This window comes from Streptomyces sp. NPDC017529, assembly GCF_044329785.1.
Classification (GTDB): domain Bacteria; phylum Actinomycetota; class Actinomycetes; order Streptomycetales; family Streptomycetaceae; genus Streptomyces.
Map to the genome: position 1 here is coordinate 160,199 of NZ_JBIRJY010000010.1, position 44,697 is coordinate 204,895.

Genomic DNA, 44,697 nt, shown 5'->3' on the forward strand with positions numbered 1-44,697 from the left:
CCCCGGGCCGGCGGGGGGGGGCGCCGTGCGGGGCGGGGCCGCGCGCGGGTTGGGGGGGGCGGCCGCCCCCGGACGCGGGCCGGGGGGGGGGCCCCCCCCGGCCCCCCGCCCGATGCGGCGGAGGGCCGTCAGCCGCGTCCGAGGCCCGCGGCGGTCTGCATGACCAGTTCCTCGGTCGGCCGGGCCCGCTCGACGTCGGCGACCGCCACCATCAGCTCGAAGATGTCGACCTCCTGCGCCTCGGCACACCGCGTGATCAGCGGGAAGAAGCTGGAGTGCGTCTGGCTGAGGCCGCCCACGAGCTGGTACGTCCGGTCGTCGTGCAGGCGCGGGAGCGGACGTACCGCGGCCTCGCTCAGCCGGCCCAGGCCCCGGTAGTCGTACCGCTGCCCGGCGCCCAGACTGCGCAGGATCGTGGCGAAGGACTCGGTGACGGCGTTGCCCGCGCCCCGGCCGATGCCGTCCAGCGTCGTGTCGATGTACGCCGCCCCGCCGTACGCGGCGGCGAGGGCGTTGGCATTGGCCAGCCCGAGGTTGTCGTGGCCGTGGAAGCCGAGGGGTACGTCGGTCCACTGGGCCACCTGGCGGAACAGCTCACCGGTCTCGGGCGGCAGGTAGCCGCCCACCGAGTCGACCAGGTAGACCCCGTCGGCGCCGTACTTCACGCACTGCTGGACCGCACCGACGACGCCGGGCGCGTCGAGCAGGTTGGTCTTCATGAGGTTGGCGAACACCGTGAGGCCGAGTTCCTTCGCCAGTCCCACGAAGTCCTCGGCGGGAGCGACATCGGTGATGTCCACACCGACGCGGACGAACCGCATGCCCGCCGCCGCGGCCCGCCTGAGGTGGTCCGGTGCGGCGATCCCGGGAATGCAGAACATTCCCCAGTCCGCGGTGGTGAGCGTGCCGGCCGCGAGGGCGAAGCACCGCTCATCGGAGACCAGGGTCGGTTTGGACAGCGCCTCGGCCGCGTTGAGCCCCAGCCCGTGCCCCAGCTCGACGAGGCGTATGCCCGATTTCTCAAGGCCGGCGAGAACGCTGGTGATGGTCTCCTCCGTGAACTGGAAATCCACGGAATAGCTGCCGTCCCTGAGCGTGCAGTCGAGAATCTCGACCGCACCCATGTCTGCGCTACTGGCGGTCTCCTGCGGCAGGATTTTCATCTCACACCTCAGCAATCGGGAATCGCGGGGATCGCGGCGAGCAATGCGAAAAGGGATGCCGTGCCCGGTGCAGAAGCGGGGGACGCCCGGTGGCCGCGGCTCGTTGGCTCCATGGCTCTTCGTGACGTGGCTGCGCCGGGAGGCTACGGCACTCAAGATTAGCGCCAACTCCGGCTCCGACGGCGGCAGAAGCACCGGCAGAACGAGAGGCAGGCGCCGGGCGAAGGTGCCTCCCGCTCCGGTTCGTGATCCCTTGCGGCCCGTGCGCCGGGGCTGTCAGGATCTGGTCCGAGGTTCACCGAGTGATGATTCACGTGCGGCCGTTCGGTCGTTCCGCCGAGTTGCCAGGAAGGTAGGGACAGCGCAATGGGAAACGTCCTCTCCAGTACTCAAGTGAAATCCTTCCGCGAGAATGGTTTCTGTGTCGTTGCAGGTATTTTCGAGAACGGCGTCATCGACAAGGCGCGGGCCGTCGTCGACGCCCTGCTCGCCGATCCCAGCCTTTCGGACGTGGCCGAGACGGAGCCCGAGGACGCCACCAAGGCGCGCCGTATCTGGGCGCCGACGGCCCGGAACGAGGTCTTCGCGGACATCGCGGAGCACCCCCGGCTGATCGACGCCGTCGCGCAGCTCATCGGCGACGACGTCGTCCTGCAGTACTCGAAGCTCAACGTCAAGCCGCCGCAGGTCGGCAGCGTCGTCGAATGGCACCAGGACTTCGCGTACTACCCGCACACCAACCAGGACCTGCTGGCCTCGCTCATCTACCTCGACGACGCGACCCGTGAGAACGCCTGCCTGCGCGTCGCCGCCGGCTCCCACCGCCAGGGGCTGCTCAGCCACGAGAAGGACGGGTACTTCGCCGGCAAGATCTCCTCGCTCAAGGACGTGGGCGTGGACGAGTCCACGGTCGTCGACTGCGAGGGGCCTGCCGGTTCGGTGGTCTTCCTGCACCCGCTCGTGGCGCACTCGTCGGAGAAGAACCTCTCCGACATGTACCGGCGGGTCTTCATCCCCGCCTACCGCGCCGCCGACGCCTTCCCGATCTACTACGGACCGCACGCCGCGCACAACGAGCCCAACGCGAAGCTGCTGCGGGGCAAGCCGGCGAAGGCCGCGCGTACCGAGGGCGGTGTCTGGCCGCTGCCGGTCGCGGCAGCCGAGTTCAACTCGCTCTACGAGATCCAGGAGGGCTCCCACCTGCAAAGCGGCCGCAAGGCGCCGACCGGCTACTTCGCTCACGAGACGCCCGCCGAGCCGGAAGCCGAGACGGCCTCCGCGTGACCACCCGGTAAGGAAGCCCGCTGTGCCGCTCGTCACGACCTCGGACGGGGTCCGTATCGCCTGCCAACTCCGCGGCGCCGGACCCGTGCTGGTCCTGCTCGCCGGCCAGGCCAACAGCCACCACTGGTGGGACGGGGTACGGGAGGACTTCCACGCCGCCCGCGCCACCCTGACCCTCGACTACCGCGGCACCGGAGACAGCGACGCGCCCCATGTGCCGTACAGCACACGGCAGTTCGCCATGGACGTGGTCGCGGCGCTCGACGCGCTGGAGATCGACCGCGCGGACGTCTACGGCACGTCCATGGGCGGACGGGTGGCGCAGAAACTGGCCGCCCACCATCCGCGGCGGGTCCGTTCCCTGGTCCTGGGCTGCACGTCCCCCGGCGGCCGGTTCGGCGTCGAGCGAAGCGACGCCGTACGCCGGTCGCTGGCCGTCGCCGACCCGGCCGCCGCGCGGCGCGCCCTGGCCGAGCTGATGTACACGCCCGCCTGGCTCGCCGCCCACCCCGGCCCCCACCAGACGATGGGGGACCCCGCCATGCCCGCCCACGCCCGGCGCGGCCACCTGGCCGCCAGCCGGGATCACGACGCGTGGGAGGAACTGCCCGGCATCCGCGCCCGCACCCTGGTGCTGCACGGCACCGAGGACCTCCTCAACCCCACCGCCAACGCGTCTCTGCTCGCCGACCGGATCCCGGACGCCCGCCTGCACCTGCTGCCCGGCGCCCGGCACGCCTACTTCGAGGAGTTCCGCGCCACGGCGAGCCCCCTCGTCCTCGACTTCCTGGAAAAGGCGGCGCCGCCGGAATGACCCCCACCGACGAGACCTCCGTCCGCGACGAACTCCCCGTCCGCGACGAACTGCGCGGCAAGACCCCGTACGGCGCCCCGCGCACCCACGCTCCCGTACGGCTCAACGTCAACGAAAGCCCGTACCCCCTGCCGGACTGGCTGGCCGGGCGGATCGCCGAACGGGTGGGGGAGACGGCCCGCGGCCTCAACCGCTACCCGGACCGGGACGCGGTCGAGTTGCGCGACGCACTCGCGCGCTACCTCGTCCGCACCACCGGCCGTGCCGTGGACGGGGCCCGTGTCTGGGCCGCCAACGGTTCCAACGAGATCATCCAGCAACTGCTACAGGCTTTCGGCGGGCCCGGCCGCACGGCGCTCGGCTTCGAACCTTCGTACTACGTGCACGCGTTGGCCGCACGCGGCACCGGCACCCGCTGGACCGCCGGTTCCCGCGACGCCGGTTTCGCCATCGACGTACCGGCTGCGCGGGCCGCCATCGCCGCACACCGGCCCGACGTACTCTTCGTCACCTCTCCTCCCTCACCCAAACCGTCGCCCGCACCCTTCTGGAGCACTCCGACGTGCTACTGGCCCACGTCGACCGGATCACGGGCGAACGCGAGCGCGTGGTGGGCGGGTTACGCGGTATCGGCTACGACGTCACCGAGTCCGACGCCAACTTCGTCCAGTTCGGCCGTTTCGAGGACAGCCACCGGGCATGGAGCGCCTTCCTCGGCCATGGAGTGCTCGTCCGGGACAGCGGAGTGCCCGGACGGCTCCGGGTCTGCATGGGCACCCCGGCGGAGAACGACGTTTTCGTCGATGCGGCGCGCGCCGTCATGAAGGGGCGAGGAGACGCATGGGCACGGTAGCCACCTGGCGGGAGTCGTCTCCCGTGGTGCGCCTGCTGATGGTGAACCAGTTCGGTGTGATGCTCGGGTTCTACCTGATCCTGCCGAACCTGTCCGCCCACCTCAGCGGGGACCTGGGCCTGTCCGCCGCCCTGGTCGGGCTGGTGCTCGGCGTGCGTACGCTCAGCCAGCAGGGCATGACCCTCTTCGGCGGTACCGCGGCGGACCGGCTGGGCTGCCGGTGGCTGATCCTCACCGGCTGCGCCCTGCGGTCGGTCGCCTTCGTGATGTTCGCGGTGTACGACTCGCTCCCCGGCATCATGGCCGCGGCCGTCGTGACCGGCATCTCGGGCGCCGTCTTCACCCCCGCGACGCGTACGTACCTCACGCGGGCGGCCGGCGAGAACAAGCTGGCGGCCTACGCCCTGTTCAACATGGCGGGCAATACGGGAGCGCTGTTCGGCCCTCTGCTGGGCAGCGTGCTCCTGTTGTGGGACTTCCGCCTGGTCGCCGCGGTGTCCGCCGTGGTCTTCGCCGTCCTGACCGCCGCCCAGGCGTTCCTGCTGCCACCACAGCCGCGGGCGAAGAGCGGCCAGTCGGTGTTCGGCGACTGGCGGTATCTGATGAGCGACCGGCCGTTCCTGGTGTTCGTCGCGGCCGTGTCCGTGCTCTTCGTCGCCTACAACCAGCTGTATCTGCTGCTGCCGATGGAAATCACCCGGGTGACCGGCAGCGCGGGCTCGGTCAGTCTCGTCTTCGTCGTGATGGCGGTGATCGGCATGGTTGGCAGCGTGCCCCTGGCGACGAGGGTCCCCAGGAGGCTGGGGCGGGGCCGGGCCGTCGCTCTCGGGGTGGCGCTCTGCGGGCTGGCCTTCGTACCCACGGCGTTCTCCGGAGCCCTGCAAGGGGGACGGCCGCCCGGAGAGAGCATCTCGTCGGCGTCCGTGCCCGGCCTGCTCCTGTCGGCGCTGCCGGTGCTCGCCGCCACGGTCGTCCTGGCCGTCGGCCACACGATCGCCATCTCCCTCTCCCAGGAGGTCGCGGTCTCCTACGCGCCGCCCGGCCTGACCGGCACGTACATCGGCATGTTCTCCATGGCCGCCGGCCTGTCTGCCGCCGGCGGCAACTTCCTCATCGGGTACCTCTCCGACCTGGGGGACCGGTACGGCATGCGCTGGCTGCCCTGGTTGTTCCTGGTCGTGCTCGGCGCGGCCGCCGCCTGGGCCGTCGCCCGGATGCGCCACATCCCCGAAGGCCACGACAGCACCCCGGCACGGAGGGCCGCGGCGAAGCGGCCGCCGCGGGTCGAGGAAAGCCTGCCGTGACCGGACGGCACTCCTGCCCGTCCACGCGCCCCCGCCGCCGTACCGGCCGGCGGGGGCGCGCTCGGCTCATCCGGCCTGCGGCCGGTGCTCGGCGGTGCGCATCTCGATTTCCCTGGCGAACTCCAGCCACTGCTCGGCGCACCGGCGAGCGGCCCTGGCCACATCGGACACCCGGTGCGCGGGCACGGCGTCGGCCAGCCGGCGCCGCCTTCCGGCGTCCAGCGACTGGGCGCTCAGCAACTGCAGTATCGCCCGCCCCGCTTCGGTGAACCGGAGCGAGGGGTCCCTGCACAGATTCGGCACCACGGAAGGCGCCGCGGTACGCGACGCCGGCAACCGGCCGAGAGAACGCGGATCGTCGTCGTGCGCCCGCGCCTCGGTGCCGTCACACTCCTGACCCTCGTCACCGGACGCGTCCCGCCGTTCGGCGCCGCGCAGCTTCGCCGGCACCGGGTCGGTGCCGCGGCGCAGCCGCTCCCGTACGTCCCGGACCGTGGCGACGGCCAGGCCCGTCACCGCGGCGATCTCCCGCAGCGACGCCTCGGGCCGGTCCAGGATGATTCCGGCCGCGTGCCTGCGCCGTTCGGCCGCGTTGAGGGGGCGGACCCGGCCGTCGCGCCCCATCCGGGAGTCCAACCGGACGTCGGGGACGGCGCACCGGCTGCGCAGCGAGGCCACCGTGGCGGGCGAGGTGCCCGCGGCCTCCGCGATCCGGCGGTCCGACCACTGCGGGTGGCTCTCGATGATGCGCGTGGCCTCGGCCATGCGGTCGGTGTGCGGGAGTGGGGTCCGGTCCCCGGCGTTCAGCTGGGCGGCGCGGACGAAGGCGCCCTCCACGGTGCCGTCGACGAAGACGACCTCGACCTTTTCCTTGTTCCGCAGCAGGGCAGCGCACAGGCGGTGCAGACCGTCGACGACTCTCATCGTGGGGCGGTGCACGACGACGGGTGCGGAAGGGGGGTGCTCTTCGGTCGGCGACCGGCCGTTTCGCACCTGCTCGCCGGCAACCTGCACGGGAGCGGAGAGCCGCAAGGACCTGATGGGCACGAGCTCTACCCGGCGCTGCTCGCGCTGCCTTCGTCCCCTCGCACTGGTCGCGGCGTCAACAAACGCGTCAGACATGTATGCCTCTCTCTGTGGCCCACCGCTTCCTTATACGCCGATGCACCCGTCCCCTGTTGACATAACACCTCACCAGTCGGCGTGGCCGGCTCTCCTTCCGACGCCGCCGGCGGGCCGGCAGGGCAAAACCGACGGCGTTTTGGAAGGGCTCGCGACGTTCTTCGACGACCACCGCGAACCAGGGGCGGCGGTTGAGTCCCTGCCTCACGACCCGGGCGCGCCGCCGCTTCCGCCGTCCCGGTGCCCACGCCGGGGCCCGGCCAGGCGCTGGTCCGCACCACGACACTGGCCGTCGCGGCGATCCTGAGCGACCTGATACGCGGCCGTGGCGACCTGCCCATGCAGCCGTTCGACGTGGGCGCCTGCGTGCCGGGCCCAGCATCGGCGAGGTCGTCGACGCGGGCGACAGCGGCTGACCGGCCTCGACCAGACACCGCGCGCTCTGCGCGAGCGGATCGAAGGCCGGCACGTAGGTGCGGTGCACGTGCAGGTGTAGTTCCCGCCTACGGTTACTTCCAGCCGTTCTCCTCTTGCCGGGGGCATGACCGCACGAGACGGGAGTTGAATCGAGAACGTTCCCGGGACGGCGTACCGGAGCCGGTACCCGATGTGAGGGTGTGAGGCGGATGGACGAAAGACGCAGACTGAGCCGCAGGTCCCTGTTACAGAGCGGGCTGGGGGCGGGCGGGCTGGCCGTGACCACGAGCCTGCTACCCGGGCTGTGGGGGCGCGCGCCGGGCACGGCGTGGGCGGCCTCCCCGGCTTCTCCGGCCGCCACGGCCGCCGGCCCACCGGCGCCGGCCCCCGGTGCGGCGTTCCCCGACTGGGCCAGGTACGCCCGGATCGCCGACGGCACGTTCGACGACGACGCCGATCCGGTGCGCGACATGAAGCCGGTGATCGACAAGCTCAAGGCGCAGCACGTGAGCGTCATCGAGGTCGACACGATCTTGTCCAACTGGCTGCCGGACGCCGAGTTCACCGCGCACACGGCCCAGTTGAAGCGGTTCTCCGACCTGGCACACGCCGCCGGGATACGGGTGGTCGTGTACTACCCGTCGCTGGAAGTCATCAGCGTCGGCGGGGAGAAGGGCAAGTCCTTCTACAAGGACGGCGACGGCAAGAACTGGGTGCAGCGCGGCCTCGACGGAAAACCCAACGTCTTCTACGGCAGCCTGGTCGTCTGGGTCGACCCGGGCGACGAGAGCTGCTGGGTCAGCCCCAACTCCCCCTGGCGCGACCACTACCTGACCCGTATCAAGGCCCTGGCGCGTACGGGTGTGGACGCGATCTGGCCGGACGTGCCGATCTACTTCGACGGCGCGCTGAGCTGGTGCGACGCCTCCACCTGGGCGGCGACCGCCTTCAAGGCCGACACCGGCCTGGCACTGCCCGCCACCGCCGACTTCTCCCAGCCCGCCTTCCGCCGCTACGTCGAGTGGCGCCACCACAACCTCAACAGGTTCCAGCTCGACATCGCCGCCGCCGGCCGCTCGGTCAACCCGGACCTGGTCACCTTCGTGGAAACCGTGACCATGGACTACAAGTACGCCACCACCGTGGGCCTGGACGGCGCGTACCTGCGCCGCGCGGACGGCGTCAGCCATGTCTGGGAGGTGGACGTCCTCGGCAACTACGACGGGATGCGCCACGCCACGGCATCCGACTGGACCTGCCTGATCTCGATGTACAAGTACGCCCGCGCGGCCAGCGGCACCAAACCCGCCTGGGCCTTCTCCTACGGCTGGAAGGCCGACGACGCGTCGCTGGTCATGGCGGAGACGCTGGCGGCGGGCTGCAACCCGTACGAGGTCAAGAGCCCGTTCAAGACCGACAGCACGGACACCGCGATGCGGACCCGGATGTACGGCTTCGTCGCGGCCCACCAGGAGGAGCTGTTCGCCGCCGCCTCCGGCGCCACGGTCGGTGTCTACCACTCCTCCGCGTCGCGCGACTTCGTCAGCCCGGTCGAGGGCAGCGGCATGTACGTCAACACCAAGCCGCCCGCCGGCGTCAAGGACTGGTGGAGCTTCGACACACCGGAGGAGAGCTGCACCCAGCAGAAGTGGCTGGGCGAGTTCCGCGGCACCGTCAAGTCCCTGGTGCTCGCGCACATCCCCTTCAACACCGTGCCCAGCCCCGGCGTCGGCGCCGACGACCTGGCCGGATACCGCGTCCTGTACCTGCCCAACCTGCAGGCGGTGGCCACCGCCGAGGCGGACGTCCTGCGCTCGTACGTGGCGGGCGGCGGCACCGTCGTGATCACGGGGCCCGCGCCCACCGGCCTCGACGAGCGGGGAGACGCCCGTAGCGAGTACGCCCTCGCCGATGTCCTCGGCTTCCGCAAGGCGGACCCGGTGCCCGCGACCAAGCGCACCGCCTTCGGCCAGGGCACCTGCTGGTTCTTCAAGGACCTGCTCGGCCTGAAATACCTCTCGCGCACCCATCAGCCCACCGCCGACACGCTCCTCGGGCCGGTCCGCGCGGCCGCCCCGCCCGCCGTCACACTGACCGGCGACCCGCGCGTCCACCTGGAGCTGAGCTACCTCGGCGACGCCGCCATCGTGCAACTGGTCAACTTCACGGCCTTCGGCGACACCCCAGCGTCCTTCGCGCCCAAGCCCACCACCTGCACCGTCGGCCTCACCGTCCCGGCCGGCCGGCACGTACGGGCGGCCACGGTCAGCTCGCCGGACCACTCCGACCCCGGGCCCAGGCCGGTGGCCTGGAAGACGGACGGCGACAAGGCGAGCGTGGAACTGACGGTGGCGCAGTACTCGCTGCTCAACGTCACCGTCAACTGACCGGGTCGGCTGACGGCCGTCACGGCTTCTCCGGAGCGGGGACCCGCCACAGCGACGTGGGCCGGTCCTCGCTCCCGGGGTGTGACTCGAAGGCGATCCACCGGCCGTCGGGCGACCAGCTGGGCGCCCCGTCGTACGTACCGCGCTCCCGCGTCACCTGCACCGGCCCGCCACCACCCGCCACCGGCATGACGAAGATCTTCGGCAGGTCGAGCCCGCCCGTGGTCGAGGAGAAGACCACCGACCGGCCGTCCGGCGACCAGCTCGCGTCCGTGTGCTCACCCTCCAGGGTGGTCAGTCTGCGCACGCCGCTCCCATCGGCGTTCATCACGTACAACGCCCAGGCGTCACTGCCCAGTTCCCGCCGCTGGAAGACCAGCCGGTCGCCGCGCGGCGACCAGTTGGGTTCGCGGTTGTCCGTACGGCTCGCGGGGCCGTCCACCAGCCGCGTCTGCCCGGTACCGTCCCGCCTGACCTTCCACAGGGACCCGGACGCCGCCCGGTCCGCGAGCGCCGCGGTCCCGTCCGGATCCGCCCGCTGCACGCTCTCCTGGAAGACGATCCACTCCCCGTCCGGCGAGAAACTCGGTTCCAGATATCCCGAGTCCCCGCGGTGATCAGTCACCCTCTCGGGCCGCCCGCCCGGCCTCAGCGCCCAGATCTCGTCCTTTCCCGAGCGGTCGGAGGCGAACGTCACCCCCGCCGACGGCCGCCAGCTCGAACCGGGCAGGTTCACCGCCGCCCGGTCCTCCTCGTCCAGCAGGTCACGCGCCTCGCATCCGCCCCGGCTGCGCCGGCTCTCCAGCGGCAGTACGCGCAGCGCCGCTGCCCCCTCGTTGTATCCGCCGTGGAAGGCCGTGAACAGCACGGACTTCCCGTCGGGCGCGAACGCCGGGTTCTGCGCGCTGCCCTTTCCGCGCTCCCGGTGGACCAGTGCGGCCCCGTCCCCGCGCACCGTCCCCGGCCGTACGGACGGCGACCCGGCCGGGCCCGAAGCCCCGCAGGGGTACGACGGCCGCGCCGACTCCGAGGAAGGGCGCGGCGTCCCCGCCTCACCGCCACCACACGCCGCCAGCACCAGAACACCGACACCCAGCAACGCCGCGCCCATTCCTCGTCTGCTCACGCGGTCACGCTATGTACCCCGACCCACCGCCTCAACAGGGGTTTGCGACAGCGGCGATGAAGGTTTTCAGCTCGGGCTGAACCAGCGGGTGAGGGCTGCCTTGAGGCCGTCGGGGTCCGCGCCTGCCCAGGCGACGTAGCCGTCGGGCCGGATGAGCAGCGCGGGGGCCGGGGCCTGCGCGGCGGTTGCGACGACACGGCGTACCCGGTCGTTCCAGGGCTCCGCTGTGGCGGCCAGGTCGCTCCCGCCGGTGAGGTCGACCAGCAGAGGGCGGGCATCGCGCAGCAGCTCGGCGAGGCGCCGTGTCCGCCCGTCGCCGGTGGTCAGGTCGAGAGGTGGCACGAACCAACCGGTGGGCGCCGCGGGGTGCTCGTCTCCCATGTCGTAGCGGACATCGGCGCCTGCCATCGTGGCGGCGACCACGCGCACGTTCTCGGCACGGCCCAGGAGTTCCGCGAAGAGCCCGCGCAGGGCGGTGACATCGGCTCCGGGCGCCAGCAGAGCGGACGCTGCCCGGGTGTGCATGAGCACGCGCTCGCCGGACGCGCGACGCTCGGTCTCGTAGCTCTCCAGGAGGTCTTCCGACGCCCATCCCTGCACTGCCGCGGCGAGCTTCCAGGCCAGGTTGGCCGCGTCCTGCAACGCCGCGTTCAGGGTCGGGCCGTGGCTCACGTGCGCGGCGTCGCCGGCGATGAAGACCCGGCCGTCGCGGTAGCGGTCGGCCTGCCGGGAGTTCCGGTGGCACAGGCGGCGGAGCAGTGTGGGCGCGCCCTCGGGCGGCGGAGCCAGGGGCAGGCGCACCCCGATGACCCGCTCGATGCTGTCCTCCATCTCGGCCAGCGTCATCGGCGCGCCCGGCCCCGGGGAATCGCCTGCCGGGTGCTCTTCCCGTTCGGCCGTGTTGACGAGCGGCCGCTGCGGGTCGTGGGGGAGCAGGTTGAAGACGCCCTTGTCGGTGCGGTGGAACATCGCCGGTATCTCGCCGAGGCCGTCGATGTGGACCCGTCCGCCCGGCAGGAAACGGAAGTGGTCGCTCGGCCCGATCAGGGCCGACCGGTCGACCATGTCGTCGGTGGTGCCGGGGAAGCCGATTCCCGACTGCTTGCGGACCAGGCTGTTGCCGCCGTCGCAGCCGACGAGGTACCGGGCCGTGAACGTCGTCCCGGTTCCGTCCGAACCGCGTGCCACGACGTCGACCCGGTCACCGGTCTGGCTGAAGGAGAGCACGTCCCAGCCTCGCCGTATCTCAACGCCGAGTTCGGCCGCCCGCTCGCCGAGCGTACGTTCCAGGTCGCGCTGGTTGACCGGCAGGAGATACATCGGGTTCTCCTTGCCGAGCACGTGCAGCGGCAGCGGCAGCCCGGCGTAGAAGAACCCGGGCGCGGGCTCCGGTGCTCCGTTGCCTCCGCAGCGTTCGAAGAGGCCGCGGTGGTCCAGCAGCCGTACGACCTGCCCGGTGAGGCCGTGTGCCTTGTCCGCCGGGTCCGGCTCCGCCCGCCGTTCCAGCACCAGGGCGCTGACCCCCGCGAGCCGGAGCTCGCAGGCGAGGAAGAGGCCGGTGGGGCCACCGCCGACGATGACGACATCGAACATCACTGACTACTCCTATGCGGTTGTTCGGTACACGAGACGCAGGCCGGCAGTGGAAGCGACTGGACGGGCGGCTCCGCGGCCGCCCGACGGCCGGGGCAGGAGGATGCGCCGTTAGATACGTAGCTGTATCTAATGGCGGACACCGTAAGCCGCCGCGATAAGATACGCAAATGAATCCCAAGCGTGAGCGGACCGCCGGAAAGGGCGCGACGCGGACCGCGGACCGCCGCGGCGGTGGCGCAACCCGGCGGCGTGGCACCGAGCTTGAGCACGCGATCCTCGACGCCGCATGGGACGTACTGGTCGAGCACGGATACCCCGGCTTCACCTACGAGGCGGTCGCCGCCCGCGCCGGTACCAGCCGGCCCGTGCTCTACCGGCGCTGGCCGCGGCGCGAGGACCTGCTGCTGGCCACCCTCGCCAAGTCCTGGCAGCCGATCGAGGTGCCCGACACCGGCAGCCTCCGCGACGACGCGATCGGCTTCCTGCGCAACGTCCACGCCGGCCGCACACAGATGATCGCGATGATGAGCGTGCAGCTGGTGGACTACTTCCGCGACACCGGCACCGGCTTCGGCGCACTACGCGAAGCCCTCGTCCCGCCGGACCGGGCGACCGCCTTCGAGATCATCGTCGCCCGCGCGGTCGAGCGCGGCGAACTGCCCGGTGCGCCCCGCCTGTCCCGCGTGGTGGACCTGCCGTTCGACCTGCTGCGCCACGACATGCTCCTGACGATGCGCGCGGTGTCGGACGAGTCGATCGTCGAGATCGTGGACAAGGTGTGGCTGCCGCTGCTGGGGGTACCGGCGTCTCCACCCTAGAGGCGCACAAGTCGGGTAGTCAGGCCTTCCGTTGTGATGCCTCGGGGTAATCTTTTACCTACTTGCCGTGCGGCAAGGTCACGAGGGGTCGGTGTGGGGCACGGGTGCGCGCGCCTTTGCGGGCAGGAAGCACAGCACCATCGTGCCTGGCGCAGGGGACCGGTAAGTGGAACGAGGTTGGGTCATGACTGCTGAGACGGCGGGCGAGCAGACACGTCCGGCGTCGCGGACGAGGCCGGCGCGTACCGAAGGAAAGATCGGGGAGTCTGAGCTGCGGCAGCTGCTCGCGGGGCTCACGGCCGTACGCGACGGGAACTTCGGAACGCGCCTGCCGGACGACGCCGACGGGCTGCTCGGTGAGATCGCCGCCGTCTTCAACGGAATGGTCGACCAACTGTCCCTGTTCACCTCGGAAGTGACCCGGGTGGCGCGCGAGGTGGGCAGCGAAGGCAGGCTCGGCGGACAGGCCCGGGTCCCGGGCGTCTCCGGCACCTGGGCGGACCTGACCGACTCGGTGAACGCCATGGCCGGCAACCTCACCAACCAGGTGCGCGACATCGCGCAGGTGGCCACCGCGGTCGCCAAGGGCGACCTGTCGCAGAAGATCACCGTGGCTGCCCGGGGCGAGATCCTGGAGCTCAAGACGACCATCAACACGATGGTCGGCCAGCTGTCCGCCTTCGCCGACGAGGTGACCCGCGTTGCCCGTGAGGTCGGTACGGAAGGGCGGCTCGGTGGCCAGGCACAGGTGCCCGGGGTGGGCGGCACCTGGCGGGACCTGACCGACTCGGTCAACTTCATGGCCGGAAACCTCACTTCGCAGGTGCGCTCGATCGCGGCGGTCGCCACCTCGGTGGCCCAGGGCGACCTCTCGAAGAAGATCACCGTGGATGCCCGGGGCGAGATCCTGGAGCTCAAGACGACCATCAACACGATGGTCGACCAGCTGTCCGCCTTCGCCGACGAGGTCACGCGCGTCGCCCGCGAGGTCGGCACCGAGGGCAACCTCGGTGGCCAGGCCACCGTGCGGGGCGTGTCGGGCACGTGGAAGAACCTGACCGACAACGTCAACGTGATGGCCTCCAACCTGACCGGCCAGGTGCGCTCCATCGCCCAGGTGGCCGCCGCGGTCGCCAAGGGCGACCTGTCGCAGAAAATCATGGTCGAGGCGAAGGGCGAGGTGGCCGCGCTCGCCGGGGTGATCAACACGATGGTCGACACGCTGTCGGCCTTCGCGGACGAGGTCACGCGGGTGGCGCGCGAGGTCGGCACCGAAGGGATGCTCGGCGGCCAGGCCCGCGTACCGAATGTGGCCGGTACCTGGAAGGACCTGACCGACAACGTCAACTCGATGGCCAACAACCTCACCGGCCAGGTACGCAACATCGCCCAGGTCACCACCGCGGTCGCCAACGGTGACCTGTCGAAGAAGATCGACGTCGACGCGCGGGGCGAGATCCTGGAGCTCAAGACGACCATCAACACGATGGTCGACCAGCTCTCCTCCTTCGCCTCCGAGGTCACCCGCGTGGCCCGCGAGGTCGGCAGCGAGGGGCGGCTCGGCGGGCAGGCCGAGGTCGAGGGCGTGTCGGGCACCTGGAAGCGGCTGACCGAGAACGTCAACGAGCTGGCCGGCAACCTCACCCGGCAGGTGCGGGCCATCGCCGAGGTGACCAGCGCGGTCGCCGAGGGGGACCTGACCCGGTCCATCACGGTGGACGCCTCCGGCGAGGTCGCGGAGCTGAAGGACAACATCAACTCCATGGTGCGGTCCCTGCGGGAGACCACGCGGGCCAACCAGGAGCAGGACTGGCTCAAGAGCAACCTGGCGCGCGTCTCCGGGCTGATGCAGGGCCACCGCGACCTCGCGGTCGTCGCCGAGCTGGTCATGGACGAGCTGACGCCGCTCGTCTCGGCCCAGTACGGTGCCTTCTACCTGGCCGAGGAGACCGAGCACGGCACCGTCCTGACGCTCGTCGGCGCGTACGGCCGCCCCTCCGGGAGCACCGGGCACGACCGCTTCAGGCTGGGCGAGTCCCTGGTCGGCCAGGCCGCGCGCAGCCGCCGCACCATCGTCGCCGAGGGGGTCCCGGGCGAGTACGTCAGCATCTCCTGCGGCCTGGGCCGCACGGCGCCCGGCAGCCTGATCGTGCTGCCGATCATCGTCGAGGACCAGGTCCTCGGCGTCATCGAGCTGGCGTCCTTCACCTCCTTCACCCCCGTGCACCGGGCCTTCCTCGAACAGCTCATGGAGATGGTGGGCGTCAACGTCAACACCATCGTCGCCAACGCGCGTACCGACGAGCTGCTGGACGAGTCGCAGCGCCTGGCCGGGGAGCTGCAGGCCCGCTCGGGGGAGCTGACACGGCAGCAGGAAGAACTCCAGCGGTCCAACGCGGAACTTGAGGAGAAGGCCGAGCTGCTCGCCTCCCAGAACCGCGACATCGAAACCAAGAACCTGGAGATCGAGCAGGCGCGCCAGGAGCTGGAGGACCGGGCGCAGCAGCTGGCGCTGGCCTCGAAGTACAAGTCGGAGTTCCTGGCCAACATGAGCCACGAGCTGCGCACCCCGCTCAACAGCCTGCTCATCCTGGCACAGTTGCTGGCACAGAACCCCACCCGCAACCTCACGCCCAAGCAGGTCGAGTACGCGGGCATCATCCACTCGGCCGGCTCGGATCTCCTCCAGCTCATCAACGACATCCTCGACCTGTCGAAGGTCGAGGCGGGCAAGATGGACATCAACCCGGAACGGGTGGCGCTGCGGCAGCTCCTGGACTACGTCGAGGCGACGTTCCGACCGCTGACCACGCAGAAGAGTCTCGAATTCGCCATCGTGGCCGCGCCAGGGGTGCCGGTGGACCTGCTGACCGACGACGCGCGGCTGCGGCAGGTCCTGCGCAACCTCCTGTCCAACGCGGTCAAGTTCACCGAACAGGGCAGCGTCGAGCTGCGGATCGAGCCCGCCGCCGACAGCGAACTGCCCGGCACCGTCCGCCGCGGCGGCCCCGTCGTCGCCTTCCGTGTCAAGGACACCGGCATCGGCATCGCCGAGCAGCAGCTTGCGGTGATCTTCGGGGCGTTCCAGCAGGCGGACGGCACCACCAGCCGCAGGTACGGAGGGACCGGCCTGGGGCTGTCCATCAGCCGCGAGATCGCTCACCTCCTGGGCGGCGCCGTGACCGCCGAGAGCACGCCGGGGCAGGGCAGCACCTTCACCCTCTACCTGCCCGTCGCGCGCGCCGACTTCCAGGAGCAGAAGCAGACCGGCGGCGCAGCGGCCGACGAGGCCTCGGCAGGCGAGGCGGGGGAGGGGCACGAGAGCCGGCCGCGCACCCCCGTCGCCGTACCCGCGCCGCCCCGCCGGCTGCTGGTGATCGAGGAGCGGCCCCGCGGGCTGCTCTCCCACGTGGCCGAGAGCGCGGTCGCCGAGCTGACCGGCGGCCAGGACCTGGGCGACCGGCCGGACGGCATCGAAGTCATCTCCGCGGTCGGCGCTCAGGAAGCGGCCGGCGCGCTGGCCGCCGAGCCGTTCCACTGCGTGGTCCTCGACCTGGACATGGCCGACTACGAAGCCCTGCGTTTCCTGGAAGCGATGGACGGCGACGCGGCCGTACGCACCGTGGCCGTCCTCGCCCACAACGGCCGGCGCCTGGACGCGCAGCAGGAACGCGTCCTGCGGGCGCGCGCCCGTACCCAGCCGCTGGAACTCCTCTCCAGCCTCGACGAACTGCGCGAACGCATCGCCCTGCACCTGTCCGCCGAGCAGCCGGGCGACGTACTGCCGCTGGTGCGCCCCGAGGAGACCTTCCAGCAGGCCCCCCGGCCCGTCGACGACAGCCTGAGCGGCCGCACGGTCCTGGTCGTGGACGACGACGCCCGCAACCTGTACGCACTCAGCGGCATTCTCGAAGTGCACGGCCTCAACGTCCGGCACGCGGACAACGGACGCAAGGGGATCGAAGCGCTCAGCGAACATCCGGACATCGACCTGATCCTGATGGACGTGATGATGCCCGAGATGGACGGGTACGCCGCGACCGCGGAGATCCGGCGCATGCCGGCCCACGCCCACCTCCCCATCATCGCCGTCACGGCCAAGGCCATGCCGGGGGACCGCGAGAAGAGCCTCGCCGCGGGGGCCAGCGACTACGTCACCAAGCCGGTGGACGCCGACGACCTGATCAACTGCGTCCGCCGCTGGCTGACCTCCTAGGAGCGGTCGCCCGTCCGGCCGGCCGGACGGGCCCCTCCAGGCCACTCTGACGAGACGCACCCACCGCATCGAGGAACCGGCAGCATCATGAGCACTTCCGAGCACGGCGGCGCCCCGGCCGGGGACGGGGCGCCGCCGGCACCCGTGCAGGCCCTGCCGGGACCGGGCCGCGCCCCGGCGGGCGCCCGGCCGGACCACACCTCCGCCGTCGGCCGCTTGGCCGCCACCGTCGAACGCCTGCGCGGCGAAGTCCAGGCGGCGCACGCGGCAGCCGACGGCCGCGCCCTGATCGAACTCGCCAAGGGCATCATGGTCGAAAGGCTCCACTGCGGCCCGGCCGAGGCGACCCGGCAGCTCAGCGAACTCGCGGAGAAGGCCGCGGTCTCCCAGCTGGAACTGGCCGTGGACATCATCAACCAGGCGGCCCGCGACCGCGTGGCGGAAATCGCCGGCGCCTTCCTGGAGCGCACCCGGACCGGGCACGCCGAAGAGGACCCGGCCGTCGGAGTGCGCCTGCGCACGGCCGAGAGCGCCGCCCTGGCCGCCGGTGACACCCAAGCCGTCGCCGACTCGCTCCTACAGCACGCGCTGGCGCCGCTGGGTGCCACGGCCGTGGCCATCTGGTCGGCCGGCCCCGACACCTCCCTCACCCTGGCCGGCCATGCCGGATTCCCCGCGGACGAGGCGGTGCGCTGGCGGTACGTGCCCCCGGGCGTGGTCACCGTCGCCCGCCAGGCACTGACCGAACGGGACACCGTCCGGTTCGCCTCCCTGTCCGAGACGGGCATCCCCTCGATCGGCCGCACCCACCACCCGCACGGCGGCCGCGTGGCCCTGCTCGCCGGCACCGGCGGCCGCATCCACGGCGTCCTGGAGATCTGCTGGCACCGGCCGCTTCCCCCGCAGCCTCCCGTGATCATGCGCCAGATCGAGGCCCTGGCCGAACTGTGCGCCACCACCCTGGAGACCACCCCCGCATCGCGCGAGCACGGGCCGCCCCCCGCCCGGCTCGTTCCCGCCGTGGCCGAGCTGGCGGACCTGGCCGACGGGCTCTACGATCCGGCGCTCGTCCTCACGCCCCACCTCGGAGCCGGCGGGCACCTGACCGATTTCCGCATCCACCACGTCAACGAGCGCTTCATGGACCCGGCGGGCCGCCCCCGCAGCTCCGTCAACGGCGCACTGCTGCTTGAGGCGTACCCGATGGCCGCCGACGAGAGCGAACTGTTCGACAAGGTTCAGCGCGTCTACGCCACCGGCGAGCCCTTCCGCGCCCAGCGGATGACCCTGACCGCGCTGGTGGACCAGGTACCGCTCGCCGTCGTCGCCGACATCAGCGTCAGCCGCCACGGGGACAGCGTGCTGCTCATCTGGCGCATCGAGGACGAGACCGCCCGGCTCGCCAGCCTCCTACAGCACGCCCAGCGCCTCGGTCGTATCGGCGGCTTCGAAGAGAACCTCCTGACCGGCGAGATCACCTGGAACGGACAGCTCTTCGCCCTGTACGGACGGCCGCCCACCGGCACTCCCGTGTCCCTCCACGACCTGGCAGGCCACGCGCACCCGGACGACGGCATCGCCATCGGCCGCTTCGTGCGCGCCGTCCTCCACCACCAGCGCTCCGCCTCGGCCGCCTTCCGCCTCCAGCGCCCGGACGGCGTCACCCGGCACATCCGGGTGATCGCGGAACCCGTACTGGACGCCGACGGCAGGCTCCTCGCCGTACGAGGCGCCTACCAGGACATCTCCGCCCAGCACTGGACCGAGGTGGCGCTCGCCGCCACTCGCGACCAACTCGCGCACACCGAGCAGGAATCAGCCGAGCGCAACCGCCTCGCGCTGCAACTCCAGCAGGCCATCATGCCGCCGACCCGGGGCCCCATCGACGCCCCCGGCCTGCAGATCGCCGTACGCTACCGGCCCGCGGAAACCGAATCCCTGGTCGGGGGCGACTGGTACGACGCGGTCGTCCTGCCCTCGCAGCGCGTACTCCTGTGCGTCGGCGACATAGCGGGCCACGGCATCGAGGCCGCCACCGGCATGGTGGTCCTGCGCAACGCGCTGCGCGGCCTGGCCATCACCGGGGCAGGCCCCGGCCAGCTGCTGTCGTGGCTGAACATCGTGGCCCACCACCTCACCGACCAGGTCACCGCCACGGTCGTCTGCGGCCTGTACGACCCCGGGACCCGCACCCTGCGCTGGGCCAGAGCCGGCCACCTGCCGCCGGTACTGGTCCGCGGCCACGAAGCGACCAGGCTGCCCCTGATCGGCGGGCTGCTCCTGGGCGCCCTGCCGAAAGCGACCTATCAGGAGGCCGAACTGCAACTGGAGCCGGACGACACCCTCCTGATGTACACCGACGGCCTGGTCGAGCGGAGGGACACCGCCATCCACGACTCACTGGCCCAACTCCTCGCCACCGCGCAGTCCCCCGCCCCCTCCCTTGAGCACCGGCTCGACCGCCTGCTGACCCACAGCAAGTCCGACACCGACGACGACACCTGCCTCATCGGCGTCCAAGTGGCTTAGAACCCGTCGTGCGGTAGGCGGCGGCCGCGATCCGCACCAGGGAGCGGACCAACGGATTCGTGTCGCCCGCTCTCCACGCCGCCACCATGGGGCTCGGCGGCATGTCGGCCAGCGGCACCACGGTGAGCCCCGCTCCGGGCTCGTGATCCAGGAGCGTCATGCCGACTGTGCCGTTCCAGAGAACGGCCTGCCGGCACTCCACGACGGCGCGCACCACGGGACCCTCGCGAGGCTGCCCGCCGTTCCAGTACGACTGCCAAAGGGGGTCGGTGCCCTGCGGGAAGACGAACCAACGACGGTCGGCCAGATCGGCCAGTGTCAGGCTGCCGCGGCGAGCCAGCGGATCGTCGGCGCGCAGCAACGCGCCCACCGGGTCGGTTCGCAACTCACGCACGGACAGGCCGGTCTCGTCGAACGGCCGCCGGGTCAGGGCGACATCGACCCGGTCGGCGTGCAGCCCGCAGGCGGGGTCGGTCAGGTCGGTCTCGCGGATACGGACCTCGACGTGCGGGTGCCGCCGGCGGTAGGCGGCGGCAAGCCGGGTCGCGCCCGGGTCGGCGCTGTCACCGAGGACGCCCACGGTGACGGTCGCGGCACCGGCCGCGGCGGCCACGCGTACGCGCAGCGATTCGGCCTGGTCGAGCAGGGCCCGCGCCTCGTCGAGCAGCACCGCCCCCACCGCGGTGAGCGTGACACCGGCGGGTGACCGGACGAACAGCGCGCCGCCGACCTCGCTCTCCAACTGCCTGATCGCCCGGCTCAGCGGCGGCTGGCTCATGTGCAGCCGGGCGGCGGCCCGGCCGAAGTGGAGTTCTTCGGCGACCGCCACGAAATAGCGCAGCGTCCGTAGCTCCATGCTGCGACGATACCCGCACGGTATCGGCGGGACGGAACGGGACTTGGACGGCCGCGGCCCCCTGGCGGTGGAATCGAAACATGACTGACGAAACGAAGCCCGCCGAACCGACCGCCTCGCCCGCCGTATCGGTGATCGGCCCCGACGACGGCGAGACGATCGTCCTGGGCACCACGCGGATGCGCGTCCTCGAAGACGGCAGCAACACCGGGCATCGCCTGGGGGCCACCGAATCCGTCCTCGCGCCGCACACGCCCGGACCGCCGCAGCACCGCCACGCTCAGCACGACGAGGGTTTCCATGTCCTCTCCGGAACCGTACGGTTCACGGTCGGCGACGAGGAATTCGACGCGACCGCGGGCACGTTCGTATTGGTCCCGCCCGGCGCGCCGCACACGTTCGCCAACATCACCGATCAGCCGGCCGTCATGCTCAGCATTTTCACACCGGACCTGTACGTCCAGTACTTCCGGGACCTGCGGAACACGATCGCCGCCGGTCGGGCCCTGTCCCCCCAGGCCCACATTCGAACCATGCGCCGCTACGCCACCGAGCCCGCCACCGGCCTCGGTGACTAGCGCCAAACGATTCTTCTGAATTTCGTACGTGAGTACATTCATGTGTTATATGCACATGCCCCGCAGAGCCATTCAGGCCCCGCTATGCTCACTGCCGCGCAGCGAGTTGTGACGGTTACGGCACGTGGCCGGTGGCTGTCGTGATGTCGCCGCCGCACGAGGACTCCGGGCGTCCCGGAACCCGGCTCCGCGCGCGGCACGTCGGCTTGGCGTGCACTGCGGCAATTGATTGGTGTGTGCGAACCAACGATCGCCCATTGCGTTTTTCGCTGCCATTTTGACGTCCGTGAATTCCGTGCATGACGCCCTGTCCCTTCCCTTAGTGCTCTGAGGATGCCGATGGTTCGTGCTGATGTGTCACCCGGAAGGCCGGGACCGGCCGCTACCGCGACGTGGTTGCTGCCACCCGTGCTCCTGGCCATATGTGCGGCCGTGACTGTTCCGTTGCTGCCTTCGGAGGCCCGTACCCACGCCGTCTGGATCGGCGTCCTCGCGACCGCGGCGGTGGCCGTCGCGGCCGGGAAGGCGGCGCGCCGCGGCCGTGCGATCGACGAGCTGCGCAGGCAGTACGCCGAGCGAGAGGCCGTCCTGCAACGGCAGTTGGCCGAGCAGGAGACCGAAACGGTGCGGATGGCCAAGGAGACCCTGCCCGCGGCCATGGCCCGGCTCCAGCAGGGCATCCCGGTCGAGGACGTACTGCGCAGCACCGGCCAGACGTCCCGTGTCAGCCCCCGCTTCGAAGCCGCACACCTCGCGGTGCTGCGCTACGTCCTCCAGGCCGTGGAGGCCGAGGAGGACCTGCGCGACTCCGCCCAGCGGGCCTTCGTCAACATCGCCCGCCGCGTCCAGGCCATCGTGCACCAACAGGCCCTGGAACTACGCGAGATGGAGGACCGGCACGGACAGGACCCGCAGGTCTTCGGCGACCTGCTGCACCTCGACCACCGGACCGCGCTGATCGGCCGGCTGGCGGACAGCATCGCCGTCCTCGGCGGCGCCCGGCCGGGACGCCAGTGGCAGAAGGACATCCCGCTGTTCAACGTGTTGCGCGGTGCCATGTCCCGGATCACCGACTACCAGCGCGTCGACCTGCACTCGGTGGCCGACGTCGGTGTCCTCGGCCGCGCGGCCGAGCCCCTGATCCACGCCGTGGCCGAACTCCTGGACAACGCCACCCGCTATTCACCGCCGCAGACCCGCGTCCACCTGACCGCCACCGAGGTCCAGTCCGGTGTCGCCGTCGAGATCGAGGACGCCGGGCTCGGCCTGACCGACGAGGCCCGCATCCGCGCCGAACGCGCCCTGGCGCAGCACTCCTCCAGCGGACTGGACCTCGACGACCTGGGGGAGTCGCCGCGACTGGGCCTGGCGGTGGTCGGCCGGCTGTCCCACACCAACCACTTCAAGGTCTCGCTGCGCGTGTCCGCGTACGGCGGCGTGCGCGTGGTCCTGGTCGTACCGCCGGACCTGATCACCGTGACCCCGGTGCCCGGCGGCGCTTTGGCCAAGGCACCCAGCCTGCCGCCGCCCCGCCGCCCCAGCGGCCCGAAGCACCGTGCAGAAGCGGCTGCCGAGGAGTCGGCGCCCACCGCCGTTTCGCGCACCGCCAACGGGCTCCCGCAGCGCAAGCGGCGCCGCGCCGTGATCCCGGCCGCGCGGCCGCAGCAGGCCGCCACCGACCGCCGCTCCCCGGCGTCGGCCGACCGGCCCTCACCGGCCGGATTGTGGATGTCCGCCTTCCTCGACGGCGCCTCCGGCGCGTCTTCGGACGGGCCCCCGGCGCAGCCTCCCCATGGTCCGAGCGATGAAGAGCCCGAACAGTGACCGAGCCAGTAGACAAGGATGAGTGAGCAAGTGGCGACAAAGCAGCGGCTCAACATGGACTGGATGCTGGAGGAGTTGGCATCCAGTGTCCCGCAGACCCGTAATGTCGTGGTGCTGTCCTCGGACGGCCTGTGCATGGCGCAGTTCGGCGCGGACAACGACACCGCCGACCGCCTCGCCGCCGCCTGTGCCGGACTGCAGAGCCTGTCGGCGGCCATCGCTTCGGAATTCCCGCGGGGCGACGGGCACATGAAACTCGTCGTCGTCGAGGTCGACGGCGGCTTCTTCTACTTGATGGCGGCCGGCGCCGGAGCCTATCTGGCGGTGCTGGCCGACGACGACGTGGACGCCGGCCTCATGGGGCAGCGGATGCGGGACCTGGTCGCCCGGATCGGCCAGCACCTCACCACCCCGCCACGGGCCGACCGGCAGGCCCCATGAGTGATCCGGAGCAGGAACAGCAGCGGGCCTGGGAAGAGGGCGGTCCCGAGCGGCTCTACGTCCTCACATCCGGCCGGAACCTGCCCGACCGGCACCCCTCCCTGGACATGGTCACGCTGATCGTGAGCCGCGGCGAGGCCGGCCCGGGTATGCAGCCCGAACCAGCCGCCATCATCCGCATATGCGACTACCCGCTGTCCGTGGCCGAGATCTCCGCGTATCTCCACCTGCCGGTCAGCGTGATCACCGTACTGCTCACGGACCTTCTGGCGAGCGGTCATGTCGAAGCCCGGGCGTCGGTCCTGACCCAGTCGCTGCCCGACGTAGAACTCTTGGAGGCGGTGATGCATGGACTACAGAATCTCTGAACCCGTCGTCGGCCCCCGGTGTGAGGACACGCTGCCGGCCTCGGTCACCACAGCGGTGAAGGTGGTGATCGTCGGCGGTTTCGGGGTCGGCAAGACCACCCTGGTCGGGTCGGTCAGTGAGATCAAGCCGCTCACCACCGAGGAGATCATGACGCAGGCCGGTGCCGGGGTGGACGACATCGCCGGTGTCGAGCGCAAGACCGAGACCACCGTGGCGATGGACTTCGGCCGGATCACCCTCAGCGACGAGCTGGTGCTCTATGTCTTCGGCACCCCGGGGCAGCAACGGTTCTGGTTCCTGTGGAACGGGCTGTTCGAAGGAGCGCTGGGCGCCGTGGTCCTCATCGACACCCGGCGGCTGGAGGACAGCTTCGACGTGATGGGCCGGCTGGAGGAACGCGGGGTGCCCTTCATCGTCGCCATCAACGCGTTCCCCGACGCCCCCTCCTACCCGGCGTCCGAGCTCCGCGAGGCCCTGGACATCCCCGACGGGGTGCCGGTGATCGACTGTGATGCCCGCGAACGCGTCTCCAGCCGCGACGGCCTGCTGACCCTCATGCGCTACCTGCACGCCCTCACCACCACGACCCCGGAGCCACGGTGACCTCCTCTTCCTCCGAACAGCCCCGCACCGCGTGGGCACCCACTCCGCCTCCGGAATGTCCGGCACACGCCCGGTTCGGCACCGCGGACGGGCTGGCGCGGCTCTTCGGCCCCGAGGCGGCCGAGGACCCCATGGGCCTGTACGAGCGCCTGCGCGCCCGGCACGGGGCCGTCGCGCCCGTCCTGCTGGACGGCGACCTCCCGGCCTGGCTCGTGCTCGGATACCGCGAGATCCTGGAAGTCGCCGGTACCCCCGCCCGGTTCAGCCGCGACTCCCGCATCTGGCGCTGGTTCAGGGAGGGGCGGGTCCCGCCGGACTCCCCGCTGCTCCCGATGATCGCTTGGCAGCCGGTCTGCCTGTTCCTGGACGGTGAGGAGCGCGCCCGGCTGCGCCTGGCGGTCACCGACAGCCTGGAGCGCTTCAACCGCCGCGGGATCCGGCGGCACATCACCCGCTTCACGCACCAGTTGATCGACGGCTTCGCCGAGCGGGGGGAAGCGGACCTGGTCGAGGAGTTCTGCGAACACCTGCCCATGCTCGTCCTGACGCAGCTCCTGGGCATGCCCGACGAGTACGGGCCGCGGCTGGTCGCGGCCAGCAGGGACATGGTGGCGGGCACCGAGACCTCGGTGGCCAGCAACGCGTTCATCGTCGAGACCCTCACGGAGCTGGTGCGGCGCAAGCGCGGGAGCCGTGGCCACGACGTCACGTCCTGGCTGATCGAACACGCCTCGGGGCTGACCGACGAGGAGGTGTGGAACCACCTGCGGGTCATCCTCATCGCCGCGAACGAGACCACCGTCAACCTCCTCAAGAGCACCCTGCGGATGGTGCTGACCGACCCCCGGTGCCACGCGTCGCTGGCCGGCGGGCAGATGACCCTGCCCGACGTGGTGGAGCAGGTGCTGTGGAGCGAACCGCCCCTCATGACCATCCCCGGCCGCTGGGCCGCCGTGGACACGGAGGTCGGCGGTCAGAAGGTCGAGGCGGGTGACATGCTGCTGCTCGGCCTGGCCGCCGGCAACCACGACCCGGCCGTCCGGCCCGACCCCTCGGTTCCCCTGCACGGGAACCGCTCGCACCTCGCCTTCAGCAGCGGTCCCCAGGAGTGCCCCGGCCAGAACATCGGCCGGGCCATCGCCGACACCGGCATCGACGCTCTGCTGGCGCGGCTCCCCGACGTACGGTTGCGCATCCCCGAGGAGCAGCTGAGCTGGCAGTCGGGCTGGATGACACGGCACCTGACCAGCCTTCCGGTGACGTTCACCGCGTCCCGGTCTCCGGGCCGCACCGCGTCCGACGGTCCGGCCCGTACCTCCGTGAAGACCGAGCGGCAGCTGCGGAGCGCCGCGGACAGCGGCCCGGGGCGCGCCGCCGAGCCCGCTGTGCCGTTCCCTTCGGTGGTGTCCCCGCTGGTTCCCGCCCGGAGGAAGCGCACATCCTGGTGGACCTCGTTCAAGGCATGGCTGCGAGGATGATGTCCGGATAGGGGTGGTGGCGCGCCCTACTGTTGCATTCCGGTGGCCTGGAGTGGGGCCGGGCCGCCGGCAACGATTTCTTCGACGGCCCCCGCGATGCGATGCAGTGCCTCTTCCATGACCGCCCGGGAAGTGGCGTAGCTGATTCGGATGTTGCCTTCGGCGGCCGGACCGAACCACTCCGGCGTACCGGGCACCACTGCCACCCGGGCCCGTGACAAGAGGAATTCGCCCATCGCCCGGCTGCTCAGCCCGGTGGCGGACACATCGGGAAACAGGACGTACGTTCCGTCCGGGCGGCGGCAGGAGATTCCGGGGATCGCGTTCAGCCGGTCCGCGCAGTAGTCCCGTATTCCCCGAAGGTGTTCCAGGAAGGCGTCTCTCCAGGGCCAGCCGTGACGCAGGGCGGCCAAGGCGCCGGCCTGGGTGAAGGGGGTCATGCTGTATGCGGCGCCGAGACGCTGGAAGGCGAGCCGCAGAGCACCCGCATCCCGCAGGGTCGGGGCGACCACGAATCCCATGCGCAGCCCCGGTAGCGCGAAAGTTTTGGAAAGGCCGGTCACCGTGTAAATGCGCCGGCTGCTTTCGGTGTCCAGGCTCGCCATGCTGACGTGCTTTCCGGGCGGGTACACGATCTCGTTCCACACCTCGTCGGAGAGGATCGGGACGCGGTGCCTGCCCGCTGTCTCCGCCACCGCCCGAAGGGTCTCCTCGGTGAAGACCGTGCCCAGGGGGTTGTGCGGATTGCACATGCAGATCAGGGCGGTGCGCGAAGTGATCAGAGAGGCGAGCCGGTCCGGGTCCAGCCGTCCCGTGCTCTTGTCCATCGGGCAGTAGACCCGCCGGGCCCCCGCGGCATCGACGGCCTGGCCGAACAGCAGGTCGACCGGGTCCAGCAGGATGCACTCGTCGCCCTTACCGCACAGGAGGCGCACCACGCCCCAGAGTGCGGCTGCGGTGCCCGGAGCCGGCACCACGCGGTCGGGATGGTTGCCGATCCCGTAACGGGTCTCGGCCACATCGGAGAAGGCCTCCCGAAGCTCGGCGCATCCCGTGGGTGACGCATAGGGGAAATAGCCGTCGGCGACCGTCGCGAGGACGGCGTCCGTGACCACCGCGGGCCCGGGAAAGTCCGGCTCGGCTGCCGTCAGCGGAATGACGCCGGGCGGATACGCGCCCCATCGGAGGGGCGATCGCCGGCGCAGCCGGCCGGGCCGGACCTGCGCGTCATCGAACAGCGACCGGAGTGCGTCGTGCAGCGGCATGGCGTTCACCCCCGCTGGTAACGGGCAGGCGGGTACCGGTCGTAGAGTTCCGGGGACCAATAGGTGGTCAGACGGGGCCGGCCGCGTTGCACGCGTGCCGACGCGTACGTGTGGATACCGCGGCCCGCCGAGAGCGGGCGCCGGGCCACCTGGTCCAGCAGCGACTGATAGTCGCGTACGGGTAAGCCCATGTCCGCCATGACCGAGCTGATGCGGTCCCGGATGATCCGGTCGCTCGCCGTGTGGAGCCACAGCGGGACGTACAGCGTCGCGGACACCGGCACATGCCCGCCGGCAGTCGTGAACGTCAGGTTGCTGACGAGCGGTTGGGGACGTACCGCGCTGTCGCTGCCGGTCAGCCGACGGCAGAAATCCCCGAGGAATCCCGCCTCGTGCTGATGCGATATCTCCATTCGGGCGTCGAGTTCCGCCGGTGAGACGTCATAGTGGCGGAAGTACACCTTCACGCGTGATTCCGGGCCGTCGAGCAGGTCGAGACCGAAGTAGACGATCCTGTCGAGGTCGAATCCCCGGCCGGCGTATTCGCCGACCGCGGGCCACGCCTTTCCGAATCCCAGGCGGTCCAGTGCCTCGTGCGTCCGCTCGACGGCGGTCATGCCCTCATTGGCGCGGGGATTGAGGTAGACCTTGAACGCGGGTCCACCGGTCGGCGCGAGGGCGGCGGCGTGCATCATGGCGAAGCCGGTCGGGTTCTCGTCCGGAAGGAACAGGTCCGACACCTCGGCCAGCCGGTTGTCGTCGGCGCCGAAATCCCGGGTCAGCCCACGGGTGAGACCGAGTGCCGCTTCCTGCGCGGACGATGTGCCCAGCCGTTCAGGGAGGGCCTCCACGAGTACCCGTATCTGCAGCCCCTCCTGCGAAAAGGCGGCAGAGAACTCGATCGGCGAACCGTCGGCGCATACGTCGGAGTGCCAACCGGGACGCGTACCGATTTGCCTCGCCCCCCAGGGTGACAGCATCCTGCGCAGCACCCTCGTTCCCTGTTCGACGTCCACGCCCGCACCGCCGAGAAGGCGGGTGGCGGTGGTGACCGCATAATCCGAGAACGTCGCGCTCGCAGAAACCCGTGGAACCGACCGTAGAGACGACATGGAAAATCCTCCCCTACCTCTTGCCCGGTCTCGCCGTACCGCACGCTTGCTCCGCCGGCCGATCGGCCAGTACCAATAAGGTGAGAAGCTCCTGACTACCGTCCGATAGGAGATCGACGGCTTGATCGGCCGTCCCCGCGTCCGCATTGGCCCCGGGTCGGTCACTCGGATGCCGCCATTACCTCCGCCGGCTGCGGCCGCTGCCCTGAACCCGGAGTACTTTCACAATTAACTATGCTTCCTCCGGCCGCCACCGGCGCACAAGGGGCGTGCGCGGCGTTCGCCGTACGATGGCGTGCGCCTCCGACTGACGGATGCGCACGCCGGCGCTCGCAACACCGAGTTGACCGGGGGAGGCGGCGCCCCCGGCCGGGAACCGGAGCCTCAGCTGCCGCTGTTGCGCAGGGCGCGGTCGAGGAGGGGGAGCAGGCGGTCCCAGTGGCGCTGCAGTGCGGAGGGGTTGAAGGCGTCGGTGTCGGCCATGGTGAAGCCGTGGATGGTGTCGGGGTAGACCTCGGTGGTGTACTCGACGCCCGCGGCGTCCAGGGCCTGGTTGAGCTCCCCGATGGCCTCGGGCGTCATGTCGCCCACGGCGAGACCGATGTGGACGCGGGCAGTGAGTTCGGGGATGCGGTGGTGCGGGCTGTCGGGCGCGTCGGTGACCAGGAAGCCGGGGTGGAACCCGGCGACGGCGGCCACCTGGCCGGGGTGGGCCGTCGCGGTGCGCATCGCCAAGGCGGCGCCCATGCAGTAGCCGATCGTGGCGACCGGTCCGGCACCGACCTCGGGCTGGGCGGTGAGGAAGCCGACATAGGCGTCGGCGTCACGCAGGACACGCTCGGTGGTGTGCGCCTCGACCAGGGGCATCAGCTGGGCGAAGATCGCAGGTCTGGCCTCCTCTCCGATGTGCTCGGGGAGGTCGAACACCGGTGCCGGGCCGTGCCGGTAGAAGAGGTTGGGGACGAGCACGTAGTACCCGTGTCCGGCGAGTTCGCCGGCCTTCTTCTCCAGCTCGGGCCGCAGGCCTAGGGCGTCCGGGTACAGCAGCACTCCCGGGTGCCGCTCGCCGTGGTCGGGGAAGGCGGCGAACGCGTCGGCCTGGCCGTCCGGGGTGGGAATCTGCACAGTCTTGGTGGGCATGACGGAAGATCCTTCCTTGGTCTGTTGCCGGCGCACAAGGGGAGCGGGCGATCAGAGATCAACTCGACGCCGGCCCGAGCGCGCCGAACGCGACCACGAGGCCACCGGGCGGGTCGTCGATACCTCAGGGCCCAGCCGGTGCTACGGGCCGGCGGCCGGACCACCGAGCGCTTCCGGCTGCTCGACGACTCGCTGCGGGAAGTCCAGCGTGCCTCCCGCCGCTCCACCCTGTCGGCGCTGCCCGGTGCGTGGGGCTTGACGCTCACGGTGCAGGCGGTGTTCACCGTACTGCTGACCCTGGGCGCCTACCTCGCGCTCGGTGGGGACATCGGCGTGGCTGAGGTGCTGACGATCCTGGTGCTGGCCGCCCGCAGCGCGGATCCGCTGCTGTCGCTGACGGACATCGGGGGCAAGCTCCGCGGCGCCCGGTCCGTGCTGGCGAGCCTCGACGCTATCCTGCGCACCGAACCACTACCGGAGCCTGCCGAGTCGTCCCAACCGGCGGTCCACAGCCTGGAGTTCGAGTCCGTCGCCTTCCGGCACGGCGGCCGCACCGTGATCGGCGGCCTGTCGCTGCCCATGCCGGAGGGGCAGCGGCTGGCCGTCGTCGGACCGTCGGGTGCGGGCAAGAGCGCCTTGCTCCAACTGCTCGCCCGCTTCTACGACGTGGACGCGGGCGCGGTACGCATAGAGGGTGTGGACGTGCGCGCGATCACCACGAAGGCGCTGATGGAGCGGATCGCCATCGTCTTCCAGAACGCCTACCTCTACGACGGCACGATCGAGGAGAACGTACGACTCGGCCGCCCCGACGCCGGCGAGGCCGAGGTGCGCGCGGCAGCCGCCGCGGTGCGGCTGGACGAGGTGACCTCCGCACTGGACCCGGTGAACGAGGCAGCCGTCCACGAGGGCATCGAGCGCCTGATGGCGGGCCGGACGGTGGTGGTGGTCGCGCACCGGATGCGTACCGGCCAACGCGCCGACCGCGTCGTCTTCCTGGACGGCGGCCGGATCGCGGAGGAAGGCAGCCACGACGAACTCCTGCGCAGCGGGGGTTGCTACGCGCCCTTCCGGAACCTGACGCTCTCTTCCGCGGGCCCCCACCCGATGGAAGATTGTCCAGGGTGACCAAAACGCTCCAACTGCATCTGACGGCCGCCACGCTGCTGAGGGTGTCTGCCGAGGGAGCCGCGACCGCGCTGGTGCTCACCGTCGAGGCACGTACCGGGGACGCGGCGAGTGCCGGATTCGTGCAGACCGCGATGACGCTTCCGTACGTGCTGAGCGGGCCGGTCATCGGCCATGTGCTGGACCGGACGGACCGGCCGCGGCGTCTCGCGGTCGCCTTGGCGGGTGCTTACGCCGTCGCGACGGCCCTGCTCATGCTGTCGGTGGGGCACTCGCCACTGGCGCTCGCGCTGATGACGGCCGTTGTGGTCGGCTGCGTCGAACCGATCGTGACGGCACTCACCGGTCTGCTGCCGAGGTTCGTGCCTGCTGAACGGTTGCCGCGCGCGTACGGGTTGGAGGCGTCGAGCTACAACGTCGCGGCCGTCGCCGGGCCGGCGACGGCCGCGATGGTTGCCGCGCTGGTGGGTGGAGGACACACCGGTATGGTGACCGTGGCCGCCGCCGTGCTCGGCCTTCTCTTCCTCCCCATGCTGCCGCTTCCGGCGCCGGAGGCCCGGCCGGAGCGGACGCGGCCGGGCGTCCGGCAGGTCGTGGTGGGTGGGTTGTCCGTGCTGGGTGCCAACCGGGTGCTGCGGGCCCTGACGGTGGGGACCACGTGTGCCTGGTTCGGGTACGGCGGGTTCGCGGTGGCGGCGGTGCTGCTCAGCCAGGACATCGGGGCGGGCCCCGGGGCCGGCGGGCAGCTGCTTGCCTGTTTCGCCCTGGGGTCCCTCGTGGGGTCGTTGGCCTCGTCGCGCTGGCTGACGCGCGGCCGGGCCGAACGGGCGGTGACCGCAGGGATGCTGGGGTTCGGTACGGCGCTGGCCGCGTTGGCGGCGGCGCCGTCGCTGCCATGGGCGTGGACGGTCTGCGCGCTGGCGGGTCTGGCCGAAGGACCGCTCTTCGCCGCGACGCTCATGCTCCGTCAGCGCGAGTCGCCACCGGACCGGCTCGGCCAGGTCAACACCACCGGCGGCAGCCTGAAGATCGGCGCATCGGCCGGCGGTGCCGCGCTGACCGGGGTGTTCGCCGGCCAGCTCGGGGCGGACGGACTGATGCTGGGTATCGCCGCGTGCCAGTTCGCGGGGGCGGTGCTGTGGTTGCAGCTGCGGAGACGGTCCAGGTGTGTTGTTCCGGGACGTTGGTGACAGGCGGCATGCTGTGAGTGGTGCTTGAAAGCCCCCGGAGGACCGAAGTCGAGCGGACGATCAACGCGCTCAAGGGCTTCCGGGCTGTGGCTACCAGGTACGACAAGAGGGCAGCCGCCTTTCGCGGCACGGTCACTGTCTGACACGCAAAACCCAAAGGCGAACAGTGCAATTCCTGCCCGATATCGGGCAGGAATGTAGACGGTTTATGGCTCCTGGCCTAGGGTGAACGCTCATGATCACTCTGGACGCAATAGGGACTTTTGCCCTGATAGTGGGACTCCTGACGCTCACTCCGGGACTGGATACCGCACTCATTCTGCGCACCGCGGCGCTCGGGCACCGCCGTCGTGTCTGGGGCGTGGTCATCGGCATCCAGAGCGGCACACTGATCTGGGGCGTGCTCACCTCGTTCGGTGTGACCGCGCTGCTGACCGCTTCTCATCTCGCATACACGATTCTTCGTTGGGCCGGAGCGGCGTACCTGGTGTGGATGGGCGGCAGGTTGCTGTGGGCCACCTGGCGTCACTCGTCGAACGAGAGCCCGCAGACAGTGGGGGCCGGGGGCACGACCGGGGCCGAGACCAAGGCCGGGACAGGCGCCGGTGACACTCTGCTCGGCGGCTGGCGGCAGGGGATCGTGACCAACCTCCTCAACCCGAAAATGGGCGCCTTCTACGTTGCGGTGCTCCCGCAGTTCGTCCCCGCCGGCGCCTCGCGCCTCGCTCCAGGCGTGCTCCTGGCCGGTGTGCACATCCTCCTGGCCGTCGTCTGGGCGTGCGCGCTGATCGCCTTCGCGCATGTGCTCCGAGACCGCCTGCAACGGCCCTCGGCCCGCCGCTGTCTCGACCGCATCACCGGCACGGTCATCGCCGCCTTCGGCATCCGGCTCGCGCTCGGACAGTGAAGCACCGGTCGACGTAACCGCAAGGCCGCCGACAGCAGCCGAAACAGGCAACCCGCGCATCACCCGAAGTGAAAGGACATCTTCATGTGCACGCTTCCCACCAGCACCGAGGCCGTGGTCTTCGACTGCGATGGCCTGCTGGTCGACACCGAAGCCTGCTGGACCGTTGCGGAGGCGGCCATCTTCGCGGCGCACGGCCATCCCTTCGGTCCCGAACAGAAAGCCTTGGTCATCGGCCGCACCGTGGAGGCCGCTGGTGAGGCCATGGCCCAATATCTCGGGCGCCCCGACGCCGGGGCCGAACTCGCCGCCGAACTCGTCGAAAGAGTCCGCAAGGAGCTTTCCCGAGGCGTCACAGCCCTCCCGGGGGCGACAGAACTGGTGCGTGCCTGCCGGGCGGCCGTACCCATAGCCGTAGCCAGCAACAGCCCTCGGGAGCTGCTGGACACTGCACTGTGGTCGGCCGGTCTCTCCGACTGCTTCACTCACTCGTTCGCCGCCGACGAAGTGCGCTTCCCCAAGCCCGCACCAGAGCTCTACCTCACAGCATGCGAGGCGCTCGGTGCGACTCCCAAGCGCTCCGTCGCCTTCGAGGACTCGGCCACAGGCATCGCCTCGGCGCGTGCTGCCGGGCTCTACGTCGCGGTCGTACCGTCCCTGCCAGGAGCCAACCTCGACCACGACTGGCTGGGTACCAGCCTGGCCGAACCCGAATTGCGGGACTGGGCCAGGAAACTGGGAGAAGGCACAGTCCGCTGACCCCCTCATTCTTGCGCACGGGTGGGCCGCCTCGGCGAGTTAACGGATGCTCCAGGCCGAAATGGCAGGCAGCACACCCCACTCACGCGACCGGTCGGATACCGCCTAGGACGGTACCGTCCTGAACCAGGTCCCCAGCGCTTCGTGCAGGCCATCGCCCGTGGTGCCTTGCCAGGCGACGTAGCAGTCGGGCCGGAGAAGCAGCGCGCTACCGGGGCCCGTTCCGATTCGTAGGTGTCCAACAGCCCCTCCGGCGCCTGACCGCGCAGCTCCGAGGCCAGCTTCCAGCCCAAGTTCACCGCGTCCTGCAAGCCCATGTTGAGCCCCGGGCCGCCGATCGCCGAGTGCACGTGCGCGGCGTCCCCGAGCAGGAAGACGCGACCCGCGCGGTACCGCGATGCGGTCCTGGTGTTGCCGCCGGACAACCGCCTCATCAGGTGGGGTCCCGGGCCGGTGGGCGGGGCGAGCGGTACGTCAACGCCGAGCACCCGGGAGGCGCTGGCCCGCAGCTCGTCGATCGAGGCCTCGCCCTCGGCCGGCCGGTCCCACTCCACCGCGGTGGCCAGGGGAGCGCCGTCCGGGAACGGTCCCCAGGTGAGCAGGCCGCGTTCCGTGCGCAGGTGCCGGAACGGCGGCACGACACCGAATCCGGGTACGGCCAGGCCGCCGTCGGCGCCAACCATGTCCGGCGGCACGCTGACATGTCCGGTGAGCGACACCGAGTCGTCCGTGGTCACGCCGGGAAACTCGATCCCGGTGAGCTTGCGGACCGTACTGTGCCCGCCGTCGGCGCCGACCTGAAATGCCGCCTCGATCGGTTCCCGTCAGCGCAGCTCGATCGTCACCGACTTCCCGCCCTGTGCCAGGCCGGTGACCTCGTGCCCGCGGCGGACCTCGACGCCCAGTTCGGCGGCGCGCTCGGCAAGCATGTGCTGGATCCGGCGCTGCGGCACCATCAACGTGTAGAGCGGGTTGTCCGGCAGGTCGGTCAGATCGAGCGGGAAGGCGCCGAACACGAAGCCGGGCGCCGGTTCGGGTACGGCACCGGGCGCGGTCAGCCGCTCGTACAGTCCACGCCGGTCGAGCATGCGGACGACCTGGCCGACGAGGCCGTTCGCGCGCTGCTCGGTGGTGGGCGATGGCGGTGTTGATCGCGGCCATGACCGCGGAGGCGACGAGGTGCGGGTACAGGTCCTGTGCGAGGTCGGTGTCGGTGCGGCCGGCGATGGCCGCGGCGATCTCGGCCTCGGCGAGGGCTCCGGCCCGCAGCAACTCGCCTTGCAGGGCCGGTTCGGTGACCATCAGGCGCACGTCCGCTGTCCACTTCGCCGCGTCGGATACGGGGCGGGCGGCCGCCGGGGTGTCCGGTTCGAACTGCGCCAGCACCGCGCGGGTGATCGCGTCCCACAGCGGCTCCGCCGAGGGCTCGCGCAGTGCTTCCGCGATGCGCAGGCAACGGTCGAGGTGGTGGGTGGCGATCGCCTCGCCCCTGCTGGAGAAGTAGTTGTTGAACGTGCGCGGCGAGACGCCGGCGGCCTCGGCGATGTTCTCGACTCTGACGTTGTCGAGCCCGCGCTCGACGGCCAGCCGTATCGCCGCCCAGCTGAGCGCGGCACGCGTCTCGGCCTTCTTCCGTTCTCGGAGTCCCATGGGGCGACGGTAGAAAATTGTGTGCGCCGCGCAAATATGCGTGGCGCGCAAGTTTATGGGAGTTGTCCGTCAGGCCAAGGAGTGGCCCGTCGGTTTGTGCCCTGGGATCAAGATCCCGAGGGCTCGCCATACGTACGCTGCGGCCGCCGGGACCACCCGATACCTCATGGAGGACCCACCCTTGCCGCACGACCCTGCACGCCTGCCCGCGCCGGCGGATCAAGCGCCGTCCCTCAACGCCATGCTCGCCGACCTCGAAGAACTGGTGACCTGCGAGTCCTACTCGGCCGACTATGAGGCCGTGGCCCGCAGCGCCCAGGCGGTCGCCGCGCAGGGCCGCCGTCTGCTCGGAGCCTTGCCCCGAACGCTGACGGCCGAAGGCGTCACCCACGTGCAGTGGACCTTCGGAACGCCGCGCATCCTGTTGTTGGGCCATCACGACACCGTCTGGCCGATCGGCTCCCTCAAGACCCGCCCCTGGTCGGTGGAGCAGGGCGTCATCCGCGGCCCCGGGGTCTTCGACATGAAGGCCGGCCTGGTCCAGATGTTCCACGCCCTGGCCTCACTGCCGTCCCTCGACGGCCTCTGCATACTCGTCACCGGTGACGAGGAGACCGGCTCGGCCACTTCCCGCTCGCTGATCGAAGCCCTCGCCCGCCGGTGCTCGGCCACGTTGGTCCTGGAGCCTTCCGCACCCGGTGGAGCTTTGAAGACCAGCCGCAAGGGCGTGTCCCTCTACGACATCACCGTGCACGGTCGCGCCGCCCACTCCGGACTGGAACCGGAGAAGGGCGTCAACGCGGCCACCGAACTCGCCCACCAACTCCTGGCCCTGCCGGGCATCGCTGCCACCGTCACCGCCTCCGCCGGGCCCGGAACGAGCGTCACACCCACCGTGATGCGGGCCGGCACATCGAGCAACACCGTTCCGGCGGAGGCCGAGCTGAGCGTGGACGTCCGCGTACCGAACGCCGCGGCGCAGGAAGCGGTCGACCAGCTCGTCAAGGCCCTGGAGCCGCAGACACCCGGCGCCCGCGTGCGGATCGGCGGCGGCCCCAACCGGCCGCCCCTGGACCCCGGCGCCTCGCGGGGACTGTTCGCCCTGGCCAACGAACAGGCCGTACGGCTCGGTCTCGGCCCGCTGCGGCAGGCATCCGTCGGCGGAGCCTCCGACGGCAACTACACCGCCGGGGCCGGGTGCCCCACACTCGACGGCCTCGGCGCGGTGGGCGACGGCGCGCACGCCGACCACGAACACGTCATCGCTGCCACCATGCCGGACCGCGCCCGGCTCCTGGCCCACCTCGTCGGAGCACTGCGATGAAGCGACCCACCATCCGGGAACTGCACCGCATGGAGGACTTCGATGCCGTCAGCCTTCTCTACGCAGACATCTGGGGGACCGAACCCGGCAACCCGCCCCTCTCCGCCGAGCTGATGCAGGCCCTCTCCCACGCAGGCAACTACGTGGCCGGAGCGTACGAGGACGACCGGCTGGTAGGGGCGTCCGTCGCCTTCTTCGGCGAACCCGTGGGCATCAGCCTGCACTCGCACATCACCGGCGCCGTCATGGGCCGTGGCGTGGGCCTCGCCCTCAAACTGCACCAGCGGCGGTGGGCGACGGCCCGCCGGCTGAGGCGTATCACCTGGACCTACGACCCGCTCGTCCGCCGCAACGCCTACTTCAACCTGGTCAAACTCGGTGCTCGGCCGGAGGAGTACCTGACCTGCTTCTACGGCGCGATCGATGACGTCGTCAACGGCGGTGACGAGTCCGACCGGGTCCTGGCCGCCTGGGACCTCACCGCGCCCGCACCGCCCGGGATGACCGAGCTGCCCGCCGGTGCCGCCCACGGCCTCCGTAACCGCGAAGGCCGCCCCGAGACCGTGACGACCGACGCGGAGACCGTGCTCATCGACCTGCCCGACGACATCGAAGCCCTGCGCCGCACGGATCCGGGCGCCGCCCGTGCCTGGCGGCTGGCCGTGCGGCATACCCTGGGCGGCCTGCTCGGCGAAGGCGCCCGGGTCGTCGGCTTCCACGCACGCCGCCGGTACGTGATGCAACGTCCCGGCACCCATGCCTGACCGCTTGTCCGCAGAGGAGCCACCAGTCGTGAAGACGAAGATTTCCGGCGTCGAGCTGCGCCGGATCGCGATGCCGCTCGTCGCCCCGTTCCGCACCTCCTTCGGGGTGGAGACCAGCCGGGATGTGCTGCTGGTCCGCGTCGTGACCTCCGACGGTGAGGGGTGGGGGGAGTGCGCGGCCATGTCCGAGCCCCGCTACTGCTCGGAGTACGTCGACGGTGCGCAGGACGTCCTGCGCAGATTCCTCGTCCCCGCCCTGCCGAAGGACGGCTTGGACGTGCATGTGGCGGGGCGGGCCCTGCGCCCCTTCACCGGCCACCGCATGGCGAAGTCCGCACTGGAGACGGCGGTGCTGGACGCCCAGCTCCGCGGCGCCGGCGAGTCCTTCGGCTCCTACCTGGGGGCCGCCCGCGACCGGGTGCCCTGCGGCGTCTCGGTCGGGATCATGGACTCGGTGCCCGAACTCCTCGACGCCGTGGCGGGGTACCTCGCCGAGGGCTACGTCCGGATCAAGCTGAAGATCGAGCCCGGCTGGGACGTCGCTCCCGTACGTGCCGTACGCGAGCGCTTCGGCGACGACCTGCTCCTCCAGGTCGACGCCAACGCCGCCTACACCCTGGCGGACGCCCGGCAGCTCGCCGCACTCGACGACTTCGGCCTCCTGTTGATCGAACAGCCACTCGCCAACGACGACATGGTCCAGCACGCCGAACTGGCCAAGTTGCTGCGGACTCCGGTCTGCCTGGACGAGTCCGTCGAGTCCGCCGCCGACGCCGCGGCAGCCATCTCACTCGGCGCCTGCTCCGTCATCAACATCAAGCCCGCCCGGGTCGGCGGCTACCTCGAAGCCCGTCGCATCCACGACCTCGCCCGCGCCCACGGCATCGCCGTCTGGTGCGGCGGCATGCTGGAAACAGGCATCGGCCGTGCCGCCAACGTCGCCCTGGCCGCCCTGCCCGGTTTCAACCTCCCCGGCGACACTTCAGGCTCCCACCGCTACTTCGCCACGGACATCACGGAGCCGTTCGTGCTCGGTGACGGCCACCTCGACGTTCCCACCGGTCCCGGCCTCGGCGTCGAGCCGCTGTCCGACGTTCTCGACGAGGTCACCGTCTCCAGCGAATGGATCACACTGTAAGCGCGCCGAGGGCCACCCCTCCGGATGGTGGAAAGGGCCGGCCGGACCGTACGTTCCACCGGCGCGGTGAGGAGCACCTATGGACGCCTGCACACTCGGCGACCTGATCGACGCCGTCGGCAGCCCAGCCCTGCGGCTTCACACCGCGCCCGCCGGCCCCGCCACCCCGGTCACCGAGGTGCTGCTGTACGACGCGCACGCCCCGCTGCCCGACGCGCCCGGAGCCCTGTTGCTCGCGGTCGGCGTGCGGGCGGCCGCGGCCGGGCCGTTGGTGCGGGCCGCGGCGGAGGCGGGGATGGCCGGGGTCGTGGTGCGAGGCGGGGACGGGCCGGTCGGCGAGGCCGAGGCGCACGGCATGGCGCTGCTGGCCGTCGGCGAGGACACCGCCTGGCACCATGTGCACCTGATGCTGGCCTCGGCGATCGGCGCCGGTTGCGCCCACGACGCCGGGTTGGGGGACCTGTTCGCGCTGGCCGACGCCATCGCGGCGGCGGCCGGCGGGGCGACGTCCGTGGAGGACCCGCGCCAGCGGATCCTGGCCTACTCCACTGTGCCAGGCCAGCCGGTCGACGAGGACCGCCGCCAAGGCATCCTCGGCCTGCAGGTCCCGGGCAGCGTGGACAACTCGGAGCAGGTCAGGTTGGTGGTCGCCGCAGACGGACCGGTGCGGCTGCCCCCGCTCACCGGGGGCGGCCTGCCGCGGCTCGCGGTCGCGGTGCGGGCCGGCGGTGAGACTCTCGGCTCGGTCTGGGTGGTCGACGGCGGCACGCTCGCTCCGGACGCCGAGGAGACCGTGGCCCAGGGCGCTTCCACGGCGGCGCTGCTCCTGCTGCGCGCCCGCGCGGCCAGGGAACTGGCCCGCCACCAGAACACCGACCTGGTGCGACGCCTGCTGGACGGTTCGGCGGACGCCTTGGCGGCAGCACACCGCCTGGGATGGGACGCGGTCCGGGTGGCCGCGTTCGTACTGGACTCCGCGGCGAGTGTGCCGGACGCCGAGCGGACCTCGCTCAGGCTGCTGGACGTCGTGCGCCTGCAGTGCGAGGTGCGCTACGGGCGGCACGCGTGCGTACTCCTGGACGGGGTGGTGTACGCGTTGCTGCCCGCGCCCGGCGGACACGGCGGGCGCGGGCAGGGGGAACGGAGGGCGCCCCACCAGCGGCACCGGCAGCTGGCGGAGGACATCGTGCGCCGGGCCGAGCGGTCGCTACGCGTGCCGGTACGGGCGGCACTCGGCGCAGTGGCGCCCGACCTCGGCGGTGTGGCGGACTCACGGGCGGACGCGGACGCGGTCCTGCGCCTGCTGCACGACGCGCTGCCGGTGGCCACGGTCGACGAGCTGCGTCCCCGGGTGACGCTGCTGCGGCTGGCCGAAGTGATGCGGGACCGGCGGGAGTTGCGGGAGGGCGCCTGGCGCCGGGTCGTGGCCGCGGACGCCGAGCACGGCACCGACTATGCCCGTACCCTGGTGTCCTGGTTCGACGCGGGCTGCGACGTGGCAGGCGCGGCGAAGCTGCTCTCCGTCCATCCCAACACCTGCCGCTACCGCCTGAAGCAGGTCGGCCTGCAACTCGGCATCGACCTCGGCGACCCCGACGAACGGCTGGTGCTGTGGCTCCAGTTGAAGGCTTCGGCGAACTTCGGCGAGATCACCGGAGATCGCGGATGAGGTCGCCGATGATGGAGTCCACCTTGTCCGAGTCGAATGTTTCCGAGCCGATCAGCAGGGTCACGGCCCGCCGGCCGTCATCGGTGACGGCGTTCCTGAACTTGTGGCCGCTCTCCATGTGGCCGCTGTGGCCCCAAGTGACGAAACCCGGGGCGCGCTCGTAGCGCTCGACTCCCAGGCCGTAGCGCTCGCCGGGGAAGCTGTCCGGAACGGTCCGCTTCATCTCGGCGAGCTGGGCCGGGCCCAGCAGTTTCCCGGTCATCAGCGCGGTCCAGAAAGCGGTCGCGTCGGCGCCGGTGGAGATCAGCGCCCCCGACGCGTCGGCGCCGGAAGTGTTCCATTCCGTCCGGTCCGCCAATGTGCCGTCCCGGTCCACGTAGCCCCGCATGTCCGGCTTGGGCAGTGTGGTCCGGTCGCCGGGCCAGTAGGTGTCGCGCAGTCCGAGGCGCTTGATGATCCGCTCCTCGATCTCGGTGCCGATGCCGCGGCCGGTGACCTTCGTGACGATCAGGCCGGCAAGGTTGTAGTTGGTGTTGGAGTAGGAGAAGCCGTCGGGAGTCCTGTCATCGGGCGGAGGCAGCGCCAGCGCCTGCTTGACCGTCTGCAAGGGCTCCATGTGCTCCCACCGGTGCGCGTCCAAGTCCTCCCAGTAGGGCGCGCTCAGGTAATCGGGCAGGCCGCTGGTGTGCTGCAGAAGCTGCCTGACGGTGATTTCGCGCCCGTCGTAAGGCCCGGTGCGTACGAGTCCGGGCAGGTAGTCGTCCACGGTGCCATCGAGCTCGATCCTGCCTTCGCCGACGAGCTGGAGCACGACCGTGGCCGTCCAGGTCTTGGTATTGCTGGCGATACGACTGTGCTCGTTGCCGACGGCCTGACGGCCCGTCCTGAGGTCGGCGAGCCCGACACCGCCGTTCCGGACACCGCAGCGCGGGCTCTTCACCGTGACGCTGATTCCTGAGGCGCCGACTTCTTTCAGTGCCTTCAGCGCTGTCCGGACGGGGCCGGTGTCGCACTGTGGCGACGCGGCCGCCGCGGTGGGCGCTGTCAGCAGAGAGGCTGTGAAGGCCAAGGCCACGGCACCACTCGTCCGGTATCGCATATTTGCTGGAATGTGCATGCGGACAGCCTTGCTCCTGGCCTGGCCTTGTGCATGCGACGGTGGTCCAGAGATGCCGCGCCTGCTTTGTGCTTCTGGCTAAAGGGGCGAGGCGGGAGGCGGGGTGTCGAGGAGCGTTACTCCGTACTGCGTGAGGATGTCGGTGTGTTCGGCGTCGCTCCGCGCGTCGGCGGGGCCGATCGAGTGGAAGTAGCCTTCGATGGCTCCGGGGTTGTTGATGACGAGGACTTCCGCGGTCGGCGTGATGGCCTGGAACGTGTGGGGGACCGATCGGGGCCCGTAGACGTAGGCGCCCGGCTCGGCGTCGCGTACGTAGCACTCGTCGAGAGAGGCCGCCCCGATCCAGAACCGGACGCGGCCGGCCAGGACCACCCAGCTCTCGTCCTCCCTGCTGTGGCTGTGCAGGGGCGGCGCGTCCGCGCGGCCCACGGTGAGACGCATGACGGTGACCGCTCCGTTCGTCTCGGCATCTGACACGACCTGCTCGATCGCGCTCCTGTAATAGCGGAACTCCGGTCCGTCGCCCGGATTTCGTACGAGGGCGATGCTCATGTGAGGTCCTCCTCCCGACGCGCTACCCGGCCAGGTGGCCGGTGGGCACTTGGTTGAGGATTCAAGTATGGCCGGTGCCGGAGGCCCGCACCACACGCTGAGACAACTTGGCCGGATCGGTGCCGTGGCGGCTCCGCGGGCCGCCCCGCCTGACCTGGCCCTTGGGAAGACCCGGCGTTCGCACTTCCGCCGAATGTCGCTTCCGATCAAGAACCTGTCGGCCGCGCCCGTCGTCTCCCAGACGTGAGAGCAGTCAGGAAGGCACCGGTCGGGGCGCAGGCCTGACCCCAACGAACGAGATCGTGAGAAAGCCTCTAGCAATGGTGAGTCGGAGGACGGTTCCGGTGCAGCTCGTGGCCAGACATGCAGAACGGTGTGAGTTCGATCGATTAGTGACGTCCGCAGCCGCCGGGCGCGGCGGGGCCCTGGTGGTGGCAGGGGAGGCGGGAATCGGCAAGTCGGCGCTCGTCGACGCCGTGGTGGGGGCGCTGGACGGGTTCGAGGTGCTGCGGGCCGCCGGTACGGAGTTCGAGCGCGACCTCCTCTACGCGACGCTGCACCAGCTGTGCGCCCCGGTCCTCGGACACCGGCGGAAACTTCCCGTGGTGCAGCAAAGGACGCTGGAGGCGGTGTTCGGCCTCGGCGCGCAGGCCATACCCGACCCGTTGACGGTCGGCCTCGCCGTCCTGGGGCTGCTGCACGAGGCGGCGCAGGACGGGCCGGTCTGCTGCGTGGTGGACGACGCCCAGTGGGTCGACGACGCTTCGCGGCGCGCCCTGGTGTTCGTGGCCCGGAGGGTGGCCTCCGAGCGGATCGCGATCGTGTTCGCCGCGCGCGACGTCGGCCCGCCCTCCGGACTCGCCGAGCTTCCGCGCGTGCCGCTCGCGGGCCTGGGGGACGAGGACGCCAGGGCCCTGCTGGGAGTGGCGACACATGTCGGGCTGGATGCCGAGGTCATCGACCGGATTTTGGCCGAGGCGCACGGAAACCCGCTGGCGCTGCTGGAGTTCGCCCATCACGCGGAACCGTTCGGGGTCCCCGGCCCGCCGCGCTTCCGTGCCAGCGTGGTGGACGCGTTGGAGGAGCAGTTCGTCCGCCGTTTCGAGCGGTTGCCGGACGCGACGCGGACGCTGGTGGTGCTCGCCGCGGCGGAGCCGGTCGGCGATCTCGACCTGCTGCGCCGTGCGGCGCGGCTCCTCGGGCTGGACGCCGCGGGGCTCACACTCGCGGAGAACGCCGGACTCCTGACCCTGGGGCCGCTGTTGCGCTTCCGGCACCCGCTGGTGCGCTCCGCGGTCTACGCGTCGGCCACCCCCGAGAAGCGCCGGAGCGTGCACGGTGTCCTCGCGGAGGCGACCGACCCGGGGACCGACCCCGACCGCCGGGCATGGCACCGGGCCCACGCGGTCATGGACGCCGACGAGGAGATCGCCGCGCAGCTGGAACGGTCCGCCGACCGGGCGCGGTCGCGCGGCGGGTTCGCCGCGGCCGCCGCGTTCATGGAGCGGGCGGGGCAGCTGACTCCCGCTCGTGCCCGCCAGGCCGGGCGGCTGCTCGTCGCGGCCCAGCTGCGGCTGCAGGCCGGGGCGCCCGACGCGGCCCGCGCCCTGGTCACCCGGGCGGAGCGGCGCCCGATGGACGACGAAGGCCGTGCCACGGCGCGCCTGCTGCGGGCGCGGATCGACTACCAGCTCTCCCACGGCCCGGAAGCCACCGCCAGGCTCGTCGACGCCGTCGCGGAGCTGGCCCCGGACCGGGCGAGGGAGACGTACCTGGAGGCGTTCGCGTCGTTCATGTACAACGACAACCACCCGGGCCTCCTCAAGGAGATCGGCGCCCGGATCCGCAAGCGGGCGCCGCAGCGGGAGCACGCCCGGCCGGTCGATCTGCTGCTCGACGCTCTGCTGGACCAGTCCATGCTGCCCGCCGAGCAGGCGGTGCCCGCGATGCGCGACGCGGTGACGGCGTACCGTTCGGCTGCCCGCTCGTCGGTCCCGTGGCGGATGAACCTGCTCTGCCAGGTCGCCATCGACCTGCGGGACGACGAGGCGATGGAGGAGATCGCGGACTGCCAGGTGGACTTGGCGCGCGGCCAGGGCTCCCTCGCCTCGCTGCCGCAGGCTCTGCGCTACCAGGCGGTCGCCAGGGTGTCCGCCGGCCGGTTCGACGAGGCGGCCGTCAGCCTCGGCGAGGCGCGGTCCGTCGACGAGGCAGCGGGCACGGTGCCCCTTTTGGGGCCCGAACTCGTCCTCACCGGTTTCCGCGGTGACGAGGAACGGTTCGCCGAGCTGCGGGAGCTGGTGGGCCGTGACGGGCGGCCGTTCGAAGCCGCCGGCGAACACTACGCCAGGGCGGTACTGCACAACGGGCTCGGCAACTACGAAGCGGCCCTGGAGGCCGCGCTGACGGCCCAGCGCCGGCACCAGGCCGGTTCCTACTCGATCTGGGCCGTCTACACCGAACTCGTCGAAGCCGCCGCGCGCGCCGGGCGCGGCGAGGACGCGGCCGTGGCCATGAAACACCTGGAGGCGCTGGCCCGCGCGTACCCCGTGCCGTGGGCCGTCGCCGAGTGGTTGCAGGCACAGGCACTCCTCGAACGGGGCGAGGACTGCGACGCGCTGTACCGGCAGGTCATCGACCACTTCGCCCGGACGCGGGTACGGGTGCTCCACGCCCGCGCCCGGCTGACGTACGGGGAGTGGCTGCGCCGTGAGAACCGGCGGGCCGAGGCCCGTGACGAGCTGCGGGCGGCGCACGATGCGCTGTCGCGCATCGGTGCCCGCGCCTTCGCCGAGCGCGCGGCCCGGGAACTGCGCGCCACCGGCGAACAGCCGCGCCGGCACGGCGAGGACCCGTTGGGCCGGCTCACCGCGCAGGAGCGGCTCATCGCCGGGAAGGTGGCTGCCGGCGCGACGTCCAAGGAAGTGGGCGTGATGTTGTTCCTCAGTCCCCGCACCGTCGACACGCACCTGCGCAACGTGTACCGCAAACTGGGCATCTCCTCGCGCCGCCAGCTCCGCGAGATGCCGCTGTGACCACCCGGCGCCGCGGTACGTGCACACGCCTGCCGCGGCGCCGGGCCCGGGGGGGGGCCCCCCCCCCCGGGGGGGGGGGGGCGGGGCCCCCCCCCGGGCCGGGCCCCCCCCGGCCGGCCCGACACAACGCTAAACGCGCTTGGCACCCGCGTGGGGGCGGGGGGTCGAC

34 protein-coding genes and 5 pseudogenes are annotated in these 44,697 nt (G+C 71.1%); 25 read left to right on the forward strand and 14 right to left on the reverse strand.

What is annotated here, in order from left to right:
- Positions 1-128: 128 nt before the first annotated feature.
- Complete coding sequence (locus ACH4K4_RS25020) at positions 129-1,163, reverse strand: hypothetical protein (protein WP_398170194.1); 1,035 nt, start codon at positions 1,161-1,163, stop codon at positions 129-131.
- Positions 1,164-1,556: 393 nt separating this feature from the next.
- On the opposite strand from ACH4K4_RS25020, the gene ACH4K4_RS25025 reads away from it, so the two are divergent.
- The 4 genes and pseudogenes from ACH4K4_RS25025 to ACH4K4_RS25040 all read left to right on the forward strand — a co-directional run bounded on the left by ACH4K4_RS25025 (position 1,557) and on the right by ACH4K4_RS25040 (position 5,418).
- A complete protein-coding gene (locus tag ACH4K4_RS25025) occupies positions 1,557-2,447 on the forward strand; it encodes a phytanoyl-CoA dioxygenase family protein (protein ID WP_398170195.1) in 891 nt (296 codons plus the stop codon).
- A gap of 22 nt (positions 2,448-2,469) precedes the next feature.
- A complete protein-coding gene (locus ACH4K4_RS25030; protein WP_398170197.1) occupies positions 2,470-3,261 on the forward strand; it encodes an alpha/beta fold hydrolase in 792 nt (263 codons plus the stop codon).
- Positions 3,258-4,114, forward strand: a pseudogene (locus ACH4K4_RS25035) (aminotransferase class I/II-fold pyridoxal phosphate-dependent enzyme). The gene ACH4K4_RS25030 and the pseudogene ACH4K4_RS25035 overlap by 4 nt, the downstream one beginning before the upstream one ends.
- On the forward strand, positions 4,102-5,418 hold the full coding sequence (locus ACH4K4_RS25040; protein WP_398170199.1) for an MFS transporter: 1,317 nt from the start codon (positions 4,102-4,104) through the stop codon (positions 5,416-5,418). The pseudogene ACH4K4_RS25035 and the gene ACH4K4_RS25040 overlap by 13 nt, the downstream one beginning before the upstream one ends.
- A 66-nt stretch (positions 5,419-5,484) precedes the next feature.
- On the opposite strand, the gene ACH4K4_RS25045 is transcribed toward ACH4K4_RS25040, so the two are convergent.
- Positions 5,485-6,342 carry a hypothetical protein gene (locus ACH4K4_RS25045; RefSeq protein WP_398170200.1) on the reverse strand — a complete coding sequence of 286 codons (858 nt, stop codon included), beginning with the start codon at positions 6,340-6,342 and terminating at the stop codon, positions 5,485-5,487.
- An 824-nt stretch (positions 6,343-7,166) separates the two neighbouring features.
- Here ACH4K4_RS25045 and ACH4K4_RS25050 point away from each other — a divergent pair.
- Positions 7,167-9,344: a hypothetical protein gene (locus ACH4K4_RS25050; RefSeq protein ID WP_398170201.1), complete on the forward strand. Its 2,178-nt coding sequence runs from the start codon at positions 7,167-7,169 to the stop codon at positions 9,342-9,344.
- 19 nt (positions 9,345-9,363) lie between these two features.
- Here ACH4K4_RS25050 and ACH4K4_RS25055 read toward each other — a convergent pair whose 3' ends face one another.
- Together ACH4K4_RS25055 and ACH4K4_RS25060 are read right to left on the reverse strand one after the other, a co-directional pair.
- Positions 9,364-10,470, reverse strand: a complete 1,107-nt coding sequence (locus ACH4K4_RS25055; protein WP_398170203.1) for a hypothetical protein — start codon at positions 10,468-10,470, stop codon at positions 9,364-9,366.
- A 66-nt stretch (positions 10,471-10,536) separates the two neighbouring features.
- A complete protein-coding gene (locus tag ACH4K4_RS25060) occupies positions 10,537-12,063 on the reverse strand; it encodes an FAD-dependent monooxygenase (RefSeq protein ID WP_398170204.1) in 1,527 nt (508 codons plus the stop codon).
- A gap of 170 nt (positions 12,064-12,233) precedes the next feature.
- Here ACH4K4_RS25060 and ACH4K4_RS25065 point away from each other — a divergent pair, with 170 nt between their 5' ends.
- The 3 genes from ACH4K4_RS25065 to ACH4K4_RS25075 all read left to right on the forward strand — a co-directional run bounded on the left by ACH4K4_RS25065 (position 12,234) and on the right by ACH4K4_RS25075 (position 19,629).
- Positions 12,234-12,884 (forward strand): TetR/AcrR family transcriptional regulator, encoded by a 651-nt coding sequence (locus tag ACH4K4_RS25065; protein ID WP_398170206.1) that lies wholly within the window; start codon positions 12,234-12,236, stop codon positions 12,882-12,884.
- A gap of 184 nt (positions 12,885-13,068) precedes the next feature.
- Entirely contained in the window at positions 13,069-17,100 is a 4,032-nt protein-coding gene (locus tag ACH4K4_RS25070; protein ID WP_398170207.1) for a HAMP domain-containing protein, read from the forward strand.
- Between the two features lie 87 nt (positions 17,101-17,187).
- Positions 17,188-19,629, forward strand: coding sequence for a SpoIIE family protein phosphatase (locus tag ACH4K4_RS25075; RefSeq protein WP_398170208.1), 2,442 nt, complete (start codon positions 17,188-17,190; stop codon positions 19,627-19,629).
- On the opposite strand, the gene ACH4K4_RS25080 is transcribed toward ACH4K4_RS25075, so the two are convergent.
- The gene (locus ACH4K4_RS25080; RefSeq protein WP_398170209.1) at positions 19,607-20,485 is read right to left on the reverse strand and encodes a LysR family transcriptional regulator; all 879 of its coding nucleotides are present in this window, start codon (positions 20,483-20,485) and stop codon (positions 19,607-19,609) included. The two genes, ACH4K4_RS25075 and ACH4K4_RS25080, sit on opposite strands and share 23 nt — an antisense overlap.
- A gap of 80 nt (positions 20,486-20,565) precedes the next feature.
- On the opposite strand from ACH4K4_RS25080, the gene ACH4K4_RS25085 reads away from it, so the two are divergent.
- The 6 genes from ACH4K4_RS25085 to ACH4K4_RS25110 all read left to right on the forward strand — a co-directional run bounded on the left by ACH4K4_RS25085 (position 20,566) and on the right by ACH4K4_RS25110 (position 25,778).
- Complete coding sequence (locus ACH4K4_RS25085; protein WP_398170210.1) at positions 20,566-21,063, forward strand: cupin domain-containing protein; 498 nt, start codon at positions 20,566-20,568, stop codon at positions 21,061-21,063.
- A 339-nt stretch (positions 21,064-21,402) separates the two neighbouring features.
- Positions 21,403-22,887 carry an ATP-binding protein gene (locus ACH4K4_RS25090; RefSeq protein WP_398170211.1) on the forward strand — a complete coding sequence of 495 codons (1,485 nt, stop codon included), beginning with the start codon at positions 21,403-21,405 and terminating at the stop codon, positions 22,885-22,887.
- 54 nt (positions 22,888-22,941) lie between these two features.
- Complete coding sequence (locus ACH4K4_RS25095; protein ID WP_398170329.1) at positions 22,942-23,328, forward strand: roadblock/LC7 domain-containing protein; 387 nt, start codon at positions 22,942-22,944, stop codon at positions 23,326-23,328.
- The gene (locus tag ACH4K4_RS25100; RefSeq protein WP_398170212.1) at positions 23,325-23,696 is read left to right on the forward strand and encodes a DUF742 domain-containing protein; all 372 of its coding nucleotides are present in this window, start codon (positions 23,325-23,327) and stop codon (positions 23,694-23,696) included. Before ACH4K4_RS25095 ends, ACH4K4_RS25100 begins: the two co-directional genes overlap by 4 nt.
- The gene (locus tag ACH4K4_RS25105; protein ID WP_398170214.1) at positions 23,677-24,300 is read left to right on the forward strand and encodes a GTP-binding protein; all 624 of its coding nucleotides are present in this window, start codon (positions 23,677-23,679) and stop codon (positions 24,298-24,300) included. Before ACH4K4_RS25100 ends, ACH4K4_RS25105 begins: the two co-directional genes overlap by 20 nt.
- Positions 24,297-25,778: a cytochrome P450 gene (locus tag ACH4K4_RS25110; protein ID WP_398170216.1), complete on the forward strand. Its 1,482-nt coding sequence runs from the start codon at positions 24,297-24,299 to the stop codon at positions 25,776-25,778. The genes ACH4K4_RS25105 and ACH4K4_RS25110 overlap by 4 nt, the downstream gene beginning before the upstream one ends.
- 26 nt (positions 25,779-25,804) lie before the next feature.
- Here ACH4K4_RS25110 and ACH4K4_RS25115 read toward each other — a convergent pair whose 3' ends face one another.
- From ACH4K4_RS25115 to ACH4K4_RS25125, 3 genes are all read right to left on the reverse strand, one after another.
- On the reverse strand, positions 25,805-27,043 hold the full coding sequence (locus ACH4K4_RS25115; RefSeq protein ID WP_398170217.1) for a pyridoxal phosphate-dependent aminotransferase: 1,239 nt from the start codon (positions 27,041-27,043) through the stop codon (positions 25,805-25,807).
- Between the two features lie 5 nt (positions 27,044-27,048).
- Positions 27,049-28,302 (reverse strand): tryptophan dimethylallyltransferase family protein, encoded by a 1,254-nt coding sequence (locus tag ACH4K4_RS25120; protein WP_398170330.1) that lies wholly within the window; start codon positions 28,300-28,302, stop codon positions 27,049-27,051.
- A gap of 237 nt (positions 28,303-28,539) precedes the next feature.
- Positions 28,540-29,295, reverse strand: coding sequence for a dienelactone hydrolase family protein (locus ACH4K4_RS25125; RefSeq protein WP_398170219.1), 756 nt, complete (start codon positions 29,293-29,295; stop codon positions 28,540-28,542).
- A 138-nt stretch (positions 29,296-29,433) separates the two neighbouring features.
- On the opposite strand from ACH4K4_RS25125, the gene ACH4K4_RS25130 reads away from it, so the two are divergent.
- From ACH4K4_RS25130 to ACH4K4_RS25150, 5 genes and pseudogenes are all read left to right on the forward strand, one after another.
- Positions 29,434-30,423 carry an ATP-binding cassette domain-containing protein gene (locus ACH4K4_RS25130; protein WP_398170220.1) on the forward strand — a complete coding sequence of 330 codons (990 nt, stop codon included), beginning with the start codon at positions 29,434-29,436 and terminating at the stop codon, positions 30,421-30,423.
- The gene (locus ACH4K4_RS25135) at positions 30,420-31,613 is read left to right on the forward strand and encodes an MFS transporter (protein WP_398170221.1); all 1,194 of its coding nucleotides are present in this window, start codon (positions 30,420-30,422) and stop codon (positions 31,611-31,613) included. The genes ACH4K4_RS25130 and ACH4K4_RS25135 overlap by 4 nt, the downstream gene beginning before the upstream one ends.
- A 38-nt stretch (positions 31,614-31,651) precedes the next feature.
- Positions 31,652-31,756: pseudogene (locus ACH4K4_RS25140) on the forward strand (IS5/IS1182 family transposase); the annotation flags it as partial.
- A 92-nt stretch (positions 31,757-31,848) separates the two neighbouring features.
- On the forward strand, positions 31,849-32,520 hold the full coding sequence (locus ACH4K4_RS25145) for a LysE family translocator (RefSeq protein ID WP_398170223.1): 672 nt from the start codon (positions 31,849-31,851) through the stop codon (positions 32,518-32,520).
- Positions 32,521-32,604: 84 nt separating this feature from the next.
- Entirely contained in the window at positions 32,605-33,279 is a 675-nt protein-coding gene (locus ACH4K4_RS25150) for an HAD family hydrolase (protein WP_398170224.1), read from the forward strand.
- Positions 33,280-33,384: 105 nt separating this feature from the next.
- On the opposite strand, the gene ACH4K4_RS25155 is transcribed toward ACH4K4_RS25150, so the two are convergent.
- The 3 genes and pseudogenes from ACH4K4_RS25155 to ACH4K4_RS25165 all read right to left on the reverse strand — a co-directional run.
- A complete protein-coding gene (locus ACH4K4_RS25155) occupies positions 33,385-33,567 on the reverse strand; it encodes a hypothetical protein (protein ID WP_398170332.1) in 183 nt (60 codons plus the stop codon).
- Positions 33,543-34,367, reverse strand: a pseudogene (locus tag ACH4K4_RS25160) (FAD-dependent monooxygenase); the annotation flags it as partial. The gene ACH4K4_RS25155 and the pseudogene ACH4K4_RS25160, both read right to left, overlap by 25 nt.
- A 91-nt stretch (positions 34,368-34,458) precedes the next feature.
- Positions 34,459-34,665, reverse strand: a pseudogene (locus ACH4K4_RS25165) (TetR family transcriptional regulator); the annotation flags it as partial.
- Here ACH4K4_RS25165 and ACH4K4_RS25170 point away from each other — a divergent pair.
- Complete coding sequence (locus ACH4K4_RS25170; protein ID WP_398170226.1) at positions 34,574-34,783, forward strand: hypothetical protein; 210 nt, start codon at positions 34,574-34,576, stop codon at positions 34,781-34,783. The pseudogene ACH4K4_RS25165 and the gene ACH4K4_RS25170 overlap by 92 nt on opposite strands.
- 35 nt (positions 34,784-34,818) lie before the next feature.
- On the opposite strand, the pseudogene ACH4K4_RS25175 reads toward ACH4K4_RS25170, so the two are convergent.
- Positions 34,819-34,929: pseudogene (locus ACH4K4_RS25175) on the reverse strand (TetR family transcriptional regulator); the annotation flags it as partial.
- 241 nt (positions 34,930-35,170) lie between these two features.
- Between ACH4K4_RS25175 and ACH4K4_RS25180 the strand changes: the two are divergent.
- The 4 genes from ACH4K4_RS25180 (at position 35,171) to ACH4K4_RS25195 (ending at position 39,824) form a co-directional block, all read left to right on the forward strand.
- Positions 35,171-36,253: a M20 family metallopeptidase gene (locus tag ACH4K4_RS25180; protein WP_398170333.1), complete on the forward strand. Its 1,083-nt coding sequence runs from the start codon at positions 35,171-35,173 to the stop codon at positions 36,251-36,253.
- Complete coding sequence (locus ACH4K4_RS25185; protein WP_398170227.1) at positions 36,250-37,017, forward strand: GNAT family N-acetyltransferase; 768 nt, start codon at positions 36,250-36,252, stop codon at positions 37,015-37,017. The genes ACH4K4_RS25180 and ACH4K4_RS25185 overlap by 4 nt, the downstream gene beginning before the upstream one ends.
- A 28-nt stretch (positions 37,018-37,045) precedes the next feature.
- Positions 37,046-38,155 (forward strand): o-succinylbenzoate synthase, encoded by a 1,110-nt coding sequence (gene menC / locus ACH4K4_RS25190; protein WP_398170228.1) that lies wholly within the window; start codon positions 37,046-37,048, stop codon positions 38,153-38,155.
- A gap of 79 nt (positions 38,156-38,234) precedes the next feature.
- Complete coding sequence (locus ACH4K4_RS25195) at positions 38,235-39,824, forward strand: PucR family transcriptional regulator (protein WP_398170229.1); 1,590 nt, start codon at positions 38,235-38,237, stop codon at positions 39,822-39,824.
- Here the strand turns inward: ACH4K4_RS25195 and ACH4K4_RS25200 are convergent.
- A complete protein-coding gene (locus ACH4K4_RS25200) occupies positions 39,805-40,809 on the reverse strand; it encodes a serine hydrolase domain-containing protein (RefSeq protein ID WP_398170335.1) in 1,005 nt (334 codons plus the stop codon). The two genes, ACH4K4_RS25195 and ACH4K4_RS25200, sit on opposite strands and share 20 nt — an antisense overlap.
- A gap of 210 nt (positions 40,810-41,019) precedes the next feature.
- On the reverse strand, positions 41,020-41,493 hold the full coding sequence (locus ACH4K4_RS25205; RefSeq protein ID WP_398170231.1) for a cupin domain-containing protein: 474 nt from the start codon (positions 41,491-41,493) through the stop codon (positions 41,020-41,022).
- A 320-nt stretch (positions 41,494-41,813) separates the two neighbouring features.
- On the opposite strand from ACH4K4_RS25205, the gene ACH4K4_RS25210 reads away from it, so the two are divergent.
- Positions 41,814-44,528 (forward strand): AAA family ATPase, encoded by a 2,715-nt coding sequence (locus ACH4K4_RS25210; protein ID WP_398170233.1) that lies wholly within the window; start codon positions 41,814-41,816, stop codon positions 44,526-44,528.
- Positions 44,529-44,697 lie beyond the last annotated feature (169 nt).

Bases quoted from the DNA above. Each gene is read 5' to 3' on its own strand.
- ACH4K4_RS25115 (WP_398170217.1), bottom strand. From the start codon at position 27,043: ATGCCGCTGCACGACGCACTCCGGTCGCTGTTCGATGACGCGCAGGTC.
- ACH4K4_RS25050 (WP_398170201.1), top strand. From the start codon at position 7,167: ATGGACGAAAGACGCAGACTGAGCCGCAGGTCCCTGTTACAGAGCGGG.
- ACH4K4_RS25040 (WP_398170199.1), top strand. From the start codon at position 4,102: ATGGGCACGGTAGCCACCTGGCGGGAGTCGTCTCCCGTGGTGCGCCTG.
- ACH4K4_RS25085 (WP_398170210.1), top strand. From the start codon at position 20,566: ATGACTGACGAAACGAAGCCCGCCGAACCGACCGCCTCGCCCGCCGTA.
- ACH4K4_RS25125 (WP_398170219.1), bottom strand. From the start codon at position 29,295: ATGCCCACCAAGACTGTGCAGATTCCCACCCCGGACGGCCAGGCCGAC.
- ACH4K4_RS25100 (WP_398170212.1), top strand. From the start codon at position 23,325: ATGAGTGATCCGGAGCAGGAACAGCAGCGGGCCTGGGAAGAGGGCGGT.
- ACH4K4_RS25195 (WP_398170229.1), top strand. From the start codon at position 38,235: ATGGACGCCTGCACACTCGGCGACCTGATCGACGCCGTCGGCAGCCCA.
- ACH4K4_RS25105 (WP_398170214.1), top strand. From the start codon at position 23,677: ATGGACTACAGAATCTCTGAACCCGTCGTCGGCCCCCGGTGTGAGGAC.
- ACH4K4_RS25070 (WP_398170207.1), top strand. From the start codon at position 13,069: ATGACTGCTGAGACGGCGGGCGAGCAGACACGTCCGGCGTCGCGGACG.
- ACH4K4_RS25075 (WP_398170208.1), top strand. From the start codon at position 17,188: ATGAGCACTTCCGAGCACGGCGGCGCCCCGGCCGGGGACGGGGCGCCG.
- ACH4K4_RS25020 (WP_398170194.1), bottom strand. From the start codon at position 1,163: ATGAAAATCCTGCCGCAGGAGACCGCCAGTAGCGCAGACATGGGTGCG.
- ACH4K4_RS25045 (WP_398170200.1), bottom strand. From the start codon at position 6,342: ATGAGAGTCGTCGACGGTCTGCACCGCCTGTGCGCTGCCCTGCTGCGG.
- ACH4K4_RS25065 (WP_398170206.1), top strand. From the start codon at position 12,234: ATGAATCCCAAGCGTGAGCGGACCGCCGGAAAGGGCGCGACGCGGACC.
- ACH4K4_RS25080 (WP_398170209.1), bottom strand. From the start codon at position 20,485: ATGGAGCTACGGACGCTGCGCTATTTCGTGGCGGTCGCCGAAGAACTC.
- ACH4K4_RS25120 (WP_398170330.1), bottom strand. From the start codon at position 28,302: ATGCGGACGCGGGGACGGCCGATCAAGCCGTCGATCTCCTATCGGACG.
- ACH4K4_RS25095 (WP_398170329.1), top strand. From the start codon at position 22,942: ATGGACTGGATGCTGGAGGAGTTGGCATCCAGTGTCCCGCAGACCCGT.
- ACH4K4_RS25185 (WP_398170227.1), top strand. From the start codon at position 36,250: ATGAAGCGACCCACCATCCGGGAACTGCACCGCATGGAGGACTTCGAT.
- ACH4K4_RS25180 (WP_398170333.1), top strand. From the start codon at position 35,171: ATGCTCGCCGACCTCGAAGAACTGGTGACCTGCGAGTCCTACTCGGCC.
- ACH4K4_RS25210 (WP_398170233.1), top strand. From the start codon at position 41,814: ATGGTGAGTCGGAGGACGGTTCCGGTGCAGCTCGTGGCCAGACATGCA.
- ACH4K4_RS25150 (WP_398170224.1), top strand. From the start codon at position 32,605: ATGTGCACGCTTCCCACCAGCACCGAGGCCGTGGTCTTCGACTGCGAT.
- ACH4K4_RS25205 (WP_398170231.1), bottom strand. From the start codon at position 41,493: ATGAGCATCGCCCTCGTACGAAATCCGGGCGACGGACCGGAGTTCCGC.
- ACH4K4_RS25060 (WP_398170204.1), bottom strand. From the start codon at position 12,063: ATGTTCGATGTCGTCATCGTCGGCGGTGGCCCCACCGGCCTCTTCCTC.
- ACH4K4_RS25090 (WP_398170211.1), top strand. From the start codon at position 21,403: ATGGTTCGTGCTGATGTGTCACCCGGAAGGCCGGGACCGGCCGCTACC.
- ACH4K4_RS25145 (WP_398170223.1), top strand. From the start codon at position 31,849: ATGATCACTCTGGACGCAATAGGGACTTTTGCCCTGATAGTGGGACTC.